Source organism: Paenibacillus sp. FSL H8-0548, from assembly GCF_038630985.1.
Taxonomy (GTDB): Bacteria; Bacillota; Bacilli; order Paenibacillales; family Paenibacillaceae; genus Pristimantibacillus.
Genome location: NZ_CP152049.1, coordinates 6,565,858 through 6,623,528, shown reverse-complemented (window position 1 = coordinate 6,623,528; position 57,671 = coordinate 6,565,858). Strand labels below are relative to the sequence as shown.

Sequence of the window (57,671 nt, the reverse complement as noted above, 5' to 3'; positions counted from 1 at the left end):
ATCAATTAGGTGTAGTCTGTTATACAAATAATCAAATTCATGTAATTCTGCAAAATTGGGACGATGGTATGTCCATTGAATCTGTTGAAAATGAGTGTCAGATCATACGTAGATTACTAATGGAGATAGGTGCGAATATATGGAATTCATATTATATTCTATGTTCAACTCAGGATAATATTGAAGATGATCTTGCATTCTTTATTGAACGGAGCTCCGCTTCATTACGTAAATATGTCATAAGGCTGGAGAGTGACCTTAACAGAGTTCCCTTTTTGGATGACATCCCAGTAAAGAAAATGGACAACCCGGTATTTCTAACCACTCGCTTAACTGAGACTGATGCCATCATTAGTACTCTTTTAGAGGAAGTTAAAAGACTTGATGGTCATACGACGAGTCTAAATAGGCAAAGCATAAAAGATGTTGTAGAATTAATCTTAACTAATGAGGGAAAAACGTATGAACATTGATACAGTGAAAATTAAAAATTTTAGAAACTATTTAGGGGAACATGAATTCGTTTTAAATAAAACAATAACTATATTATATGGTTCAAACGGCTTTGGAAAAAGTTCGTTTTTTGATGCTATTGAATGGTGTTTAACTGGTGATATTAGTCGATATGATAAAACTTTTGAACGGAAAAGCGTTATAAACCATAACTGTGATTTTGAGAATGCTGAATGTTGTGTAGAAATTGTGTTTGGAGGCAATGTTTTATCTCGAAGTTTTAAGATAGTGAACCGTGAATATAGAAGAGAAACTATTAAAATTAATACAAACGATGGGAATGTAATACGAGGCAAAGAAAATGTAGATGTTTTTTTAAAACATACGTATGCGGGGGCGACAAACTCCGATCTCTTCGGTAATTTAATTAAACAATCTCATATTCTCTCACAAGATCAAGTTACGGATTTTATTTCTAAAGATGATCCAAAAGAACGATTCAATTCGCTAGCTGATATTATGGGGCTTAAGAATGTCCTCTATATGTATGAAAATTTTAAGGAAATTCAAAATGAAGTTAAAAATTCTAAAAGTAAACTAGAAGATAAGGAACAGCGAAACTTTGAGAGTATACAGCTACGTTCAAAAGATCTTATCCCAATTGAGTCGGAGTTGCTCATAGAAATCCAAAATGTTATTCAGCAAATACCGGATGTACAAACACTTGAGAAAGTATTACCTACAATTGAGCAAGAAAAGATCGCACTAAAGCATCAAATTAATCAAGCAAAACATGTGTTAAAAGATGTTGAAAAAAAAGGATATTTAACGATTTCAGGTGCAAAAGAGAATGCTAACGCGCAGCGTGCCAACATTCGATCAGTAGAAGAACATATTGAAAAACTTAAACAATTAAACTCCCGAGTAAAATCGCTACATAATAATCTGACCCAAAAAACCGAATTAATGGAAGAAGCAACTGCTTTAACTGTTCAAGTCAAAGAAAAAAATGATTTACTTAAAGTGTTTGGTTTTTCAGAAAGCACTCAAATTATTGATATTGCTAACGCAGCAGAGCCAAAACGAGATCAGTTGTCTAGCCTTGTATTTGCTATCGCTTCCAAAGCACAATATCAATCGTTACTACAAACTACCCAGCGAGCTGGGGAACTCACTGCCCTTGAAAATAAAGATGAGCGCTTACTTAACAAGATGACTCGATTGGATGGTGTAATCGCGAGCGTTCTTGTGTTGTTAAATGATGATGAAATCGGTGTCATAGCTAAATTACTTAACGATTTATCAAACATTCAGGAATATGTAGTGAAACACAATAGCGACGGAAAATGTCCAGTATGTTCCGCGGATCATGGTGAACATCTACAAACTGAAATTAATCATAATATTAATAAGTATCAGATGCTAGTGAGTGAAAATGCTTCTGCGGCTGCAAAACTTATGGACAAAAAAAATAGATTTGAAGCGAGAAAACATGCAATAGAAATTGAGATGAATAAGTCAAAAAGCGAAAAAAATGAATTGCAATTATTAATTGAAAATGCCCAACAGCAGCTTGAGGTTATTAAGTCTAATTCTCTTTTTAAGGTTGATTTATTTGATATCAAATCGCATGAAGAGATCAATAAGGAAAATGATTTGATTAAAAATGAGCTGAAACAATTAGATGATACAATAACAATAATTAAAGAAGTAAACCAATTGAAAAACAAGCTGATAACAAAACTTAATGAATTAGGAACACAGCATGTAGGTGATCTCTCTCAAGACGCAATTGTGAATCGGCGAAAACGCCTTCAGAGTGTTTTTTGCAAGTGAAAAATGCTTAAATATGCAGCGGAAAATGCCAAGACCGCTTGCCAGTGAAATTGTCACTGCGGTATACGTTCCATCGCTTGCTTGAGCCGGAAGCTATCGCCCGTGTATGAAAGAATATGCGCGTGATGCACAAGGCGATCTACCAAAGCGGACGTCAGTTTCGTGTCTCCAAAAATCGATGTCCATTGACCGAACTCTAGATTGGATGTGACGATCACACTCTGCTGTTCGTAGCAATCGGCAATCACATTAAATAACAACTCTGAGCCCGTTTGGCTAAACGGAACATAGCCCACTTCATCCAAAATGATGAGATCCATCTTTTTCAGCTTCTCCCGAAAGCGGCTGAGCGTGCCCGCCGCAAACTTCTCTTGCAGCAATGACACTAAATCGGAAGCTCGAAAAAATTGAACGCCATATCCTCTCCTACATGCCTCTACGCCGAGCGCAGTTGCCATATGCGTCTTACCTGTCCCAACCGCCCCCATTAGTAGCAAATTTTCACGCTGCGTCAGCCACCTCATATCGAGCAACGTCTCAAGCGTACAACCGACGGGAAATGAAATGTGCTCTCGAACGTACCCCTCAAAGGTTTTTAAATGCGGGAATCCAGCCTGTTGCACGAGTTTCCCTAGCCGGGCTCGTCGTCGTCCTTCGCGCTCCGCCAGTAGCAATTGTTCGACAAACGCTTGCGTTTGCTCATCCTGTTGCTGCGTTACATAATCGACTACGTGGGCCAAACGAAGCTGCTTGCATAGGTCTGCCAGTTCCGGTTTCATCATCAGCTCACTCCCATTAGTCGATCATATTGCTGTAGCGTTACCGTTGCTTGGGCGCCTGGCGGAGAGAGCGTTTCGCTCCACGCTGCCGGTATGTCGCGGTTTGCTTGCACGAGTCCAAGTGCGGCCGTTAATTGCGTGACTGTAGCTTCGCTCGATGCTGTCGTCAGCACCTCGGCGATCTGCGCGATCGAGTAGACGCCGCACCAATGCGCTAGCGCTTGCAACCGCTCCTTACGTGAGGTAAGGTCAGCAACACTGGCATAAACCTGTACCACCTCCGGCAGCATCCGAATGAACTGCGAATGGCTCACGCTGCGCGGCTTTCGGAGCAGGTTAGCGAAGACTTGTGCCCACGGCACCTCGGCTGTTCTGCCGGTATATGGACGCGGCACCTCCCTCACCCGTTCATGCTCTGTCGTCAAGATCGTGAGTCGGTCCCAGAAAGTCTGGATCAGAACTTCGCTACCTGGCGAAACGAGACCAACTAGCGGGATGGTGGCGCCTTCAAATCGAATCTCGCCGTACTTGTTTACGACCGCTGCGCCAAGTCGGAACGGTTCGTAGGTTTCTTCTGGCAATGTCAGCAGTTGTACGCGGTCAGCCTCCCATAGTTCGGCGATGCGGACACCCTTGGCATAGTGCAATCGCTCGCGGTCCTGCCGGGCTTTCTCGGCGAAATACGCGGCCAATTGCTCATGGTCTTCGTAAAGTGGAATGGGTACCGCCCAGTTGCGCTTGGCGTAGCCGCACTTGCTCTCCACATGCCCTTTCTCGTGACCGCTATACGGATTACAAAATACAGCCTCTATCCGGTAGTGCGCGCAAAAGCGTTGGAAGCCCTCTGTGAGCTGACGCTCACCATGCTTTTCAATGTGGACGACAGCGGCCGAAAGATTGTCGAACCAAATGCGCCGCGGAACGCCGCCCATCTGCTGAAAACATTGCTTCATCCCTTCAAGGAAGCATTCCTGGTTCTCCGCCGGTGTTGGGTAGACGAACGCCGTGTTGCTGGATGGAAAGGAGACAACGAGGAGCTTGTAGGTCACGAGTTGCTGATCGCGACTGACTTGCATTGTAGTAAAGTCCACTTGTGCTTCTCCTGGTGGATGTTCAAGTCGCTCGTATGTCTTCGCACGCTCTAACTGCATTCTGCTCTTCTGCAGTTGGACGTAAGAGAGGACCGTCCGTTGACCGCCAGTAAACGCATACTCTGCTTGCAGGCGTTGAAAGATTCGGACGCCGGTGTGCCTTTGTTTGCGCGGGAGCAATTGATCCTCTTCCAGCCAAGCATCCACAATCTCCATGTACGGCCCCATCACTGGGCTGCTGCTCTTGCGTTTACCAAGTCTTTTGTTCCAATCACTCTGATCCGCATATCGCTTGGCTGTTCTCCAATGAACACCCACCTGCCTAGCGATATCGCTCACCGATAGTCCTTCTGCTTCACGTAGAAATTTGATATACTCTTGTTGAGGCATTTTCAGCATTCCTTCCAGTCTCCTTCGTCAGTTCTCGCAAACCTAACGATAGGAGGATAATAGGGTGCTGGCAAGTGTCTTTTTTCTTTGCCGTTACTTGAGCATTTTTACGCTGCAACACTCGGCACTTTTAGTATGCAATAAACATTCAGAGTGCTCAATCTAGAATTAGTGAGTATATAAAACGTCTCCAAACAATAAATACGATTCAACAAGCTGAATATGACGAGTTGTTCGTGCTATTATCAAAAATACCTCATGAATATGAAGCAGTTGTAGACCCCATCAGTGAAATTTTAACATCATTTGAAAATGTAGAAGCTAAAATAGAGATGGAAATAAGGTTGTTGTCAAGAGCATCTGAATTAAAGCGCACACTTCAATTTAACGAGAAAGTGTCAAGTGATATTGTTAAATTTGAAGAAGAGAAAGAGAAAATAAAACAGCAATTACAGCACTGTAGACGGGTTTTAGAATCTACAAATTTGTTTACCGACCAAATCGGTGGAGCTTTGGGTACGCAAGCAAAAGATTTTTTAAACACCTCAGAATCTCTTATTCAAAAATATTATAGGTACTTAAACCCGTTACCTTCGAACAATGTTATTAAATTTGAAGGCGAAAATGGGGAATTAAATATTTTAATACCATTGCAAAACGAATCGATGTTCTCAAATGTTAAGCATACACTCAGCTCAGGACAATTAAACGTTTTAGCTATTGCTATTTTTCTTGCTATAAATGAATCTCAACAATTAAGTAAACTTGATTTTGTCGCTATTGATGATCCCATTCAAAACATGGATGATGTCAACAGATTTGCCATTTGCGATGTGTTAGGGAAATTGAGTAAGCAGTTAATACTTTCTACGCACGATATGGATTTTGTAAAACTTTTCATCAAGAAAAATGAGCACATAAAATCGGACATTCAACTTTATATCTTGGAGAGCCCACAATTGAAAAGTGGGAAGATAAAAAGAATGGATTTCGTAAATGAAGCTTAGGTTAAAAAGGATTTATGATTCAATATCAAATACTTTAAGTGCAGCTCTGCATATGGATTCTGCGAACGTCGGAGCAATAGAAAAGTTTTTGTTGGCATTAATGATGGTACGGTATCTAGTAGGAAACATTTTGGTTACTTGATATGTATCAAATTGTTTTAATAGCATCAGTGCGCATGTGTCATCAGTGGAGAAGGAAAGCATGGTCATAGGACCCTGATCATCTTCGCTTACAGAAGGTTTATACCATTGATTATCTTTTTTGACCCAGCCAAGGATTTTCTCGGCAATAATTTCATTTCGCTCATTTTCTGTCATTTGATCCCAAAGTTTCATGAACTATTCACCGCCTGCAGTTAATGACTTATTAAATTTATATGCAATCACCATTCGATTCATTAATGGTAAATTAGGAATCAAGCTAAGGGCTTTTTGATTTTATTGAATATTACTTCAAGTTTACCAATGCAGTAAGGTACAGGCTTTCACTCAGTGCCCCCATTAGAAAAAAGATCAAGTCGCTCTGTAGACAGACCGTCATTACTAGGTCGACGATCGAATCGAAATACTAATAATACCTTTTTATTTTATATGTCCAATTTTTGATTTGCTAATCGAATCAATTTCATAATGCTTAGTTATAGAATCGTAGACTAACCGAATTTGAGCATTTTCGTTTTTTAAAATTATGCTGTTAGTTCTTGTAATTGGCGACTTAGACGATCGCATACTAACTTTGTGCAATTATAAACCAGCGTTACCAAGTTAAAATGTGCTTTCGCTTTTTGACCTGTTCGATGTCTCACATTGTTCAACTGGAAGAATTCCTTTAGGTAAGCATTCACTCTTTCGACTGCGGATCGTTTTTTAGCGATTTCTTTCCAAAGTTTCGAGCCTCGAGCCGGAGCTGTATACTTTCTAAGATCAATCGTGATCTTCATCTTGTAAACCTTCTGACAAAGTGAATCTTGCGCTAATGGACAGCTCTCACATTCTTTAGGTCGAACGTATTTGAGCGTTTCATATTTCGAGTCGTAGCTTTCATAACGATAAGAATGCTCTCTAACACAGGTTGGGGCGAAGTGTTCATCAAACCCGACAAGTTCGGGTTCCCGCCGACGGTTATAAGCAATAACGGCATGAGCCTTCGCTTCTCGAACTTGCTTATATATGGGCTCATAATCATAACCCGCATCCATGGCTGCATATTTGAAATGGGAATTTGGATACTGCAAAGCAACCCCTTTTAGGAGCGGAATCGCGGCTTTACCATCATTCAAGTTCCCAGAAGAGAGCATGGCTCCAAGGATATATTGACTCTTAGTTCCTACTGCAAGATGACCTTTATAGCCATACCAGAAGATATTTTTCCCATCACTATTCTTCTTGACTCCCCATTTCGGGTCAAGAGGCATTTGATCCCGAAGAAGATGGAATGGTTCATCCAGTTGTGCAGCGATTTCTTTTTCGAAGATTGACTTTTGTTCCTCTTCTTGTTGTTTTTGTTCCAGCCAAGCTTCACGATCAACTTTTGATTTTCGTCCACGCTTTTTCGGCTCTGTTTTTCTCTTTTCTTGCTTTGCAGGTGCTTGATCCCGAGCTTCGATATGGGTCGCATCTATGGCGACCGTATCATCTGTAATAAAACCTTCTACTGTGGCTTGCTTTAGCAACTGTTCTTGCATGTCTTCCAGCGCATGACCTTGGCTCATCTTGCGTACCAACCGAGAGTAGGAAGAGGCAGATGGAATGGGCTCAGAGAGCATGAACCCACAATCAAGACGGAATAAGATGTCATGTTGAAGTCGCTTGATTAAGTCTTTAATCGTAGGGATACGTTCCATGATCCTGACTATCAAGGAATAGACCATCGCCCTATAATTCACTTCGATGGGGGCCCCATAAAGAGATGTTTTCCTGACCAAACGCAAAATAGGCGTAATCTCAATGGTAGAAAAAATCTCCCTAAAACGATCTTTTTGTTCCATCTGATAAAGCTCTTGCAGGGTAAATAAGCTCTCATGTCGAATATACGGCATAGGGAGTTCCTCCTTTTCTCTTTGGTATGGTGTGGTAACTTTACCTATTCGAGATTTGGGGAGGTACTCCTTTTTCTATGCCTTAAGAAGCTAGTCGTAGCAAGGCTTTATATTTATGAAATTGATTCAATCAATTATATAAAACTAGTTGAATGGTTAATTAAATTTTCAATTAATAATAAGCCGACATGTATAAGATATGTTGGCTTATTGTTTGTTAAATATATCTTTTAGGATTACAAAATATCAAGAGCAGGGTCAGATAATATATTAAACGTTAAATGAGCCATTACTGTTGATAAATAATCGAAGAAATAATATGCCGTATAATTAACCACTAAGAAGTATAGTGGAAACGATGTAAGCGTCGGTCCATGGTAGAGAGAAGGGTGAGAATGTAAAACTAAGCCATTCGAATATATACCACCTAAGTTGGTGGTATGTTTATTAATCCACCTCTTTTTTTATCATTATTTCTTCCTTTGTATTATGAATGAGCCATTTCAAATACAGGAACAAGCCCAAAAGGAGTGAATCGGACTAAGATTTCTTCATACATTGCAGGAATATCGAAACTTACCTGATTACTACCTGACTGAATAGTTTCATAACCGAAAAAGTGTGAGGCATAGGCATAACCGTAAGATATAACTAAATCAATAAGACCAATAAATATCGCTACGATCATCGCAATAATAATGTATTGTTGGGAAGAGCTAAACAACTAATTACTTGTAATTTACAAATGTTTGGAGTATAACTAAATCAAGAGGTGAAGTAATTGGAGAACCTAAGAGAGATTTTTCAAATCATGACTCGCCGTTTTGGGCTATTGGATAAAAACTGCTGCACCGCAGGGGGAGTGGATATTTCTTTAGTTCAAAGCCATATTATTTATGAGATAGACCGCAAACATAATCCGTCCATTCAACAGGTTGCGGATTCGCTATCGATAGACATCACAACGTTTAGCCGCCAGGTTCAAAGCCTTGTAAAGATGGGGGTGGTTAAAAAAACGCCGCTTCCGGAAGATCGACGGATTTACATCTTATCTTTAACCACTGAAGGTAAGTACATTTCAACGGTCATTGATGCACAGATGAATGACTACTTAAAAGAAGTCTTTTCACATATGTCAGAGTTTGAACGAGATATGGTTATAAACTCCATCAAACTGCTTAATGAAAGCATGGCAAAATCAAAAGTATGTTGTACACCACTGGGATAATTATTTATCCCTTTAAAAATCACTTATATTTGCAATTTGCAAATAATATTAGGAGGAAATAAACATGATAAAAAGTATTCCTGTTAACCAATATAGCTGCTGTGAGGTAGTGAAAGAAAAGAATACATTGCCTGTCGCCATTATTGGAGCTGGACCGGTGGGTCTTGCGGCAGCTGCACATCTTATCTCAAAAGGTGAGAAATTTCTACTCATTGAAGCAGGGAGCGAAGTCGGGGCTAATATTAAAAAATGGGGGCATGTAAAGCTATTTTCGCCGTGGGAGCACAACATCGATAAAACGGCAAGACAATTACTCCTTTCATCAGGATGGGTCGATCCTCAAAATAATGAAATTCCTACAGGTGAAGAACTGGTTGAACAATACTTAGTGCCTCTAGCTGAACTGTCCCTAATTAGCCCACATCTTCATTTGAATACAAAGGTGACGGCAATTAGTCGCAAAGGGTTAAGTAAAGTCAAAACAATCGGTCGTGATCAGCTGCCGTTTGCCGTTCATGTAACTCAAAATGGCAACCAACAAGTATTTGAAGCAAGAGCGGTTATCGATGCTACGGGGACGTGGTCGAATCCGAATCCTCTTCGCTCTGATGGTATTTTTTCGTTGGATGAAAAAGCTCTAGACAAACAAATTTATTACGGAATACCAGATGTATTAGGTAGGGATAAAGGTCGTTACAGTAGCAAACATGTCCTTGTTGTAGGGAGCGGACATTCCGCCATTAATACTCTGTTGGAGCTGGCTGAGCTTCAAAACGAAGCTAACGATACCAAGATTGTATGGGCAATCCGAAAACAAAACCTTGAAGATGTTTACGGTGGAAGGGACATGGATGGATTACCTGCTAGAGGGCAACTCGGCATTCGCATTCAAAAAGTGGTGGAGTCCGGCACTGTAAAAGTGATGACACCGTTTTTTATTGAGGAACTTAAAAAACGTGATGGTCAAATTCAAGTTACTGGAATGATCGGATCAGAAAAGACGGTTATCGATGGCATTGATGAAATCGTCGTTAATACCGGTTCTCGTCCTGATTTCTCATTTGTTCGGGAAGTGCGGGTCCTAATAGATCCAAGTTTAGAAAGCGTGTATGAGCTTGGACCATTAATTGATCCCAATGTGCATAGCTGCGGTACGGTCAGACCCCATGGTGAGAAGGAATTAAGGCAACCCGAAAAAGATTTCTACATTGTGGGAGCCAAAAGTTATGGCAGAGCACCGACCTTTTTAATGGCGACCGGGTATGAACAAGTCAGATCGATTGTAGCGGCTCTAGTGGGTGATATGGAGTCTGCGGGCAGAGTAGAACTGGAATTACCGGAGACTGGTGTTTGCGGTATTGGTGTCGGCGGCGGAGACAGTTGTTGCGAACCTACAACTAATCAAGAATCTACGGATACTTGTTGCGCAGCACCTTCTAAGACAGAAACGACGACGACGTCATCCTCTTGTTGCAATTAAATACTTTACTGCACCAGATAGCTATGGATTGTAGCTTTCTTATAACTACCGCCATTACGGAGGCTTATAAAATGACAAACATAATATATGATTCAATCGTTATTGGAGGAGGGCAGTCAGGTTTAGCTTCAGCCTATTACTTACAACAATCAAAACTTAACTTTATCATATTGGAGAAAAGTCCGGAGCATTTAGGATCATGGGCTAACTATTATGATAGTTTAACATTATTTTCACCCGCAGCGTATTCTTCACTGCCAGGATATAAATTTCCAGGTGGATCAAATTATTATCCACGCAGAGATGAAGTGGTTCAGTATTTAAAATCTTACGCGGCGAAATTTAATTTCCCGATCCGCTACGGTCAAGAGGTCATAGCGATACAAAAAGAAAGAGGGATTTATACTATTCGGACGGCTAATGCCGAAGAGTTTTATGCCCGTTCCATTATTTGTGCTAGTGGGGCTTTTATCAAACCCAATATCCCTCACATTCCAGGGATGAAAGATTACCAAGGTAGACTGCTGCATTCAAAAGGCTATCGAAATGATGTGGAGTTCAAAAATCAGCGCATGATTGTGGTTGGGGGAGGGAATTCAGCTGTCCAAATCGCTGTTGAACTTGCCAAAACAGCAAATGTTACAATTGCTACAAGAAGTCCACTCAAATTTATTCCCCAAATCATTGGTGGGAAGGATATTCATTTCTGGTTAACCATTACGAGGTTAGATAAATCATCGTGGGGTAAACGCTTGTTACAGAAAAGAAGCGATGGCGTCATAGACAATGGGGTTTATAAAGACGCCATTGGTCAAAATAAACCGAACTCTAAATCTATGTTCAAAGCATTTACGAAAAATGGGGTTGTATGGATAGACGATACGATTGAAAGTGTTGACGCCGTTTTATTTGCGACCGGTTATGTTCCGAATTACGAATATCTCTCTGAACTAAACGTGCTTGATGAAGCAGGGGCTCCTTTAGAGACTACTTCTGAGCGTATCTATTTTGTAGGGATACCATTTCAATCGTCATTTGCTTCGGCTACGATTCGAGGTTCGGGTAACGATGCAAAAAGGGTTGTTCGAGAAATCGTGAAAAAAGGCAATTAATTTTTAGTTTGAAATATTTTCACTCTTAATAGCTGTCTTTTCCGTTGATATGCTGTTTTGACATAGAACTTTCAGTGCTTGTATGCTTATTGTTGTCGGCGGCAATTCTAACGAAAGGTTATAGACATTGGAAAAGAATATCTCCATCCCAGAGAACGAATATCACAGGATTCTTCAGACTATTGATTCATATTGTACTTCAAGCTGTTCTTTATATCCAAATGTTTGCCTGGAGTTTAAGTGTCCTTTATACTGTGCGGAGGATTCTTTGTTGAAATATGGGGTCCCCCCTATAATCGAATCGAAATGTTGGCATCTAATTAATCAGTACGACCGAATGAGAACTTATTTGCTTTATGTAACTGCTCCTGAAGCCGAAAAAATCGCTGACAGCATGGAACACGTTTATGAACTTTATTGTTTCGAATCTTATGAACAAGCTTTAGAATTTCGAATATCATTATAATCAATTAAAGCCTTGGAGATTTCCCCGAGGCCACTGAAAAAGTCCTTTAATTAAAAACAAGGTACTCTTCCGCAGAGATGCGGAAGAGTACCCTGTTTTCTTGTATAATAGAGGTAACAATAAACAGGCGGTGACCCGGATGATTTCAAATCAACAAAGCTTAAACCTTAGTCCTTATATGGGCATATACGATATCGTTGTCCCTAAAGATAATATGCTTCGAGAGATTAATGACCTTGTGGATTTCTCTTTTATCCATGAAGAGTTAGAAGTGAATTATTGTTTGGACAATGGTCGAAATGCTGTTCCCCCTATTCGGATGTTTAAATATTTGTTATTGAAATCCATCTTCGATTTATCGGACGTAGATGTGGTTGAACGCTCAAAATACGACATGTCTTTTAAATATTTCTTAGATATGGCGCCAGAAGACGCGGTTATCAATCCCAGTTCATTAACGAAGTTTCGCAAGCTTCGCTTGAAAGATATCCATCTGCTCGATATGCTTATCCAAAAAACAGTAGAAATCGCCTTGGAAAAAGAACTCATTAAAAGCAAATCAATCATCGTAGATGCGACACATACAAAAGCAAGATATAATCAGCAATCGCCGAAGGAATTCTTAATCGAGAAATCAAAATTACTTCGCAAAGCTGTCTACCAGATCGACGAATCAATGAAAGAGAAATTTCCATCGAAAACAACAACCAACGAATTAACAGATGAATTGGCGTATTGTCAAAAAGTGATTGCGGTTGTTGAAAAGGAAGAAGCCATCAGCCAATATCCAAAAGTTCAGGAAAAGCTGAACTACTTGAAAGAGATAGTAGCGGATCATCATGAGCAATTGCAACTCTCAAACGACACGGATGCTCGTGTGGGACACAAGTCAGCCGATTCTTCCTTCTTTGGTTACAAAACACATATTGCCATGAATGAAGAGCGAATCATCACTGCCGCTATCGTGACAACGGGAGAAAAGAATGATGGAAAGCAATTGCAAACCTTGATTGAGAAGAGTATAGAAACAGGTATGGAGATTGACACCGTTATTGGGGATACCGCTTATTCAGAAAAGGATAATATCCAGTACGCCAATGAAAACGAACTTAAATTGGTATCCAAATTAAATCCAATGATTTCAGATGGCGCTCGTCGTAAAGAGGACGAATTTGATTTCAATAAAGATGCAGGCATGTACGTGTGCAAAGCTGGACATATGGCCATCCGCAAGGCAAGAACTGGAACAAAGAATGTAGCGAAAAACCAAGTCAACACCTTTTATTTTGATATAAACAAATGTCAGCAATGTCCTTTCAAAGATGGCTGCTATAAAGAAGGAGCAAAGACAAAGACGTACTCGGTTAGCATTAAATCAGCAGAACATAGCGGACAAAAGGAATTTCAAGATAGTGAGTACTTCAAAGAGAAGGCAAAAGAACGCTATAAAATTGAAGCGAAGAATAGCGAACTAAAGCACCGACACGGGTATGATGTAGCCGATGCCTCGGGTTTATTAGGAATGGAGATGCAAGGTGCCGTGGCGATATTCACGGTCAATGTGAAGCGGATATTGAAACTAATGAAGTAGAATAGGGCAGAAAATGCATAAAACAAGGCTAATTCTCATTCAATCTCGAATGGAATTAGCCTTTGTTTTGTGCAGAGACATGCTTGTGCATTTAAAAACGACAGATTTTCAGTGGCCTCATTTCCCCAAGGCTATTTTTATTTCGTGGTCAAAACTCCTAAATAATCTCCACTTTTCAATTTCCCATTCCACACAATGAGTAAATCCCTGTAAGAACACCGTGAATACGCTTACGGGCTACGAGCAAATAAGATCCATTGTTGCAGCTCTGGTTGGTGATATGGACTCGGCAAAGTGGAACTTGAACTGCCAGAGGCAGGCGTATGCGGTATTGGTGTTGCCGGCGGGGATAGCTGCTGCAGCAGAGTTCAAGTGGAGAAACCATCTAATCCAAGTTGCTCCTCTATCAAAATGGAATCAGCGACTTCAAATTCATGTTGTAGTTAAAGTTGGAATCAAGGCTACTGTGCACGCAAGCCAAGCGCAGTAGCCTTTTTACTTTTGCGTTTTCACAAGGTCTGACATTGCAGGAGAAAAGAAAAGGGAGTCGATTAAAAATAGCATAATGTTAAAAAGGAATGGGGGGATACAATTTGGAAGAAGATTTGAATAAGGTACTTCAACTTTCTTATGAAGGCTTTCCAAAAGGGGGAGAAATTATCTTGGAAGTGTCCGTTAAATATGAGACTAACAATAATGACTTTCCGGTTTGTTGTTACGCCATTAATATTTATTTCAATCAGATATTATCGCAAAGATTTATTTTAAAGAGAGTATCCGATGGTGGCATTGTAAGCGAGGAATCAATTCGAAGAAGACAAACAAATGTTAATTTTTTAATTTCACTGGCACAATATTTTTCCGCCGTTTTACAAGAAGATGCTCGCTTCTATAAAAATAAATTAATAAAGAGAATATACTGTGCGCACAAATTTCTTGACTTGAATATTCCCGAAGAATACGAAATAATGACTCTATAACTGATTTATTATTCGGTTGTTGGAGGAGAATCGATCGCTATCATGGGAATGCTCAGTACAATTGATTACAGTATCTTTAAAGCATACAACGAAGAACTATCGAAAATAATGAAGCACACGATTGAATACGATACAAGCGAACAAAAAGATGAGTTGCTAGTTACTTATCGAAGTTCTGTATTCAATAAGTCGCAAAGTAATTTGTTGTTTAAGATTGTTATCTTTGACAAAGCAAATTCATTTGTGGATCAACATACGTTAATGTTGATTACGGGTCCGACATTAAAAATACAAGACATCATTATCAATCCTCAACAACAAGGTTTTGGAACACAAGTTATCGAGGAATTCAAAAGGTATTTCTCTAATTTGAGAGTACCTAGAGTTATTTTGAAAAGTGAAGACACCGAGGTAGCTTCTTTTTGGGAGAAGCAGGGCTTCATTTATGAGATAGATAATCATGCTGTGAGTCCATATTCGCCAAGAATGCACTATGACTTTTAATATGGAAATAAAAAAAGGTAGCCTAAATTGGGTTGCCTTTTATGTTTACAATCCTTTAATATATTCGTCATTGATTATATAAGTAATTCATTATATAGTTATGTCATTGCATGATTGAATACAACAAGACAAATTACAGGAGGTGCTACATATGGAACGAAAGATACAGGAGATGGCAGAGGCTTATAAATTATTAGCCGATAAAACGCGGCTGACAATTGTAGCACTGCTTAAAGAACAAGAACTTTGTGTCTGCGACATCACCGACATTATTGGCATGTCACAGCCCAATGCCAGCCAGCATCTGCGAAAACTAAAGTCAGCTGGTCTTCTTAATGAAAGGAAAAAAGGGCAGTGGGTATATTATTCGTTAAATCCTGCAGCTGAATCCTATGTACAGTGTATTTATGAACACTTGCCGACTATGAAAGACAAAGTAGCTTGTCTTAATAACGATTGCTGCAGTCCTCAGGAGGAAGTATGACAGTCATTGCCGTTTTCATCTTTTTACTTACGCTTACCTTTGTAATCTGGCAGCCGAAAGGGCTTAATATTGGTTGGTCGGCAGCTGCCGGAGCGGTTTTAGCGCTTGTGTTTGGCGTCGTAAGCTTTGCAGATGTTGGTACGGTTACGGGCATTGTATGGAATGCTACGCTTGCCTTTGTAGCCATTATCTTGATTTCTCTCATTTTAGATGAAATCGGCTTTTTTGAATGGGCAGCGCTGCACATGGCGAGGCTCGCTAGAGGCAATGGCAAACTTATGTTTGTGTATGTCGTTTTACTCGGAGCGGCAGTAGCGGCGTTCTTTGCTAATGACGGTGCCGCACTTATCTTAACGCCGATTGTGCTTGCCATGGTTAGGGCGCTCAAGTTTGATCAGAAAATGATTTTACCTTTCATTATGGCTAGTGGTTTTATCGCGGATACGACATCGCTTCCGCTTGTCGTCAGTAACCTTGTTAACATCGTTTCGGCTGATTATTTTGGTATTGGATTTATCGAGTATGCGAGCCGGATGATTATTCCAAACTTCTTTTCGCTGCTCGCGAGTCTTCTGGTCTTGTTTTTGTTCTTCGGCAAAAGCATCCCAAATAATTACGATGTAAAACAGCTTAAAAAGCCTGAAGAAGCCATTAAGGACAAGAAGATGTTTCAATTCTCGTGGGTAATCTTAGCCGTGTTACTTGTTGCATACCTTATCAGCCAGTTCATTCTTGTTCCGGTTTCCGTCATTGCAGGCGTCGTTGCGATCCTATTTATTATAGCTGCACGCCGCAGTCCAGCTATTCATACGTGGAAGCTAGTCAAGGAAGCACCATGGGCAGTTGTTATCTTCTCCATTGGTATGTATGTGGTTGTTTATGGACTTCGGAACGTGGGACTAACAGATGAACTGGGGAAAATCATTCAAGTCATCGCCGACCAAGGTTTATTCATCTCCACCATTGGTATGGGATTCCTTGCGGCGATATTGTCCTCGGTCATGAACAATATGCCAACCGTGATGATTGATGCACTTGCCATAAAAGGAACAGCAACGCAAGGCGTGATTCGAGAATCTTTGGTTTATGCCAATATCATCGGCAGTGATTTGGGTCCAAAAATCACGCCGATCGGCTCGCTGGCGACACTTTTGTGGCTGCATGTACTGTCACGTAAGGATGTGAAAATCACATGGGGCAATTATTTTAAAACGGGGATTATTCTTACGGTCCCAACGCTCTTTATCACATTGACGGGCTTGTATTTGTGGCTATATCTGATCCATTCAACAAGCGTAAATGTGTGGGTTTTAATTGCTGTTATTACAGCAATATTGGTCGTTATCGCTATGTTTGTAAAAGCTTTGATTAGCTCGAAAATAGGCAAAGTAAACAGTCCAGAAGAGATTGTGAAAGTTAGCCAAAATGACAATAAAGGAGATCGTTAAATCATGAACAACAAACCAATCGTTTACTTTTTATGTACGGGAAACTCCTGCAGAAGCCAAATTGCCGATGGATACTTAAAGGCACTTGGAAGTGATAAATATGAGGTGAGGAGTGCAGGTCTAGAAGCACACGGATTAAATCCTCGTGCTGTTCAAACGATGAAAGAAGCAGGCATCGATATCTCGAACCATACTTCGGATGTTATTGATCCTGAAATATTAAAACAAGCAGATTATATCATCACACTCTGCGGTCATGCCAACGATAACTGTCCGGTCGTACGTAACGACAAAGCGGAAAGATGGCATTGGGGCTTCGATGACCCAGCGAAGGCGACGGGTACGGAAGAAGAAATCACGGCTAAATTTACTGAAGTACGTGATTCGATAAGAAATCGTATTGAGCAATTTGTGAAAGAAGGCAAGTAAGATGATCAAACGGATGCATATTGCCGTAAATTGCACCGATCTTCAAAAGTCGCTTGATTTTTATAAGGCTTTCTTTGGTGCCGAACCTACAAAAGTAAAGGACAATTATGCAAAATTTGAGCTCGTTGATCCAGCCTTCATTTCTCGTTAAATGTAAGACCATTTGAGAGAAAAGGCGTACTCAACCATCTGGGTTTTCAAGTTAACAATACCGAAGAAGTTCTTGCTATAGGTGAGCGTCTACGCCAATCCGGTTTACTGTTAATTGATGAGATGAATACAACATGCTGCTACGCCGTACAAGATAAAGTTTGGGTATATGATGCGGATGGAACCGCGTGGGAGATTTTATATACAAGAGAAGATTCGGAATTTGAAAGTGCCGGTGAAGAAAGAGACCTGTCCTTATGTTGCTCGCCACCAAGCCAACCTGTTGCTGTTCAGTTCGGGTCGTTTAAAAAGGGGATAAAAATAATTGACGAATGTAAATAAGCAATACCACGCACTTATTGATGATAAAATCTTCATGGGCGGCGCTGCCGATGTAGAAGCAATGGTTATAAACGAAGGCATTGAAGTTGTTGTGGATCTACGAGAGGAAGCGACGGAGTGTGCATATCCAGCAGATCATGTGCGCTGGGTGAAAGTTCCGCTTGAAGACGATACGAAAGAAAATGAAGCAGATCTCTTTAAACGAGCCATTGACGAGGTGGTTGGAGCTTATAACGCTGGAAAAAAAGTTGCCTTTCACTGTGGCGGAGGCAAGGGCAGAACAGGGACCGTTGCTGCTGGTACATTGTTAGAGCTGGGTCTCGCCAATACAATCGAGGATGCTGAAACAAAGGCAAAAAACATCAGAAAAATTATCAATATTAAACCAGTACAAAAGGGATTGTTGCAAAAAATATACATGAATTAACACTTTTAAATAACAGTATTGAGCAGCGCAAATAATCCGGGACAATTGCGTCCCGGATTATTTGCTACATAGGTTCAATTCGAAGGATGAAATCTCGTTTAGTTGGAGTTTTCTTGTAAGTGTTATAGCCATGTTGTAGTTCTGCTGCATTTGTTAAGGAAATCCAATATGCTTCACAGTCATTCAAAAACTCCATGTCGTCAGAGCTAGAAGCTTCAAAAAGAGTAACAAACTTAAAATGTTCTTCCTTAAATTCGTTCCATTCTTTTTGCAACTTCTGGTTATGGTGTTTTCCAGCTCTTAGTAAACTCCAGTTTGTTGTTTTTCTTCTTTGTAAATCGCCAGAGCCAATAAAAACTTTTTTGTTTATGCAATTAACAATTGCAAATACACCAATCTTAGCTCTTCCTCTGCTAGGGAAGGCAATAACTTTGTTTATTGCTTTTTGACTAATCATAATCACCTCAATATAAGTATATAACCACATACTTATATATATGACAGGCTTTATATAATTAATTGGTCACTATTTAGAGAACAATTGTGTTGTTTTATTCGATCCCCAATATATGCCGTTATCTCTGGCGAATTTCGCCAAAGCACACTTCTTTGGATACCTAGGTACTGATATAGTGCTGTAGATGTAATGGTTCGGGTTGATTGCACTCCAAAGTAAATTTCCACTTTTTGAAGTATAATTATTTTTTTCTTGGCTAAACGATCTTGTCGTTGTTTCTTTTTCGCTTGTGCAATAAGTGGATTATACCCCTTTAAACGTAAGGTCTCCGGACAGGTATTAAGTATTTGTGAAACAGTAGTTGTTGTAATCGTCTGATCTTTATTGAGCATTTCTCGAAGTGTATTTCTGATAATACCGAATCTTTCATTGCTAACCTCGGGCTTTTGCCGCCGACGTGTTAATCTTTCAGTGATTTTAATAATTTGAGGGTGATATCGGTACGCAAAAAAATGAGAACTGCAGTTCCAGCAATCCCACATTTGAATATTTTTGATTTTATAGCCTTGTGCCAGTGCATTTGTGAAGTCATCAAAAAGTTCTTTTTCAATAAAGACTGGCTTCAGGATAGCTTGGAATAAACCATAATGATGAAAATAAGCTAGCAGCCTGCGGACAACGTCTTCTGATTTTTTTATAAGCCTTGAAACGTTCTTAATACTGTAATTGCCCAATCCTATTGTTGAAAGCAGATTGTACCCCTCGATAAAATTAGTGCGCTCAACCAGTATTCCATCGGTATTCAATGCATAATTACAGCTACAAGAGGGACAAAACATATAATAATATAGTGGCTTATCCTCGGTTCCTTTGTAATAATTGGTTTGCTTTTTTTGTAAGGAACCTATTTTGTTATAAAGTTTGCACCATGGCGCCTGACATGTGAAACGGACTACTTTCTTACCAACTTGTTTCTCCAATAAAGAATCCTTGAAACTGTCTGGGACAACTAGGTGCAAAAATGAATCCATTGAAACACCGTATTGAAAGAGCGTTTTACATATATAGGATAAGTGAAGTGTTCGTTTTTGCGACAACGACGAACGGGCATGTTGTAGTAACGTAGCTAGAAGATGGGGATTGCCTATAGGAACAACAAATTTCTCTCGCTCGAATACAGGACTAGATTTACCAATCACATAAAGTAGGCGAATTGTAATTTCTTGTGGATCAATATTACCTTTCTCTTTCAGAAGCGTTTGCCACGTCACACTGTACCATTGTGATTTAATTAATTCATTATTTTCTGCTTGCGAGGTGACAGTGGCTGATAAATAGGCATGACAATAAGGACACTGGCTAGGTGCGCTTACGTCATGCAAAACTATGGTTTTATTACATACTCCACAGTAATTCACCAGGTTGCATTTGTGAGTGTTACAAGCAGTAATGTCCGATATTCTCCAGTGCAATCGCTGATATTCTTCATCTCTTAGACAGTGGGGGCAATATCTATACTCCGAAGAAATCAAGCCACTAAGGAAGCGGGAGCGTTGCAAATCATTTTTAAACTGAAAAATTTTAAGGACAGGCAATAATGTTGTGTTCATTAGGATATCAGGCTTACATAATAGAAGCTCACATAATTTATCTACATTAATATGGCTCTGAGGGAAGATATCCAACTTAGGAAGATCGCTCACTTGGGCTTGACTATGATTTATCAAGCATGAGTGGATAATGCTCAACCTAGTAACGCCATTTTTATTTTTTACTCGCTCGAGATATCCAGAAAACGATTCATCTGGAAATGGTTTTAAACGTATTGTCAGTCGTTCGATTGCTAATCCTCCCTTTCTTATTATTAGTATGAACAAGAAACTACAACTTTTTGGTGCTGCGCCTAAATTGTACAAAAAATGTACAGACTGCTACTATGTGTAGGTTGTGATTAGGAGGCAGATCGATGGAGGGAAAATTGGGTATTCGTCCAGCCCATATTCAAGGTGAGTGTCTTTCGAGTTATCTAATGAGGATTTCGAAGGCAAATAATATGAATGTGAATGTGTTTTTTCGTGCATTAAGGAGGGAGGGGGTATCAAAATCAAGGGGCGGAAATCAATATTTGCTTGATCTATACCCTAATAGTATTACTAACGTAAAGCAAATGGGGAAATGGATTGGTCAATCTGAATCGTACATAGAAAGGATGACATTCCAGCCTCTCATAAGAAAATTATACTCTGATGTAGAGCTTTTAAACTTTAGTGGCGTTCGAAGCAGAATTTCTAAATACATAATAAAAGACTGCCGTCGTTATTGCCCTGACTGTTTGAAGGATGGAAGCGGTTATCAACTATTATGGCAAATAGCTGAAATTGATCTATGCGAAATTCATCTAACAAAATTATTATCAGATTGTCCCATTTGTTTTAAATCGCAGCCTTATTTTTCGGAACAAACCGGATTATTACTTTGTGATAATAAATTACATGATTTACATAATCAAAAATCGACTTGCATTTCAACTGAGGATATTATGGAACAAAAAAGAAAATATGAAGAATGGCGATATTTACTGGATCCTGATACAGAGATCTTTCCAGAAATAAAGGGAGTAAACAAGGAAGTAGGTAAGGCAGTCATATTAATGTATATCTCCCAGAGTGAAGCCAACAATAACTTCTCAAATAAACAATCAATCTTAACAAAATTAGCTGTTTCCAAATTTAAAAAAATGATATGTCAAGGCGGAAGTAGTGAGCGAATTGGTTTTGAACGTACATTTGAAATCATAAGAAAGGCAAAGGTTGATATACGAACATTATCATCACTTTCAATAACCGATGGCTTCATAGCGTCTGTTTGTGAAAAACAAAATAAATACACACCAATCGTTAAGAAAGCTTATGATAAAATGCAGATCGAAACACTTATTCAAGAAGCAATAGATCACTTTCTGATTTATGATTTGGATATTACAATAACCTCGATATCTTCTTATATTAATGTATCCAAAAGTACAATCTCTGTGTTCGGTTTTACAAATGACATTGTTAAGGCGACCAAACAACAAAAAAACGATCGTAAAGAAGAGGGAGAAATTCGTTTACGGAAATTAACGATTGAATACTTGGATAAATTAAATAAGGAAGGTAAGCCTGTCATTGCGAAAGAAGTTTTAAAAATTATTGGACTTTCTTTTACATCCGTAAAGGAACGATATCCGGAATTATGGAAATGGATATTGGAGCAAGCGAAAAGCGATAAAGAAAAACGAAGAGCTCAAAAGATTGAAACCTATAAAAAGCTAGTGCATTACGCTGCATTGGAATTATTAGAAGAGAAATCAAAATTAAGGACAACAGACATTATTTCTTGCATTGGAGAAAGCTACACCAACCTTAAAATTTGCTATCCAGAAATAATTGACTACATTAAGGAAACTAAAGCGAATGTTCATAAGCTGATAACGCAATTGGAACAAAAATGAAAGTCCGTAATGGCAGTAATCTTGCCGTCACGGACTTTTTTTACATTAGTTATTTACTGGACGATGGATGATCAGTATTGATATTAGAAATAATAATCAAATAGTCGTTTGATTATTGAATCAGGTTGCTAATTGTGATATGTTAAGAATAATCAAATCATTGTTTGATTATTGGAGGCGATTGTATGAGGGAGAAAGATTGTTGTGAAATATTCTGTTTTGATGAACCTAAAGTTAAAAGAGTGCAGGCTTCTCTTGAATCACAGGACATTCAAAGCATGGTAAATATGTTCAAAGTATTAGCGGACGGAACACGAATGAAAATTGCTTTTGCTCTTTGTGAGGAAGATGAACTTTGTGTATGTGATGTTGCAAACATAATCGATTCGACAATGGCAACAGCCTCACACCATTTGCGAACACTTAAACAACTCGGTCTGGCAAAAAACCGTAAAGAGGGTAAATTGGTGTTCTACTCCTTAGAAGACGACCATGTGCGTCAATTGGTGCGTATAGCCTCTAATCACAGTCAGGAGTTGATTTTAAGTGGCAAATGATGTTCAGAATGAGTACCGCATCAAGGGTTTGACATGCGTTAATTGTACCCGTGAGCTTGAAGAACAAATTCAAAAGCTGGAGAACGGATCTGACGCTAAATTAAGCTACAATACCGGGAAATTATCAGTTAATCCAGAGATCTCTTTAGTCGATGTAAAAAACGTTTTAAAAAGCGATGGAGCTTACATTGAAGAAGATATTGAACAGCATAAACAAGATGCATCAGATGAGCACTCTCAAGATAACTCTAGTCAGTCGAATGCAAAGCGTCTTTTAATCCTTGCAGCTGTAGTGTTTGGAATTACTGTGCTAATAGAGGGAGTTGTTCCAAATATCGTTGCTATATTGTTATTCCTGTTTTCGATGGCGATCAGTGGATACCCAACGTTCGTTAAAGGAATTAAGAACCTATTTCGCTTCAAATTCAATATCGATACTCTGATGACCATTGCATTAATTGGTGCAATAGGGATAGGCGAGTGGAAAGAAGCGACGTTAGTAGCTTTATTATTTGGGCTAAATGAACTCTTAGAAGGACTTGGTATGGAGAAAGCACGTAAATCCATGGAAACCTTGCTTCAAGTAGCGCCAAAAGAAGCCACGGTATTATCAGATGGTTCCGAGCGGATTGTTCCAATTGGAAAACTGCAAATCGGGGATATCGTTCTTGTTCGTTCCGGTGAAAAAATCCCATCTGATGGAGTCGTAGTTGAAGGAAAAAGTTCGGTAAACGAAGCAGCCATAACAGGTGAGTCTTTGCCGGTTGAAAAAAGCACGAATGAGCCGGTATATGGAGGCAGTATTAACAACGAAGGTGTCCTTAAAATTAAAATTGAAAAGGCATATCAAGATTCTTCGCTTGCAAAAATATTGCATCTTGTAGAAGAGGCGCAGGAAACAAAAACACCAACCGAATTATTCATAAATCGGTTTTCGAAATACTACACGCCAGCTATTATCGTTGTAAGTGTTCTTGTCATGTTTATCCCTACACTTTTTTTTAACGGGGATTGGAGTACATGGCTGTATCAAGGTCTAGCCGTTCTTATTGTCGGTTGTCCATGTGCGTTAATCTTATCTTCTCCAATAGCCATTGTAGCCGGAATAACACGCAACGCTAGAAACGGTATTTTAGTAAAAGGTGGCGTGTTTTTAGAACAGCTTGGAAAGATAGACACGCTCGCATTCGATAAAACGGGTACGCTAACAAAGGGTGAACCTTATGTAGAAGTGATCAAAAGTTACGAAGAAAAGGCTTTTTACCAAGTAGCCTATGCGGTTGAAAAATCGTCGTCTCATCCGCTCGCTAAAGCAGTTATGAAACATCTTAATGAAAAAGGAGTCACTGCTGCCGATCCCTATGAAATCGAGACCGTATCCGGTCGAGGGATTGTCGCTAAAATAAATGGGCAGCATTATTATCTGGGTAACGAGAAGAGCATGGAGCATGTACAAATTCCGGATGAAGTGCGTCAGGATATTAATGTCTTGAAAGAACAAGGGCTGACTTTAGTTCTGGTTGCAAGCCAAACTGAAGTATTGGGCATGTTCGGTATTGCTGATGAAATTCGCGAAGAAAGCAAAGCAGTCATTCGGTCCCTACATGAAATCGGTATTAAGCATACCGTAATGCTCACTGGTGACCATCAAAAAACAGCTGAGAAAGTTGCTAAACTTGTAGGTGTAACCGAATATTTCGGGAACCTCTTACCCGAAGATAAAGTGGCTAAGGTGAAGGAACTTGTGTTGCATGGTAAGGTAGCCATGATTGGAGACGGCATAAACGATGCTCCTGCCTTGGCATCAGCCGACCTTGGAATAGCCATGGGTAAAGGGACAGATAGCGCTATTGAAACAGCGGATGTCGTGTTAATGCAGGATCATTTAGGGAAGCTGCCTGAAGCAATTTCGATTGCAAAACGCGTAAACACCATTATTAAATTTAATATCATATTCGCTCTTGGTTTGAAACTGATCGCCCTTCTGCTTACGATTCCCGGTTGGCTAACACTTTGGATAGCAATCCTGTCGGACATGGGAGCAACAATATTTGTAACTCTTGTCAGCTTAACAGTGCTGATACAAAAGAAAAAATGAAACTAAAAAACCGAACCATGTAAACGCATGGTCCGGTTTTTCTTTATTTGCTTTTTATCAAAAGCTCAATTGCTTCAGCGACTACTTTACTTGTGTCATTGCCAGCTTCTCTTTCTTCGAGAATACACTGTTCAAGGTTTTTGGCAACGATGTATGCGATAGCTTTATCGGCTGCACTTCGAATGGCTGAAATTTGAGTAACCACTTCTTTGCAGTGCTTTTCCTCTTCCATCATATTAAGAACGCCACGAACTTGACCTTCAAGTCTCTTTATGCGCTTTTTTATATCGTCATCATAATGTATCATAGGTTACCCTCCCTATACCCAAACCGGTACACGTATTATTATGTCCTATATCACGGTCCATAACAATACCAAGCGGGTGAATGGGTTAGCGTTAAATGAACAAATTCACTTTAGCATCAGTCGCATCTCCAAGATAAGCTCCTACACCGGCATAATCGATTCCATCAAGCAGTTCTTCTTGCTGCAGCCCGAGTAAGTCCATCGTCATTGTGCAGGCAACAAGTTTTACACCTTGTTCTTGTGCCAGTTCAATTAGCTGGGGGAGAGTCAGCACATTATGTTTTTTCATGACGTGCTTGATCATTTTAGGACCCACTCCTCCGAAATTCATCTTGGAAAGCCCCATTTTGTTTACACCACGAGGCATCATTTTTCCGAACATTTTTTCTAAAAATCCTTTTTTGGTAGGTACTAGCTCATCTTTACGTAAGGCATTCAGCCCCCAGAAGGTAAAGAATATCGTCACTTCATGGTCATAAGCGGCTGCCCCGTTTGCAATTATGAAAGCGGCAATTGCTTTATCCATTTCTCCGCTAAATAATACAATCGTCGACTTTTCTTTAACAGACATTTCATTCGCTCCTTATATACCAATACTGGTATGGGTATCTTGAATTACAAAAAAATATTGAACCAAATCTTAACGACTGTAATGCAAATTAGTAAAGACAAAATCAACTGCAATGTTTTCGTGTGAAGCTTTTTACTAATCATTGCTCCCAAAGGTGATGCAAATGTACTCGCAATTACAATCACGATAGCTGGAACAAGAAGCATATGTCCACCCATCAGCTTGCCCGCTGTAGTTCCGATAGACGATATGAATGTAATCGCGAGTGATGAAGCGATTGCTATGCGTGTTGGGATCTTGAGTATGACTAACATTACAGGGACGGTAATAAACGCCCCAGCTGCACCGACGATACCGGAAGCAATTCCAATAACGATGGCAAATGAAGCAGCGAGTTTCTTATTAAAAACAAGATCGTTCGATTCAAGTAGTTCAACTTTCTTTTTCGGCATAAACATCATTACAGCTGCAATCGTAGCCAGTATGCCATATACGGTACTAATCGTGGCATCAGGTAAAAAATTCGACCCATAACCTCCGATAAAACTCCCGACAATAATTGCTGATCCCATATTAATGACTAACGCCTTGTTAATAAGACCGCTTTTTTTATATACAACGATGCCAGATAGCGTAGCGGAGAAGACCTGAATAGCAGTAATTGCGGAAACTTCTTGCAAGCTAAATGCTTCAAAACCCAGGGCAGGCGGTACGTAAAGCAGCAAAGGGAAATTAATAATCGCTCCACCGATTCCCACCATTCCTGAAATGAGCGATCCGGCTATTCCAATTGCGAATAAAACGATTATGAAAGATACATCCATATCAATACCTCCGATTCAAAACGGATATCTTAACCTTTTTGAATCATGAAAATAAATACGCCATTTTCTTCTTTACTTTCGATAAGCATGTGACCAGTTGATTTCGTCCAAGCTGCTAAATCAGGTTTGGAGCCTTTATCGGTGGCTAGTACCTGCAGCACATCTCCGGTAATGAGTTCGTCCATTGCTTTTTTGGTTCTCACGATTGGCATCGGGCATGCTAGCCCCTTGGCATCGACAACTTTTTTAATAATCATTTATACTTCGCCTCCGAATTGATTTTTTGGTTAGCCGTGAACAGCGCAGCGGTTCGGACCCATTTCCATTTCCCTTTTTTCATCTTCTGCTGGGCTTAATACCCCCATGTTGACTAGGCGGATATCTTGATAAGCATTCGGCTGCGGTGGAAGATTAGTTGAAACCAAATTACGGAACGCTGCTTCTGTTGCTACGTTAAGTCCTGCATTCCGCTTAAACAAGTCTGCCAGTCGTGCCCATACGGTTCCGTCTTCGTTAAGTTCGGATACACTCGCAAAATGAGCAGGGAGGACGACCAATTCTTCATCGAGCTCTCTATAAGTGCTGTACAGGGTATTTCGAAGATCGCCAACCCAATCATCAGCTTTTCCGGCAAGGTCGGGGCGACCAATCGATTCAACAAACAATATGTCACCTGTAAGCAGGTACTTATCATCAACGAGAAGCGTCGTGCTACCGATGGTGTGACCAGGTGAGTAGATAGGTGCAACTTTTACAGTTGTTCCGCCGATGGTAATTTCATTCCCTTCTTCAAGGGGATGATAATCAAACGTTACCTCTTCAGCATCCTTTGGCGGGAGCCAGTAAAACCCGTTAACCTTAAGTGCCAATTCGCGACCGCCGGAAATATGATCGGCGTGTAGGTGGGTATCCACTAGATATTTGATCGTAATGTCGTTTCGAAATGCAAACTCTTCATAAGCGCTCAGCGTGCGCGCTGCATCAACGATCAATGCTTCATTTTCAGAGACAATCATGTAGGACAGACAACCTTTGCCCATCCGCACAAATTGAAATATTTTGCCTCCGTTTTGAAGATCGCCAACTTTAACGGGTTCAAGATGTTCGCTCCATGATTTCATGCCCCCAACAAGGTAGGAGACATTATTTAAGCCGGCTTCAAGCAATTGTTCCGCTACAAAAATCGAAGAGCCTTCTTTCGCGCAAACGACAATGACCGGCTTGTCATCAGGTATTTGACTGAGAATGTTTTCGACACCATCAAGCAAATCGAAATAAGGAGTGTTGAAGATTTCAACTTGTTGACCTTCGATTTTCCAAGATGCGAAATCATCTTCATTACGAACATCCAATACAAATATAGGCTTGTTTTCGATAACGTGACGGGCTAAGTGAGTGGAGGTCATTGGATTAACTTTTGTCATAAAATAATCACTCCTCGCATTGGACGGGACCAGTCCACTCAGACATACCCGGAATAATATTCGTTACTTTTGCAAATCCTAACTCTGTTAAAGCTTGTGCTGCCATGTCGCTTCGGTTCCCCGTACGGCAAATTACATAAATGTCCTTACTAGGATCTAGCTCAGACGCGCGTTTTGCCAAAGCACCTAATGGGATGGATATCGCACCAGGGATATGCCCGAATGCATATTCAGCCGGCTCACGCACATCGATTATAATGGCATGCTCGAACAAATGGGGCTGCTTCAAATGCTGTTGAAGGTCATCGTTTAACAATGTAATAGGGTGCCTTTGCTCTGGCGTAACTTCGGCGGGATTCGCTTTCCTCAAATAATGATGAATGACATTTCCATCCATTTTGTTTCCCAAGTAAGCATGACCTATTTTGGCTGCCCAACTTTGAATGTCGGCGATGGAACCTGAATCCGTAGCTTGTACTTCCAAAACAAGACCGTATTCAATCTCATCCATAGCCTTTTTCGTTTTCACAATAGGCATCGGACAAGCTAATCCTTTAGCGTCCAAGATTCTATCTACATGAATCGTCATTAATGTTCGTCTCCTTCCGTATACCCTATGGGGTATTCATGACCATGGACCTAATATACCCCATAGGGTATACGGAAGTAAACTGGGAAAATTAAACAAACCACATTCAACGAATATCGGAGAATTGAAAACAGAATGCAGTTAAAAGAAATAGAGGCACCTCTTTTGAGGTGCCTCTATTTTAATTCCCTTAACTATATCTATAATTATGTTAATGCAATCATGGGGGATAACGATGAGCAATATGGAGGATAAGCTATTTTACATTTCAAACAAAGTAGCCGACTGCTTGAAATTTGCGGAGGCGAAAAATGGGGCAACCCTTAACTTCTCCGGAAGGGCAATTGCAGCGATCATGAGCTTTTTAGGTTCGTCGTATAAAATCCCTTCGAATTGTAAGACAGTCTTATGTCTAGGCATGATTTTATTATCGATATCATGTTATATGACGATGCCCTCCTTCATTCCAAAAACCAACATCTTTTTTAAAAATAGTGGAACACCTACTAATACAGGTAACCTATATTTCTACGGTAACCTGTCCAAATACTCCCCTCATCAATTGAACAGCTACGAAACTTAGTTCCGGTTTATGTCATCTTAAGATATAGTTTTGATGGTTTATGCCATTAGCAGATATATAAAGTGTCAATTCGTTGTTATATTATCGCTTAAAAAAGGTGCTTTTTATGCCATTTGTAGGTATAACTCACAAAAACGTTCAGTGAAATAAAAGTGTGGAACCAGTAAAAAAGTCTGGAACCAAATAAAGAAACTACGGAACCAATAAATAATGTTTGGAACCACATATGAATTGATGCATTAAAACATCTAGAGGGTAGCCTGATGATATATTCCGGGCTACCTATTTTTGTTCTTAAGAATTGTTTAAATCTCGAATATGGAGTTTGTGTTCGGTGACATTAAAGTTAATTTCTTGACAATATAGTTCATACCTTTGCAAATTAGTATGTGATTTAACTGTCAGAAGAAAATAAACTGTTAGACTGGCAACGCTCAATTCAGCGGGCAAGATTGTTATGGATGTCTCAGTGGTTTTGTATGTTACCTGTAATGGTAGGAGTATAGATTTCATTGCACTCTTAGAAAAAGTTTTACTATTCTTGGATTTTGCAATGAGGTACATAAAAAGGACAAGGGGAACCCGCCCTGTCCTTTCTTAATAGATGAGGCTAAATGCGTGATGAGTTTACGGTTCGATCAAGGTTTACAGTTCGACTCTCCAGTTGCCTATCATATTGGCGACTTTCGGATCGCGGTACTATAAGAAAAGACTTTCCCGCGTATCGAGGGGAAGAATCGATCAACTGGCTACATGGCATTAAATGCCTCCAGCAATCCGGTATGCCGATTGAAGTCATAAAAATGCACGTCGATCTCTGTCTCGAAGGAGATTCGACTATCCGCAACGCTCCGCACTCATGATGGAGCATAAAGAAGCGGCGCTCGCTAAGCTCAAAGAAGCCAAACAGCACGTTGCCCATTTGGAAGAAATAACCGGCCTATATCAAGCCATTCTGGAGCACCGATCTCCAGACACGACCAATCCTGCAAACAGGGACAAAATTCAGCATATGCATAGTGACGCATTTTACTCGCCCACTGTTCGGAAGGTGTGAGAGATCTACGTGAGACCCCACCGCTTTGAAGAAAATACTCGGTTTTAAATTCCTAATTGGCTTTGCAATGAACAAGATTCACATCAGTCAAAAACTAGCGTAAGACGATAGTAGAATGATAATCAGAACACTTAAAATAAGCCGACCGATTCTCAGTCATTTACTCCTGATGTCGCTCGGCTTTTCTTTTTCCCATATTTCCATTCCAAGTTATGCCATCCTCATTGGAATAGTCCAAGGTTATTATGATGAAGCTTCCGAGAACATTATGTAGCGCAAGAGGGTCAAAATGGTTTAGCTCATATTCTTGAATTCTTTAGGCGTTGTTCCAACGACTGTCTTAAATACACGGCTAAAATAATGATGATCCTGATAGCCTACGATTTCCGAAATATCTTTCAGCAGCATAGTGGGGTAGTTAAGCATGAGTGATTTTGCTTTCTCTACACGCAGCGTGGTAATATACTCCACGAATGATTTGCCGCTATTGTTACGAAATAAGTTGCATAAATAGGAGCTGGAGATATGGAAACGTTTCATTAAATCACCTAAAGTCAGTGCTTCCTTCAGATGAGACGAAATGTAACTTTCAATCTGTTGGAAAAGTAGAGCTCCTGAATCTGATTCATGGACCTGAGGCTGGAACACGTGAATGATTAAATCCCAGAAGGAATCTGCTGTTTCCGAGAACGAAAAAGAGACAAAGCATATTTCCTCTATTCGAATTTCAAGGGTTTTGCTTGTAACGATGTCGATAGGAGGCAATTGCTGTTCCAATAAACGGACGATGCTCTTTACGTTTTTTTCCAAATATAATAGGGGGGTTTTTTGGTTACCCCAGTTCTGAAAGAGTTGATAAATAAGTTTCTTAATTTGTTTCCAGTCACTTTTGTTCAAGTAGAGGGAAAGCTGCTCTACTTCTTCTGCTTTTAATAGAAAATTATCATGAAGAGGATCTGAGAAGTCAGCTAAGGATATGAGCTTCGGCTCTCCAATAACCAAGTTCTTATATAGCTCATCAATCAGTTTTTGTTGAATGATATTGATATCTGCCAAATCACGCAAGCTATCACTGTAAGCAATGGAAGGACTAAGGCCTTTGTTCATAAAATGATTCTGTGAAAACTGAAGGAGATTTTGCAGCTTTAGAGCTGAAACTGTATGAAAACCAATCAGGATCGCAAGCTCTCGCCTGCTCTTGGTCCGTAATACCCAAAGCTCTTCCTGTTCGTCGATGTAGCTTTTGGCTTCGCTATAGTAATTTTTTTCTGCGCTTAAGGACTGGGGAAGCAGCAAATCATTATCGATCGAGAAGTCATGATCCGGAATGATTAGCAACGCATAATTAGAGTAAGGAAATAATCGCTCTTGAATAAGCTCAGGCAAAGAGGGGTTTCGCTTCGATTCAATAATCAATTGTAAAATCTCTTTACTCCGAGAATACGTTTTTTTCATGAGTCTTTCTTGAATCCGTAAAAGAACGGTTCTTACGGCATCGGTTTCGATGGGTTTTAACAAATACTCCTCGACGTTAGCTCGTAATGCATCTCTAGCATAATCAAAGGTAGAGAAGCCGCTAATAATGATGACTGCGGTGCTAGGCCAACGCTGCTGGACTTTATGAGACAATTCGATGCCGTCCATCGCCGACATCTTAATATCCGTAATAATGACATCGGGAATTAAGAAAGGAATTTGATCAAGGGCCATCTGGCCGCTATAACATTCCGCGATAATTTCAAACGAATAGGCGCCTTCTTCGGAGGCTATCCGAAGAATAAGTTCTTTTAACTGCTCCAGAAAAACGGGTTCGTCATCTACAAGCATAATCTTCATTACGCGTATGCCTCCTAGAGAAATTTAATAGTGCTGGACATCGTGATGTAAGCTCCCCTATTCACATTGTTGCCGACCGTATAATGAAGCTGGTTTTTCAAGATCAACTGCATCCTCGCTAGAGTACTGCATAATCCCATTCCTCCGAATCCCAATCGATCACCTTGCGCGATGGTGTCGAGTTGTTGTAAATAGGATTCTACCTTATCGCGTATCGTTGGCAAGACGGTCTCTGAAAATCCAATTCCATCATCCTGCACGGTCAACTCCCACCGATCTCCGATTATCTTACCGGAAATACGGATATTCAGGGGATGGGCATCTCTAAAGCCGTGTTGGAGGCTGTTTTCCACTAATGGCTGAAGGGTTAGCTTAGGTACGATCAAATCATTCATTTGTTGGTCCAAATCAAAGCTGTACTCCAAGCGGTATAAATAACGAGATTTCATGAGCTCTAGATATTTCCTCGTGAGCTCTATTTCTTGTTTTAATGAAGTGACAGGTGAGCTGGTAGCAGAGGAATATCTTAAGAAATCCGCTAGATTAGACGTGATTTTATTGATCTTTTCCGTATCCCCTTTATCGGACAAGGCTTGAATTACTCCTAGCATATTAAATAGAAAGTGGGGGTTGATCTGTGATTGCAGCGTATCGAAATGGGATTGCAACTGCAGGGTGCGAAATTGAATAATTTGCTGTAATGAGTTTTGCAGCCGATCATTCATAATTCGGAAGGCACGGTTAATCTGATCAACCTCGTTCATTTTATATTTATTTTCAATGCCGAGGGGTTTATCTACCAAGTCGATCCGATCTATGCTGCTTTTAAGCTTAATTAAGGGATTGATCAAAATTTTGGCTAAAAAAGATAAGAAGAAAACAGAAAATATAAGAAACACCGCAAGAGATGCTATAAAGATGTTTCGAAGTAATCGAATAGGGGCGAGCACCAGGTCCTTGGTGACGGTGAGCTCGGCAACGATATATTTCTTGCTGGTTGTTTTCGTAAAGGTATAGAAGTTATCTCTGTTATTACTGGCTATTTTTAGTTCTTCGTTTGCTTTCATGGTGTAAAAAGCATTGCCTTTGTCGTCTAATAATTGGAATTGGCTTCCTTCCCAATTGAGTGAATCAACGGATGCCAGGATATCAGCGGCTTTGATCTGTACTTCGATATATCCCGATTGCTGGTCGTTAGGGTCGATGGCACGGATGAAGGAAAAGACGGATGGCTGCTGTTCATTCGTCCATTCGTCATGAGTAGAATATCGATAAAACGTGTTGCCGCGAAGTGGAGCGATTAAGGAAACCCAAGTTTGTGACGCTTCCGATTCATAGATATTATTAACGATGGGCTTGCTTGAGAAGAGAAGACCGCTATTAGCATAGAGAGTAATGCGATAGAGATCTTGATAAATGGAACTGTTAATTTGGATAAATTTATCAAGGGATTGCGTTGCTTTTAGTCTTTCGATTGAATCGGCAGACGTGTTGAGAACATTAAGATAATGAATCATCGTATTGCCGGCAGCATCATAATTCAGATAGAGCTGCGTGCTGATATTATCAAACTCGTTCTGATAGGCATTTAATTGATCGGACACCCCTTGAACCGACTGCTCTAGGTTCGAGAGGGTACTGCTTTCGATATTTTCTTTAATGTAAAAATAAGAGGGAATGGAAACGCCAAGCGTACAGACCAGAATAATAAGCATGTAGGTTAGGAATAGTTTTGCGCGTAAGCTGCTGGAGGAGAACATTAGCATCCACCTATCATCTTCGAATTCGATCATTTTTTTAATACTGTAACATGAACCTATTTCAATTGAAATAGAGTCAAGGTGAACGATGGAGCTAGAATGGCGATATCGAAAGGTGGATAAGATTATCCACCTGCGATGAATAAGAATGTCTATTTCGTTTGATGGATACAGGCCTTAAACTGAGATCGTTAGAATCGAAGGTCTGGCGAATCTAGCTGATATCTCATCTGACGATTTCTTCTTTGCTGTAGCCTAGTTTAGAAGTCGACATGAAATTACTTACGTTTATTCAAAATGTTAACTATCTTTTGATATGAAGGTACGCCTTGAAGACAAGATGCACGGTTTCGCTTTGAGCGATCGAGTTGTACTGAGTTTGCATGCCAACCATAAAGGAGACTCCTATGCCCAGTAAAGCCAGTTATTTGCGCTGTGAATATTTGATCAATCCACTCGGGATCAGCACTCCTAAACCCAGATTTTCTTGGGAAATCGCAGATGAAAGAAGAAACGTTAAACAAGCAGCTTATCAAATCCTGGTTGCCTCCGATCCGGCTAAACTAAGGCCGGACTTGGCTGACCTCTGGGATTCCGGGAAAATTGACTCCGATGACACGCTCCATATCGAATATGGTGGGTCAGTGCTGTCTTCAGGAGACGGTTGTTTCTGGACGGTATATATATGGACGGTTGCGGCTGGCGGTATGGCAGAGAAAAGTGAAGCCGATGAGACTGCCGAATTTTCCATAGGGCTCTTGCAGAGTGAAGATTGGAAAGCCGAATGGATTACCGCTTTAGAATTTATCGAGGATTCACCGGTTTGTCTCGGTTATATGTCCTTGGAAACAACGAATCCTTTGGAGCAGAAATGGGTGCAAATTGATCTTGGCCAATCACGCAAGGTCGATGGCATTCGGATGTTTGCTGCAGCCGGAAGGCGGGGGTTACGTCCGGAGGGTGGTGAAATACCTCCGTCCGATGGCTTTCCTATGCGTTTCAAAGTCGAAGTTTCAGAAAATGCGGATATGCTGGACTGTACTCTGGCAGTGGACTATTCTGAAGTGGATGTCGCATTTGAATCGTGTTTAACCTCCGCTTTTGCTGAAACCAGTGGACGTTATATCCGATTGACTTCACTCAAGCAAACGGAAGCTGCATTCGCAGGCCCGACCTACTGTTTGAAGCTGGCAGAATTAGAGGTGCTGAGTAATGGCGTTAATATAGCACTAGGCTGTAAAGTGAGTGCGCTGGATTCCTATGAGAATGTGGAGGAAGGATTCGGAACGGTCTTTCTGACAGATGGGCAGACGGCATATGATCCCGGCAGTCGCCGTAATCTGCGCCCATCTCCGTTTTTTAGAAATGAATTTATGATCGGCCAGCCGATTAAACGGGCTATGATTTATGTCACGGCCCTTGGGCTTTATGAGCTCTATTTGAATGGTTCACGTGTCGGTGACCACTGCCTAGCACCGGGTTTTACCCAGTACAACAAACGGGTCGCTGTGCAGGCATTCGATGTAACCACGTTATTAAATCAAGGCGCTAATGCCATCGGCGCAATATTGGCTGATGGCTGGTACCGCTCACGCTTTCGCCTCGACGGATACGATCAATACAAGAACTTTGCCGAAGGGAGATACGGAGATGCGATTCCGCGAATAATTTCGCAATTGGAGATCGAATATACGGATGGTTCGCAAGTGACGATAGGCACCTGCTCCGACTGGACATATACCATAGACGGCCCCTATCGCAAAACTAGCATGTATGATGGAATCCATTATGATTCCCGGCAAGAGATGCCGGGCTGGTCTGAGCCCGCTTTCTCAGGCGCAGCCGCTTGGAAGCTGGTTGAAGTATCGCCTGTTTCTTGGGCTTTGGAGAAATCACCGCAAACTGTGCAGCCGATCCGCCGTTTAACGGAGTTCCCTTCCGAGTCCGTCAAGGAGATTGGCCTCAACGTTTGGTTATATGACTTCGGCAAAACCGTCGGCGGCGTTTGCCGGGTCACCTTGCAAGGTCCGGCAGGTTCCCGGATCAAGCTGCGCTATATCCCCGAATTGAAGGATGACGCTTCGCTTTATACAGACAGTCTCTGGGGTGCATATAATAATGGTGATGTTTATATTTTGAATGGCCGGGGAGTGCAGACGTTTGAAGCCTCATTTACCTTTCAGGGATTTCGTTATATCGAGGTAACGGGCTTGAATGCACGGGACCAACTGGTAGATATAACCGCTATTATGATTGCGGATGATTATGCGGTGGCATCCAATCTGCAAACCTCGGACAGACGATTGAATCAACTCTGGTCCAATATACGATCGACCTATCAAGCCTGCATGAAAAGTGTGCTTGTTGATGTCGTGGATCGGGACGAGCGCTGGCCTTGGCTGGGCGATTGCTTCACCACCCATTCCCAATCACTCCCTTATATGCTGGATATGTCCTCCCACTTCCCGCGCAGAATCACCGATATGGCCGATGAGCAGAGCGATGAAGGATATTTCTACAGCACGGCCCCGCGGATGAGATTAATCTCTCCTTCGGCCGGCTGGTCCGATGCAGCTGTTACCACGGCATGGTCTTCTTATTTGAATTACGGCAACAAGCGATTGTTGGAGGAGACGTATCCCTTGCTGCTGGCTTATTGTTTGTTGCTGCAAAACCGGCTGGAAAGCGGGCTGGAGCCCTTTGAGTATTGCTGGAATGATCACTTGGCGTCTCACATGACTGTCCGGCCGGGAGCGACCTTATGGAAAGATACCGGACCTCCCTGCATGGACAAATATCATTATGAAATGCTGGCGTTTCTGCAGATCAGTCAACTGGTACAGAAAACCGCACGTGTTGTCGGTGACCAGGATGCTGCCGATAAGCTTGAGCGGTTTGCTGCGAGGCTGACTCAGGAATTTGTTGGTACGATAGTCGCCTCGCAGGAACCAGCTGTGGCTGCTCAAACCCTTTACGGTTTGCTACTTGGTTATGGACTTGTGAAGCCTGTTGATGCAGCCGTTGTCCTGAAAAGGATGCTTGAGGCGATTGAGCAGTATGACGGCTTCTTCACTACGGGTACATCGACTACGAATACTCTGTTAAATGCCCTTTCTGACAACGGGCAGCATGAGTTGGCTTTCCATATGGCCATGCGGTCGGAGTCGCCGTCTTTTGGTCATATGATTGATCACGGGGCCACCGCGGTTTGGGAGCGCCTCGACTCCTATGTTGCCGGATTAGGCTTTAACCCCAGCGCGATGAACGGCTTTGTTCATTCCGGTTTCGGCTCCATTGCCGAGTGGATGCTGCAAAGCTTCGGCGGCATTCGTCCGGATGAATACGCACCCTCGTATAAGCGGGTCCGAATTGAGCCGAAGATCGCCGGCTCAATCGACTGGGTGGAGGCTGCTTACCACTCAGTTCGAGGAACTATTTCTTGTGAATGGAGCAAGAATGAGGAGGAGTTGCACTTAAAGGTTGAGGTGCCGGCCAACACATCGGCTACAGTTATTATTCCGACCTTCCCACAGCAAATGGTTACAGAGAGCGGAGTATTAGCTGGCGATGCAGCGGGAGTCACACTCGTCTCAGCGACAGAAAGTTCCACAGAATATCTCGTTTTATCCGGATGTTATTCGTTTCATTCGCGGTGAACCAAGTGTGGCTGGCGGGTGTTTTGCCAATTGAACTTGGTTGACATTTAATACGGTTCCTGCCTCCAAGACTGTATCCAAATGATTAAACATCGTTTCCTTGTTTGGATAGCCCTTTTCGCCAAATTACTGGTTACGAGCAACACGGAAATATTTTGCTTATGAAGGAAAATACAGCAGGTTGCTTTTTATTCGTCCATTCATCGCTAGCGGAATATCGATAGAACATGTTGCCGCTAAATGGAGCGATTAAGGGAATCCATAAATGAGAGGCTTCCGATTCGTAGATGTTATTATTGATGGGCTTACATCGGTAGACCTATTAAGAATATTAAGATAGAAGATCTTTGTATTGTCGACAGTATCATAATTCAGGTAGAGCTGCGTGCTTATATTATCAAATTCATTCGATAGGCATCTTAGAAGTCAATCATTTTTTTAATGCTGTAACATGAACCTATATCAATTGTAATAGAGTCAAGGTTAACTATGATGCTTAGACTGATGATATCGAGAGGTGGATAAGATTATCCACCTGCGATGAATAAGAATATCTATTTTGTTTGATTGATACAGACGGTACACTGAGAACGTCTCAACCAATATCGATTCGAAAAGAGGGGAAAATTTTGAGGAAAAAACATTTTGGAAAAGTTTTTGCTGCAGCGATATTAGCTTTGTTGATGGTGGTCGTTACAGCATGTGGCAGTGGGAATAATGAGGGTTCAAGCAGTTCCACAAACAATGGGGGTTCACCAAGTGCTAGTCCATCTACACCTGAAGAAAGCCCAAGTGCACCTTTGGAGAAGATCAAGATCAAAGGGATTGGACATGCTAGCTGGTTTAAAAGCGGTATGGATGAAGTCCTAATCGCAGCAGCTGAGAAAACGGGCATTGAATTAGAAATAGAGAAAATCCCCGAGGGTATGGATGGCGTTAATCTAGTCAAAGCCCGCTTTGCTACTGGAGATAAGCCGGATCTACTGTTCTACTACGCTGGTCTTGGGGATACACAAGGCTTCGGTAAAATGTCCGATACATTCGTTAGCCAAGAGGATCAGCCGTGGATAACTAATTTTGACAAGGAATCTTGGAAGGGCATTATGACAGCTCTTGAAGACGGTAAATATTATGGAGCTCCATATGGCGGTTCTAATACAAGTGTAGTTCTGTATAACAAAAAGGTATTCGAAAGCTTAGGGCTTCAAGTACCCACGACGATGGATGAATTCTGGAGCGTTAGCGAGGCGCTCAAGAAAGGCGGGAAAATTCCGGTATACCTTTCCGGTAAAGATGCATGGACATTGCAATTACCCGTGCAGCATGCACAAGCCACACCTTCAACGACTGAGATTCTCGCTAAAATCGATGTTAATCAAGCAAAATTCACAGATTGGACAGCTCGTAAAACAGGGCTGCAGTTCCTTAAAGATGTGACGTCTAGAGGGCTGACAAACAAGGACGTGCTTTCTGATACTTACGATAATGCACAGAAGGCTTTGGCAACGGGCGAAGCAGGCATGTACATTATGGCGACTTGGGTAATGACCGATATTGCCAGTAAATTCCCGGATCAGACAGCAGACATTGGCGCGTTCATTATGCCTTACCAAGGCGCTGAAGCCGACAAAAGCTATATTTTTGCACCAAATGCCGTCTTTGTGGTCAAAGGTAAAAATGAAGAAGCTGCACAGAAGTTTGTTAACTTCTTCGAATCTCTAGAAGCGCAAAATATTTTCTTCGGCAAAGATGGCGGTATTCCAGCAATTAAGGGTGTAACGGTGACATCATTAACACCAGCGGAGCTTGAAGCCAAAGCCTTTTTGGATGCCGGTAGAGCGAGTGGCGACGGGTTTAGTATGAAATACGATATCAACGCGGCTTTCCCAGCTTATTTGCAGGATATCATTATTGGCGGGAAAACGCCTGAACAAGTGCTAGAAGCACAACAAAAGGATTATGAAAAAGCAGCAAAAGCCAAGGACGATCCGAACTTCAAGTGAAGACATTAGAAAAAAGGGGGGGAGTTCTTACTCCCTTCCTTTTATATAGAGGTGCCGAATGATAAAAAAAATGTATTATAGCTACTGGTTGCTGTTGCCTGGCTTGTTGATTTTTAGTGTTTTCTTCATTTATCCGAATCTAACAGGATTTCTATATGCCTTTACGAATATGGACGAAAGTTTTAAATATACTCGGTTTGTTGGATTCGACAATTTCAAATCCTTGTTTCAGGAGGATGATCAGGTTATCGCGTTCAAGAATACATTTATATTCGCCATTATTACGACCGTTTTTAAGATTGTTTTAGGCTTGCTGCTTGCGTTGCTGGCCAATGCTAAGTTAAGGACAACACTCTTTTTTCGATCGATGCTATTTTTCCCAGTTCTTCTAAGTACATTGGCAGTTTCACTTGTATTCAGTGCTTTGCTGCATCCTAGCAGAGGGCTTTTAAATGTGTTTCTGGAAACGCTTCATTTGGATATGCTTGCGCAATCATGGTTGACTGATCCGCAAATAGTTATCTTTTCTGTGAGTTTTGTTGAAATATGGAAGTGGACGGGTCTATCGATGATTCTATTCCTAGCGGCACTACAAACGATCCCTCAGGAATTGAAGGAGTCGGCCATGGTTGAGGGCGTTAATTCCTGGCAAATGTTCAGACATATTACGCTTCCCTTGATCATGCCAATCGTCAATACAAACGTGATTCTCAGTGTAATCGGCGGCTTGAAGGTATTTGATATCGTATATGCCTTGACAGGGGGAGGACCAGGAAATTCATCTCAGGTCATTAACACAATCGTATTTAAGAATTTTGCTGCAGGCAGGAATGGGGAGGCTACGGCAGCAAACGTCATGTTGTTCCTGATTGTCCTGGTGATTGTGCTGCTGGTCAATAAGGTGCTGAACCGGAAGGTAGAAGGGTGATCAGATGCGCAAATGGAAAAAAAGATTACTAGAGCTGATTTCCTTGATTCTAAGCGGAATTGTAGCAATTCCCTTATACATGGTTATTGTGAACTCTCTTAAGAATCAAAGCGATGCAGCAGACCTAAAGTTGACACTTCCTAAAGATTGGTCAGGTTTCAATAATTATACAGAGGTATTTAGAATTGCACGTATTCCACAAGCGTTCTGGATTACGCTGTTTATAACCGTTGTGTCTGTTGTCCTTATTATTATCGTTTGTGCAGTTGCCGCTTTTGTTATTGAACGCAGAGACAGCCGTCTTATGAGACTGTTGCAGCACGTTCTAATAGCGGGAATGATTCTTCCTGGCTCAATTATTACGACCTACTATTTAATGCAATCGCTGCATCTCATTCGTACGCTCACGGGGATTGTTTTACTTTATGTAGCCACCAATTTCCCCTTCATGACTTATTTGTATATTTCATTTCTTCGAGGCGTACCTAAAGAACTTGACGAAGCGGCTATTATTGATGGAGTCGGAAGGTTTAAATTATTTTTCAAAATTCTCTTTCCGTTATTAATGCCAGTCAATGCATCTGTTGTCGTCCTTTCATCCATGAACATCTGGAATGATTTTCAAACGCCGTTTTATTTTCTGAATACGGCAAGTCGATTTACGTTAAGCATGACCATTTATTTCTTCTTTGGTCAACATTCCAGTGACTGGAATTTGGTGTTTGCCAATATTGTGATTGTCTCGTTGCCCGTTATTTTATTGTATATATTCGTCCAAAAATACATTGTTTCAGGTCTTACTGCTGGTGCAGTTAAGGGTTAATAGAGATAGCAATTCATTATAAGAGTAATGGGAGGCGTTTTCTCAGATGATACAAGCTATGAAAATGATGAAAAATAAACTTCTAACGGTAACACTCGTTTTTGCTGTATTGGTGGCTACTTTTCCGTCTTATGTTATTTACGCTGAAGATGATAGTGGCGTTGATTCACCCATTTTACAATCAACTTCTGAATACTTATGGCTAGAAGGAGAGAATGCACAAGCCTACGACGGAGGCTACCAAGTTGTCGGAGAAGGGGCTTCCAGCGGATCCAGTTTTCTGAAGTTATATACTCATGATGCGAATACCGTCGCTACGGCGGATTATCAATTGGATATTCCAGCAACGGCTAAATATGATATTTGGGTGCTGGGTACGCCTGGAGATAACATATGGCTGTCGGGTTACAATTGGAAGCTGGATACAGGTGCTTACAGCGCTGCAGGCTCCTTTTACGGCGAAAGCGTATTTACTACGCCGGATGGCATGCCATTCTATTGGATTAAGCTGAGCTCAACTGATTTGGAGCAGGGTCAGCACGATTTGGGGTTTCAAACGAATACCCCGAGACAGGGAAATTCGGACGGGTTATACTCGCAAGGAATTGATGCAGTGGTAGCTGTGCCGCATGCATGGGAATGGAAGCCTAATGGATTGGAACAGCCTACAAATATGGTTCTTCCTGAAGCGGATTCCCTGTGGGTAGAAGGAGAGGACGCGCAAGCCATCAATGGAGGATATCAAGTCGCGGGTGAAGGCGCCTCCAGCGGAGCTAGTTATTTGAAATTATATACTTACGATGTGAATACGGTCGCTACGGCGGATTATCAATTGGATATTCCAGCAACGGCTAAATATGATGTTTGGGTATTGGGTACGCCTGGGGATAACGAGTGGTTATCAGGTTACAAGTGGAAGCTGGATACAGGTGCTTATAGCGCTGTTGGCGAAGCTTTCGGAGAAAGCGTGTTTGGTACGCCGGAAGGCATGCCGTTCTATTGGGTAAAACTAAGCTCAATGGATTTGGAGCAGGGTCAGCACGACTTGAGATTTCTAACAGATACCCCAAGACAAGCCGCGTTGGACGGTTTATATTCTCAAGGGATTGATGCTGTGGCTGTCGTGCCGCAGGTGTGGGAATGGACACCTAATGGATTGGAACATCCTGCACCCAAACCTATTATTCCTCCTAAATATGTCTGGATGGAAGGCGAAGCTGCTTCGATAACCGGAGAGTATCGTTCGAAATATAATGCTAAGGCAAGCGACAAACAAATTCTCGAAATGTATACCATGACACCGGGGGCGACGGGTACAGCGGATTATGAGTTTGATATTCCTGAAGCCGGCAACTATTCCGTTTGGGTATTGGCTTCACCCGGAGATAACCCATGGCTATCTCCATTTAAGTGGAAGCTGGATGCCGCCAGCTATAAAGTCGTCGATTCCCCTTCAGCTAATACGGTGTATGTCACACCGGAAGGATTGCCTATGTCATGGCAAAAGCTAGGTGTATCTGAATTAAGCCAAGGTCAGCATTCGCTAGGCTTCTTAACGGATACGCCAAGGCAAGCCTCTCTAGATGGCTTGTATTCGCAAGCTATTGATGCTTGGGTCATCGTTCCGGATTCGTGGGGATGGTCACCGAAAGGCCTCAATAAGCCTTTTAATGGGCAAGAAGTGAAATTTAGTTTTGTTAGCGGCGAACTAGATAAGACCATTGTGCAAAGAGAGGATATAGTGACCGTCACCACTACGAATAAGGTGGAAGCAGACTTTAATGGCGAGCTGTACTTCTTTGCCGATCTGATGCTAAACGAAGAGGTCGTATCACGCGAGGTTGTTCCCTCCGTTAAGAAGACCTGGACGAACGGGGAAGAAAACGTTCAGACGATGCAACTGAAAATTCCATTTAATGCACCTGACGGCTCTTACGAGGTAAGAACCGGAATCGTCGATATTCCTTACACGAATGCACCGGATGGTAACGACTCCGTACTCGTGCAGTCATTCGCAATGGGTTCAGCTCAAGGGGATGCACCGGAGCTTAAGGTGGAAATACAGGAATTAATAGTACCGCAACAAATGAACCGAGAGGCGACCCTGCAGGGAACGGCTTCCTTCGAATTGCTGCAAGCTGTGGATTTCGATACGACAGCCTATCTGAGCTTCTGGAAAGATGATGTATTGTGGGGCGTATCGGAGCTTGCTTCGGTGAATACATCTAGCTTACCGGTCGGTGAAAATAAGGAAGTTGTATTCGATTTCCAGCTTCCCAAAGACATTCCAGCCGCGAGCTATGTTGTCAAATTTGGACTTCATAAGCTGCAAGCTTTACCATCGGAACCGAGCTTGACGGTTGTTTCCGCCACGGCATCGAGCGATGGCTACAAGCCGCTCACGAATGGCGGCTTCGTTGACAAGAAGCTAGGGGAAACCCACTTTTGGTATGCAGACCAAAACCACACGATGATATGGGATGGGGTACCATTTGTTCCCATCGGGGGATTGTTTACCTCTGACTATTTGATTTATTTCTCCACAACGGACGCTGCTGCAAACAAAGCGCGTTGGGAAGACGATAAGCGGGTTTTACAATATATGAAGGCTCAAGGGTTAAAGGATTTGTATATCAATGCTGTCGTGCATGGAGCTGGAATACCGGCATGGGCATGGCAGTGGCTGCTCGATTATTTGGATGAAGAAGGATTTACTTACGGTATTCAATTTAACGCGATCAACCATGGGGACGAGGAGGAGGTCGTTCAGACTGCGTATATGCCTAGGGCGAGCGATGGGGCTACGTCACTCAAGGCAGCCAGCGGCGGACAATTCCTGAAGATGTACACTAAAATTCCGGGTTCTAAGGGGACAGCAGATTATTCATTTCATCTTCCTGCCGCGGGGAACTATGACATTTGGGTGCTAGGCACGCCGAATAATCAATCCTATGCTTCCTCTTATCAGTGGAAGCTTGACAACGGGGCTTATCAATCAACTGGCGATGCATCTGGCGAACCGGTATTCAGTACCATTGAGGCTTTGCAGTTCGGATGGCATAAGCTGGATTCTGTAGAGTTAGCAAGCGGAACGCATTCACTGGGCTTCTTGACCGACACGCCGAGACAAAGTATCAATGACGGCTTATACGCCCAAGGACTCGACGCGATTGCGGTAGTACCTGAAGATTGGGCATGGACACCGAGCGGAATCGCTAAACCGAATCATCCAATCAATGACTACGCCTGGATTGAAGCGGAATCAGGGAACGTTACGGGAGCCTATTTATCTGGTTGGTTGAAAGTGGAGGATATTACTCAAAGTGGCGAAGTCTCTCTCATTGTTCCATCCGCTAACGTTCAGAATGCTGTAGCGCCAGCTTCGAGCTTTAGCATAACGGCTATATCTAATTTGTTTACAGTCGTTAACCCTAAGACGGGGGAAGTGGTCGCCTCGGGCAAAGGGACGGTGGAGAAGCAAAGCGGCAGCATGCTTGAATTTAAGGCCGATGTCACGGTGCCGACTTTAAGCGAGGGTACTTATACGGTCTACTTTACTCCACAGGTGAAATACAAGAGTCACGTACTGGTCAATATTTGGGATAAGGGAGATCTCTTTCTTGATAAAATCAAGAGCCATGTCAGCAAGTTAAGGCTTGGACCTAACTTCCGGTTATTCGTAGACCCGGTCAATAACGAATCGGGTGTATATGCTGAGAACGAGAGTATGTTGATTGATTCGCCTGTCTATCGCGCTCAATTTATTACGTGGCTGAATAATCGTTATTCCACGATTGAGGATTTGAATGAGGCATGGAAAATGCTTACACCACTTCCTTCCTACGAAACAGCAGCCCGTCTCGTTCCTATCGTGAGGGGGGAAAGGGAAGAAGCTTGGAAAAACCAGCTTTTACTAGTCGATTCAGCATCTCCTGATGTTACGTATAAGGCAGATGCTTATCAGGGCCGACTGTGGGATGATTATGCGGATTTCAGAGACGACTCCTTCAACGATTATCAAATGAAGGTTGCAGACGCTATTAATGAAATTGTTTCCATACCTGTTATTTATAAATACGTTTCAAGCCAAAGGAAGTATTTTATCAACCATCAACAAGCCGGCGGTTTTCAAGGCATAGGTGGAGAAGTGTACGGAAATTCCGAGTATTTGGTAAGGGAGCGGGCCGGATATCCTTACTCGGCAGCCGAACAGTCTGCGCAAACGATGTGGCTGATTACAACCGAAACACAGTTAGATGAGAACATGGAGCAGAAGTATAATTCGGGTGTGAAAGGCTACCCGGATCAGCAAACGATGTACGATCATTTCGATAACTTGATCAAGAGCGGCTCGAAAGGCATTTATGATTTCTTGCTCAATTGCAGCTATCATACAGCCTGTACCGAAGCTTATGCCTATTACACAGCCAAGCCTATTCAATTTGAATGGCTGGATGAATATCGGACGAATCTATTAGCTCCAGATTCGTTAGCTGAGCTGGTTGCTTATCGTCCGGAGGTTTATTATGCCTATCCCGCAGGAGAAATGTGGTGGGGACCTAACAGACGTAATGTCGTATTGCCTGGAAATGACTATCAGGGTGGAGCAACGCTCACGACTGCGAATGACAAATGGGTGGTGCCTACATTCGATCCTAAGGTGAAAACCGACGTACTGCTCGTCAATCTCGAGGATGACCCAGCGACGACTGTTTATGGAAAAGCATTGCTGGAGTTAGGGAGCTTAAAGGATGGAACGCGGGATACCGTCTATATGGGTTATCGCCGAAATTTAGGCGCATTGCCGGAGATTGATAGCTATTTCACGAACGAATTTACAACGTTAGAGAATGGTGCGGTCGTTCAGGTCCTGAATCCGCAAGCAAGTGCTACTGCTGAGATTGTATATCAGACTACCGAAGGCAAAGTATGGGCACTCAGGGACGGAAACCTTTGGATTATTGGAGATACAAATTGGATACAAAGCTTTGAAGGCAAGGAGCCGAAAGGAACGGCCAAGTACATTGATCAGTTGGATTTTTCAGCTGTAAATGGTACACCGCCGACACCATCGCCATCACCAACAACGCCGACACCAACACCACCGACGGCGACACCAACACCGACAAGCAACAATGGCAATAAAACAAGTCGTTTTGTGGTCGATGAGGGCAAGGTGATTGTAGAGCTTGGCAGCAATGAAACTGTCTTCTCAGTACCCATGGAGAAAGTGGGTAATCTTCCTGTGCAGGTGAAATCGGGAGCAGCCGTATTTACAATTAGTCCAGCCGTACTTAGCAGGCTATCGGAGCAGGCGGGGGCAGCATCGGGCGCTATTCTCGAGGTTCAAATGTTACCTGTAGTAGATTCGAATATCTCGAATTCTCCAGTACTGGGAGGGAAAGCGCGAGTAGTCTTCGCATTCGCAGGTCAGGTCTATGAACTTAGCATTACGTTAACGAAGCTAGATGGAACGGTTTATACAGCCCAACAAGTATCGGGTGACGTGGAAATCTCACTACCTTTTACAACTGGATTGGATCAGGATCTTCTAGGCATTTATTTCTACAACGAGTCTACTAAGCAATGGGAGTATGTAGGCGGTACAGTAGATAAGGTTACGGATACGATAAGGGTTAAGCTGAAACATCTTAGTAAATACGCGGTGCTGGAGTATAAGAAGACTTTCGAGGATGTTCCAGCAGCACATTGGGCTGCTAGAACACTTCAGGTGCTAGCAGCTAAGCATCTTGTAACCGGAGTGACCGAAACCATATTCAAGCCTGCAGCTTTGACGACCCGAGCAGAATTCACTGCGCTTCTGGTTCGAGCGTTAGATCTTGAGCTCTCAGACGTTGCTACAGGATTTAAGGATGTCAAAGCGGATTCGTGGTACGCGAATAGCGTTCAAGCTGCTGTAGCCGCGGGTATTGTTACAGGAATAAGCGAAGACAGCTTCGGGCCGAATCAACCCATCACACGTGCAGAAATAGCGGTTCTGATGGGAAGAGCGCTTAAGCTAACAGGGAATACCACTAACGGTGATCTGTTCTCCGATACGCAAGACATACCAAGCTGGGCAGTATCTTATGTAACGGAGCTTAAGCTTGCAGGCCTTGTGCAAGGCAGAACAAACAATCGTTTCGAACCACAGGAAAAGGCAACGAGGGCGGAAGCGGCAACCTTTATATTTGCCATCATCAAGGATAAGAACTAAGACGGTTAGGATGGCGGCCTCATAGTCTTTCGCGAGGCCGCTACCCTCCGCTTCATTTAAAGCAGCTCATTTGGGCAACAGGTTACTCATCATAAATACGAGGTGTTAGTATGTCGGAAGCAGGTTTCATTCCTTTTGGTTTTCAGTATTACCGTTCCCCAACTCCTTACCGGGATCAATGGGAAGAGGATTTACGCAACCTATCCCAAATGGGATTCAATTGCGTAAAGTTCTGGGTGCAGTGGCGGGCGAGCCATCCAGCCGAAAACGCTTTTGTGTTTGACGATATCAGGGAGCTAATGGATATAGCAGGCCGCAATGGATTAAAGGTTGTGCTAAACACCCTATTTGACGTCGCTCCAGCGTGGTTTTACAAGAAATATCCAGATTCCAAAATGATTACATCAGATGGAACAGTTATTGAACCGAGAGCATTAAGTTACCGACAAATAGGTGGAGCCCCTGGTCCTTGTTATCATCATGCGCCGGGACAACTGGAGAAAGACAAGTTTTTAGCGGAAGCGGTAAAGGCGTTTAGAGATCATCCTGCTTTGTGGGTATGGGATTTATGGAACGAACCTGAGCTGACAGCAGGAATTAAACGTGAGCTTTCCTTTGATAATCAGGTTTGTTATTGCGAGCATTCTTTGCAAGCATTCGGAGGATGGCTGGAGCATAAATATGGCACGCTTGAAGCCCTTAATTACAAATGGCAGCGTACCTATCAAGATTGGGATGAAATTGAACCCCCTCGCGGGCAAGCTGTATTTAACGATATGGTCGATTGGCGCTTGTTTATGTCAGATGCTTTAACGGATGACTTGAAATGTCGCATAGCGGTAGTCAAGCAACTCGATACCGTCCACCCTGTGATGGTGCACACCGTTCCCTCTCCGATTTTTAATCTCATTACGGCAGGGTCGGATGATTTCAAATTGGCGGAGCCTTGCGACTTATTCGGTAATAGCTTGGGATCGTCAGCCTGGTCAGCGGACCTCTTGATCTCAGCGGCGAAGGGAAAGCCGATTATTAATTCGGAAATTCATGCGTTGCCTGGAAATACGGCACTCAAACCACAAAAGCTTTCATGGCAAGAGCTGAAAAAACATATATTAATCCCACTCGCTAGAGGCATTAGCGGTTTTTTATTCTGGCAATACCGCCCGGAAGTGCTTGGACATGAGGCGCCAGCATGGGGAAGCACTTACCTGGATGGAAGTGAGACACCATGGCTGAGAGAAATGGCGAGCTTAAACCAGACGATTCAAGCGAATCGCAACCCATTGCTGTGTTCAAAAAGACCGTCGGATGGAATTGCAATTTTGTTCAGCTCGGAAAACCAAATTGCTAATTTCTCCGTTTACGCGCATTTGGATACCTATACGGATTCCGTGCAAGGAGCACATAAGCTTCTGCATGATTTGAACTATAAGGTCGAATTTATTCATGACCATGATATTTCGAAAGAGGAATTGGCCAAGTATAAATGCCTGTGGATGCCTTATCCGCTCTATTTAAACAAACAAATGACGGATGTCATTCGTGAGTGGGTAAGCGAAGGCGGAATTGTTCTATCCGAATGCTCCTTTGGAGCCTTGCAGGCGGAGGATGGCACGCATAGCTATCAAGTGCCTGGCTATGGATTTGATGAGGTATTTGGAATACGTGAAACGTGGATTCATTCTATAGAAAATTTAGATCATAGCTATCATAATGTTACGGTTCAATCCAAGCAGAAAATTCCATTGAACAGTGCGCTTGGAAATGATCCTGCTCAAGGTTCCTACTACAAAACGGAAATTGAGCTGCTAAGGGATGTAAGAGTTGCCGCTACGTTCAGCGAAGATAGCTCGGCTGCCGTAACCGTTGCAGATTACGGGAAAGGGAAAGCGGTTTGGATAGGTACCTTACTCGGCGCATCCTATTGGCAAGAAGAGGATAGGAATACGCTCGAATTCTTGAGGGAAATAATGGAGAAAGAGCTTGGTTTGGAGCCGTATGTGAAGGTTCATGGCGGTCAGGCTCGTGCGGATGTTCTGGAATGGAAGCATGATGGCGAAGAGGGAGCCTTTCTATTTGTTCATAACACGACGAATAGGGATACGGATTTTACGGTGAGTTTGCCTTTTGCTTATGATGGTGTAACGCCATGGTTCCCAGAAGGAGCTCATGCCTTGGCAGGGAACGATGTGACCGATTCTATACGACTCTCCCTAAAAGCAGGCGATATTCAAGTGTTTCAATTGCATGAGCCATTTATTCGTTGATACCATCAGCAGCGCTTTCTGATTTTTACAAAAGAACACAATCTAACGAAATGGATGGGGACTTGAACAATGATGACGATGGATTGGCAAGCCGAGTGGATTTGGGGAGAAGGGGAGGAAAGTCCTCGCAATGAATGGAGATGCTTCCGTAAAACATTCGACGTATCGGCTGCAGCCGAGTTACGCTCCGGCGCTAAACTAAGAATTACGGCTGATTCACGGTATGTCCTGTACGTAAACGGGACGAGGCTTGGGCGGGGACCTGTTCGCTCATGGCCGAACGAGCAGTCTTATGATACGTACGAAGTTAGTCATCTTCTAAAGGCTGGCGAAGAAAATACGATTGCTGTGCTCGTCATGCACTTCGGGTTGTCGACGTTCTACTATGTAAGGGGACGGGGAGGTTTGTTGGTTGAGCTTAATGATGCGGATGGGGAAGTCGTCGTCTCGACCGACACGACTTGGCTGACCTCGCGTCATCTTGGACAGCATCCACGCGCACCGCGGATGTCGGTTCAGCAAGCATTCTCCGAATACATTGATGCCACAGCATGGGATTCATCATGGATGGAGCTGGCAGCTAACAATACGGGATGGTCCAATGCGATCTCCCTTGGTTCGGTCGGTATGTCGCCGTGGACGACGCTTAAGCCCAGGGACATCCCGATGCTGACGGACGAGACGGTGTACCCCGTGCGGGTGGAGTCATTGGCGAAGGTGAGGTCGTTCCATGCGACAACAGCGATTGATGTTCGCAATGCGCTGAACGATGGCAGTGAGGACCATGCGAATAGGTTGGAATTTACGGGATTCGTGGTGACTGCGATTCGCACAAATTGTGCGGGTGCAGCAACACTTGGCTTCCTGCAGGGGGGAGAATGCTTTCGTGAGCTGTCCGTTAATGGGGAAATGGTCTCCCAGGATCGGATATATGGAACGGCTCCCGAGCGCTATATGGATGTTTTCCTGAACGAAGGGGATAACCTGCTCATTATCGATGTATCGGGCAGCCTCCACGCCGGCAAGCTGCAGCTCGGCATATACGGAGAAGAAACCGGGGAATTGTCATTCGTTGCCCCTTCAGAGCTGCAAGCTGATCATTCTGCATCAACTTTCTTCCGGATCGGCCCATTCGATGCGATCATTCCGATTGATCATCAGCCCGTTCGAGCGCTCGATTGGAATCATCCGACCTATCTTGAATTGCTGGGTGCGCTGAAACGACCGGAGGATTTGAAGCGGTACGGAAATTGGATAAGCCCCATTAATCCGAAGTACGTGTCCGAGGTCGATGTGTTCGCGCTAAGTGTTTGGCGGAAAGAAAATGTGAAATTTGCCGTTCCCGCACAGCTTCAGAACGCTATCATTCCGAATACGGAGGCGGGTATCGTGCCCGTATTCGAAGGCTGCGATACCGAGGTGCTGTTCGATCTAGGCAAGGAATATTCCGGGTATCTATCATTCGAAGTCGAGGCGGATGCTGGAACGATACTTGATTGGTACGGATTCGAATACCTATCTGGACAGTACCGACAGGATACGTTCGATCTAGATCATACGCTCCGTTACGTATGCCACGAAGGCAGACAAGTGTATGAGACACCTATTCGCCGTGGCTTCCGTTACTTGGCGTTGACGGTGCGCGGCGCAAAGGCACCGGTGCGTATTTATGGCGTGACCTTTATTCAAAGCAACTATCCGATGGCCGAAATCGGGCGGTTTGAATGCTCGGACACACTACTGAACGACATCTGGGAAATAAGCCGGCATACGACAAAGCTGTGCATGGAAGACACGTTCGTTGATTGCCCGGCGTATGAACAAACCTTCTGGGTTGGCGACAGCCGCAACGAAGCGCTTGTAAGCAATTACTTGTATGGGGTGCAGGATATTCTGAAGCGTTGCTTACGACTTGTCCCAGGCTCCAAGCACCAGTCGCCGCTTTATGCGAACCAAGTGCCGAGCGGCTGGAGCAGCGTGATTCCGAATTGGACGTTCTTCTGGGCAATTGCTTGTGCGGAATATTACGAACAGACCGGGGATGAAGCGTTCGCGGTGGAGATGTATGACGCTATTCGGTACACGGGGGAGCATTATTTGCTCAAGATTGACGAACGCGGCTTGTTTAATGTAGAAGGCTGGAACATGCTGGATTGGTCGCCAATCGACCAGCCGAACGACGGTATCGTCACGCATCAGAACATGTTCTTGGTTCGGACGTTATATGTAGCCGCACAAATGGGGAGGATTGCGAAGGATGTGGGAGGCGCTGCGAAATTCGAAGCAGCGGCTAACGATCTTGCGCGTGCAATCAATGAGCAGCTATGGGATGAAGACAAGAAGGCATATATCGATTGTATCCATGCGGATGGTCGTCGCTCCGACAGCCTTAGCATACATTCGCAGGTTGTAGCCTCACTTACGGGAGTCGCTGAGGGAGAACGCAAGCAGATTATCGATGCTTATCTCGTTCAGCCTCCGGAACGCTTTGTGCAAATCGGTAGTCCGTTTATGTCCTTCTTCTATTATGAGGCGCTGGCCAAGCTGGGTGAGGTTCGCCTCATCTTGGACGATATCCGCCACCACTATGGCATGATGATCCGTCATGGCGCGACTACATGCTGGGAGCAATATCCGAATTTCCTCGAGAATCGGGCTAATCCGGATATGCTAAGCCGCAGTCACTGCCATGCATGGTCGTCTGCGCCGGCCTATTTCTTAGGTCGTGAGTTACTTGGCGTGAGAAGCTTGACGACGGGCTGGACCGAAGTTGAAATTGCACCTGTTCCATGCGGACTAACATGGGCGAAGGGCAGTGTTCCGCACCCTGCAGGCGGGCGAATTGACGTTTCATGGACCGCTGATGAGAGTAACCGGACGATGCAGCTTAACGTGTCCTATCCGGAAGGTATGGTGGCTCGTTTCCGGCTGCCGGAAGGTTATACCGGATCAATTACGGAAATAAAGCTGGGAATTATATAAGCTTAGCTATGTTATTAATGAAGAGAGGCTCCAAGGCTGCAATTGCCTTGGAGCCTCTCTTTTCGTGTTGATCCTTGTGCTTGTCTTCTCCGATTTCTCCTGTGTTTGGCGGATATGAGGGTAAGGAAGCGGACGTATCCAACAATCATTATTTTATTTAAAATACCTCTTGAATGTATCAGTGACACGTAATAGTATTAAATGTATCAGAACATACCAATTAGGATCAATCGATCAGAGGAGTGTCGGAATGGCCAATTTAAAGCTGGGAATCAATCTTGGTTTTGCAATCAACAAGTACGTTGAGCCAGAAGTGTGGACGCGTATTGTGGCTGAAGATTTAGGAATCAAATACGTTCAATTCGTCGCCGATTTGTTGAATGTTTTTCTACCGCCCGACATTGTGGACCGACAGGTGGAGAGGATCAATACGTGTACACAGAAGCATGATCTTGCGATCACGAGTACGTTTACGAGTGCATTCACGCGTGTTAACCACTTCATGCATCCGGATGCAGATACCCGCAAAGCGTGGCTGAATTGGTTTAAGCGATTCGCTGACATCTCTGTTCAGATGGGAGCGAGAACGACAGGCAGCCACTTCGGCATACTCACCTTTGCTGATTATGACGATGTTCGGCGCAGGGAATATATGATCGAAGAAGGGATCAAGAATTGGCAGGAGCTTAGCTGGTACTGTAAGGAGCTCGGTATGGAATATTTGAATTTCGAGCCGATGTCTATTCCGCGGGAAATGGCGAATACGGTCGAGGATACCAAGGAGCTGCTGGCGAGATTAAACGATGGTGCCGGAATTCCGTTCAAGGTATGTCTGGACGTAGGGCACGCTCCCCATCCGAATGATCGTGATCCATACCGGTGGGTTAGGGAGCTTGGCAGCGTCTCGCCAATCATCCATATCCAGCAAACCGAGAAGGACCACAGTCGGCATTGGCCATTCACGGAAGAATACAATAAGCTCGGCATCATTCATGGTGAGCCATTGATCGAAGCTATTGAACAATCGGGTGCAACCGATGCGGAAATTATATTCGAGCTCTCCCATCGGGAGGCGTGGTCGACCGATTTCAGAATTATCCAGGATCACGTAGAGTCGGTAAACTACTGGCGCCAGTTTATTAAGAACTAAGCAGCACGGATAACAGATTGGAGGGGGAAGGATGAAGGGCTGCGTACTGCACGGACTCGGAGATTTGCGAGTGGAGGAAGTCGATACTCCTACGCCCAAAGAGGGCGAAGTGCTTCTGCAGATCAAAGCATGCGGGGTGTGCGGATCCGACATTCCACGAGTATTCACCAAGGGAACCTACCGCTTCCCGACAATACCCGGGCATGAATTCTCAGGGCTAGTCGTACAAGCGGGAGAAGGCGTTGATCCCGGCTGGATCGGAAGAAGAGCAGCAGTTTTTCCTTTGCTGCCTTGTCGCAAATGCGCTTCTTGCGAGATCGGCGAATTCGCCCAGTGCGAGGACTACGATTACATGGGTTCGCGGCGGGATGGTGCTTTCGCGGAATTTATCTGCATCCCGATATGGAATTTGGTCGCTGCGCCCGACACGTTGTCCTATGAGGAGTTAGCCATGGTTGAACCAGCAGCAGTAGCCGTACACGCCTTGCGGCAAGCTGGAATTGGCATTGGCGATCAGGTTCTGATCAGCGGAGCTGGTCCGATCGGCATGATGCTGGCATTGTGGGCCAGAGCCTGGGGGGCATCCCGTGTATTGCTCGCGGATATTGATCCGGCTAAGCTTGATTTTGCCGTAGATCAGGGGTTTCCGGATGTATGCAATCCCTTGCAGGTCGATATCAAGAAGTGGGTATACGGGCTGACAGGACGAGGCGTAGATGTAGCGGTAGAAGGAGCCGGAAGCCAGGTTTCATGGGAGAATTGTCTAAAGTCGACCCGGAACTTTGGTAAGGTAGTGTTGATGGGCAATCCAACAGGGGGCATGAGCCTGACGCAGGATGGCTATTGGGAAATTCTCCGCAAACAGCTTACGCTAAGCGGTACTTGGAATTCTTCCTATGCGGACATTCCAAGGAACGAATGGAAGCTAGCCGTCGACTATATGGCAGCGGGCAAGCTGGATGTGAAACCACTCATTAGCCATAAGCTTGCGCTTGAGGAAATCTATGAGGGAATGGTTATGATGCGTGACCGTAAAGGCTTCTTTAACAAAGTCATGTATGTCAATTCTAACGAGTCAATGAAGGTGGGAGAGGATAAATGATGAAGGCAGCTGTTTTAGAGCAATTGGAGCAAATGGTCGTACAGGAAGTGGAAAGACCATCCGTAGATGGGGACAGTATTCTAATGAAGGTCGAGGCTGTAGGTATTTGCGGTTCGGATATCCGGATATTCCGCCATGGGAATAACAGGGTGACGCTTCCTCAAGTGCTTGGGCATGAATCTGCGGGGCGAATTGTTGAACTAGGTTCGAATGTAATCAAGTTCAAAATCGGAGATCGAATTTCTCTTGGTGCAGACGTACCTTGCGGGGAATGTATCTTCTGCAAGGCTGGAATCGGCAACAATTGTCAGATCAATTACGCTATGGGCTACCAATTCGCGGGCAGCTTCGCAGAATATGTGCTTCTGAACAAGACAATGGTAAATTTCGGTCCGATCCACAAAATCCCGGATCATATCTCCTATGAGGAGGCCGCTTTGGCCGAACCGCTTGCCTGTGTTCTAAATGCCTTGGAGCTATCGAACATTAAGCTGGGTGATTCAGTTGTTGTAATCGGTGCAGGCCCAATCGGCTGCATGATTATAGAGGTTGCAAAGCTGATGGGGGCCACGAAGGTGATCCTCGTACAACGTTCCAGACCCCGATTGGAGATGGCTAAGCAGTTCGGTGCACATGCGTATATCTGTTCATCCGAGGAGAACGCCATCGAACGGGTATTGGAGGAAACGGGCGGACTCGGAGCAGACGTGGTCATCACTTCGAACCCCTCGCCGGAAGCACAGGTGGATGCGATCTATATGGCGAAAAACCGCGCACGGGTGAACTTCTTCGGCGGTCTGCCTAAGGGGAAGTCGATGGTTACGCTAGATACTAATATTATTCACTACAAAGAGTTGTTCGTTCACGGGGCGCACGGCTCCTTGCCTGCACATCATCAGAAAGCCATTGATTTAATCGGCTCCGGCGTCATCGATATGAAGCGTTATATCTCTCATCGCTATCCCCTTGATGAGATCAACCAAGCGATAAGCGCGGCAGAAGAGCATGTCGGGATGCGGGTTATTGTGCAACCGTAAGCCTTAATAACTAAGGAGGTGCAGGTATGGGAGGCAGAATATCGCCGTCTATCATGTGCGCGGATTTCAGAAATTTGGAAACAACGATAAGAGCCTTGGAGCGAGCCCGTGTTGATTATTTGCACGTGGACATCATGGATGGAAGCTTCGTGCCTAATTTCACCCTCGGCCCAGACTTTATGAACAGTGTCAGAGAGATGACGGAAATTCCGCTCGATATTCACCTGATGATCAACCGGCCAGAAGATTTTCTTCCGATCTTCGCGATTCGTCCCGGTGATATCGTATCGGTCCACCAGGAAGCCACGATTCATCTGCAACGAACGCTTCAGCAAATTAGGGACAAGGGGGCGAGGGTTTCGGTCGCACTAAATCCTTCCACGCCAATTTATACGCTAGACGATATTCTCGACGATATCGATATCGTATTGATTATGACGGTTAATCCGGGATTTGCTGGCCAGAAGCTTATCCCTGCGACTCTAGGAAAGATCCATAAATTGAAGCAATATCTTCAACAATCCGGCCATTCGCATATCGAGATTGAAGTAGATGGCAACGTTAGCTGTGAAAATGCGCAAAAGATGCGCTTGGCAGGTGCGGATATATTCGTGGCAGGCACCTCCAGTATTTTTAAGAAGGATCAGGATTTATACGAATTGACGGAGAAGTTCCGCGAGTATATTGCGTGAGGTTGATTAGTCGATCCAGATGCATTATGTTAGTATCAGTGATACATTGCTGATGAAGGATGAGCGGATATGAACAAAAACATAAAGGAACAGCTGACTAAAGGACCGATCGCGTTATATGAGCAAATGAGGCAGAAGGTAATGGCTTTAATTGTGGAGAGACAACTGAAGCCTCATGACCCGGTTCCGTCAGAGGGAGAGCTTGCCGATCTGTTTGGCGTAAGCCGAAGAACAAGCAAACAGGCGCTCGAGCTTCTCGCCAAGGAAGGTATTCTCTATCGCTTGCCTCGGAGAGGGACTTTCCTTGCAGAGAATACGGAGACGATGCTTAAAGCTGCAGCTCTGTCAGGAATGTCGCTCGTGCCCCAGCAAGCGGTCGTCATTGTTGTTCCTATGCTGGATGAGTTTATTGGTTTGGCCGTTACTGCGTTCCTGCAGGAGGGGGCTTTTCATGGTTGGGAAGTACTCATCCGAGTGACGGGTAACGATCTTGAGCAAGAGGACGCAATTCTACGGGAGATTAGCAGCGGGGGAAGAGTACGCGGTATTGTGCTATTTCCGGGCGAGCGGAGGATGTGCGGGCAAGAGGTATTACGGCTGCACCTGAACGATTTTCCGGTCGTTATTATCGACCGGGTGTTTCGTGAAGTGGATATTACGGCGATCTACCATGATCATTTCTTGGGAGCTTATGAGATGACCAAGTATTTAATCGACAAAGGACACCGCAATGTGGGTTTTATTTCTGAGCCGATTACGGGCATTATGAGCAGGGAAGACCGCTATTATGGGTTTATTCAAGCTCAGCTTGATGCCGAGATTCCCTTTATGATCAATGCCATCATCTCGGATTGGGATAACAATCAAAAGGATTCTAGCAGATTGGAGCGTTTTTTTGAGCAGAACCCAGACATGACGGCTCTATTTTGTTCGAATGATTTAGTCGCGATACAAGTGATGAATATAGCCGAAGAATTAGGCCGTAAAATTCCGGAAGACTTATCCGTAGTCGGGTTTACAGA

The 57,671-nt window shown here is 43.1% G+C and carries 45 protein-coding genes and 1 pseudogene (2 of these 46 only partly in view); 32 read left to right on the top strand and 14 right to left on the bottom strand.

The window, feature by feature from the left end; all coding sequences use genetic code 11:
• Positions 1–473 carry the 3' portion of an ABC-three component system middle component 1 gene (locus MHI37_RS27925; protein WP_076339534.1) on the top strand. The gene continues 73 nt to the left of window position 1, outside the view, so 473 of the gene's 546 nt are visible here — the last part of the coding sequence; its start codon lies off the left edge, out of view; the stop codon is at positions 471–473.
• Positions 463–2,289, top strand: coding sequence for an AAA family ATPase (locus tag MHI37_RS27920; RefSeq protein WP_076339535.1), 1,827 nt, complete (start codon positions 463–465; stop codon positions 2,287–2,289). Before MHI37_RS27925 ends, MHI37_RS27920 begins: the two co-directional genes overlap by 11 nt.
• A 53-nt stretch (positions 2,290–2,342) precedes the next feature.
• Here the strand turns inward: MHI37_RS27920 and istB are convergent, their stop codons facing one another.
• Positions 2,343–3,071 carry an IS21-like element helper ATPase IstB gene (gene istB / locus MHI37_RS27915; protein WP_342556522.1) on the bottom strand — a complete coding sequence of 243 codons (729 nt, stop codon included), beginning with the start codon at positions 3,069–3,071 and terminating at the stop codon, positions 2,343–2,345.
• Positions 3,071–4,558, bottom strand: coding sequence for an IS21 family transposase (gene istA / locus MHI37_RS27910; RefSeq protein ID WP_342556521.1), 1,488 nt, complete (start codon positions 4,556–4,558; stop codon positions 3,071–3,073). The genes istB and istA overlap by 1 nt, the downstream gene beginning before the upstream one ends.
• Before the next feature lie 227 nt (positions 4,559–4,785).
• Here istA and MHI37_RS27905 point away from each other — a divergent pair, with 227 nt between their 5' ends.
• Entirely contained in the window at positions 4,786–5,556 is a 771-nt protein-coding gene (locus MHI37_RS27905) for an AAA family ATPase (RefSeq protein WP_144023841.1), read from the top strand.
• 12 nt (positions 5,557–5,568) lie between these two features.
• Here the strand turns inward: MHI37_RS27905 and MHI37_RS27900 are convergent, their stop codons facing one another.
• Positions 5,569–5,892, bottom strand: a complete 324-nt coding sequence (locus MHI37_RS27900) for a hypothetical protein (RefSeq protein WP_076340178.1) — start codon at positions 5,890–5,892, stop codon at positions 5,569–5,571.
• A 350-nt stretch (positions 5,893–6,242) separates the two neighbouring features.
• The gene (locus tag MHI37_RS27895; protein WP_076340184.1) at positions 6,243–7,595 is read right to left on the bottom strand and encodes an IS5/IS1182 family transposase; all 1,353 of its coding nucleotides are present in this window, start codon (positions 7,593–7,595) and stop codon (positions 6,243–6,245) included.
• Positions 7,596–8,376: 781 nt separating this feature from the next.
• On the opposite strand from MHI37_RS27895, the gene MHI37_RS27890 reads away from it, so the two are divergent.
• From MHI37_RS27890 to MHI37_RS27830, 13 genes are all read left to right on the top strand, one after another.
• A complete protein-coding gene (locus MHI37_RS27890) occupies positions 8,377–8,823 on the top strand; it encodes a MarR family winged helix-turn-helix transcriptional regulator (protein WP_076340164.1) in 447 nt (148 codons plus the stop codon).
• A 64-nt stretch (positions 8,824–8,887) separates the two neighbouring features.
• Complete coding sequence (locus tag MHI37_RS27885; RefSeq protein WP_083676610.1) at positions 8,888–10,303, top strand: NAD(P)-binding domain-containing protein; 1,416 nt, start codon at positions 8,888–8,890, stop codon at positions 10,301–10,303.
• A gap of 71 nt (positions 10,304–10,374) precedes the next feature.
• Positions 10,375–11,415 (top strand): NAD(P)/FAD-dependent oxidoreductase, encoded by a 1,041-nt coding sequence (locus MHI37_RS27880; RefSeq protein WP_076340163.1) that lies wholly within the window; start codon positions 10,375–10,377, stop codon positions 11,413–11,415.
• Between the two features lie 605 nt (positions 11,416–12,020).
• The gene (locus MHI37_RS27875; RefSeq protein ID WP_342556520.1) at positions 12,021–13,472 is read left to right on the top strand and encodes an IS1182 family transposase; all 1,452 of its coding nucleotides are present in this window, start codon (positions 12,021–12,023) and stop codon (positions 13,470–13,472) included.
• Positions 13,473–13,692: 220 nt separating this feature from the next.
• The gene (locus MHI37_RS27870) at positions 13,693–13,962 is read left to right on the top strand and encodes a hypothetical protein (RefSeq protein WP_076336745.1); all 270 of its coding nucleotides are present in this window, start codon (positions 13,693–13,695) and stop codon (positions 13,960–13,962) included.
• A gap of 103 nt (positions 13,963–14,065) precedes the next feature.
• Positions 14,066–14,452 (top strand): hypothetical protein, encoded by a 387-nt coding sequence (locus MHI37_RS27865; protein ID WP_076336744.1) that lies wholly within the window; start codon positions 14,066–14,068, stop codon positions 14,450–14,452.
• Positions 14,453–14,494: 42 nt separating this feature from the next.
• Positions 14,495–14,956, top strand: coding sequence for a hypothetical protein (locus tag MHI37_RS27860; RefSeq protein ID WP_076336743.1), 462 nt, complete (start codon positions 14,495–14,497; stop codon positions 14,954–14,956).
• Between the two features lie 151 nt (positions 14,957–15,107).
• Complete coding sequence (locus tag MHI37_RS27855; protein ID WP_076336742.1) at positions 15,108–15,440, top strand: metalloregulator ArsR/SmtB family transcription factor; 333 nt, start codon at positions 15,108–15,110, stop codon at positions 15,438–15,440.
• Positions 15,437–16,888: an arsenic transporter gene (locus MHI37_RS27850; RefSeq protein ID WP_083676239.1), complete on the top strand. Its 1,452-nt coding sequence runs from the start codon at positions 15,437–15,439 to the stop codon at positions 16,886–16,888. The genes MHI37_RS27855 and MHI37_RS27850 overlap by 4 nt, the downstream gene beginning before the upstream one ends.
• Before the next feature lie 3 nt (positions 16,889–16,891).
• Complete coding sequence (arsC, locus tag MHI37_RS27845; protein WP_083676238.1) at positions 16,892–17,317, top strand: arsenate reductase (thioredoxin); 426 nt, start codon at positions 16,892–16,894, stop codon at positions 17,315–17,317.
• 1 nt (position 17,318) lies between these two features.
• The gene (locus MHI37_RS27840; protein WP_256710510.1) at positions 17,319–17,468 is read left to right on the top strand and encodes a VOC family protein; all 150 of its coding nucleotides are present in this window, start codon (positions 17,319–17,321) and stop codon (positions 17,466–17,468) included.
• Positions 17,469–17,506: 38 nt separating this feature from the next.
• Complete coding sequence (locus tag MHI37_RS27835) at positions 17,507–17,809, top strand: hypothetical protein (protein WP_342556566.1); 303 nt, start codon at positions 17,507–17,509, stop codon at positions 17,807–17,809.
• Positions 17,793–18,236: a dual specificity protein phosphatase family protein gene (locus MHI37_RS27830; protein WP_256710509.1), complete on the top strand. Its 444-nt coding sequence runs from the start codon at positions 17,793–17,795 to the stop codon at positions 18,234–18,236. Before MHI37_RS27835 ends, MHI37_RS27830 begins: the two co-directional genes overlap by 17 nt.
• 64 nt (positions 18,237–18,300) lie before the next feature.
• Here the strand turns inward: MHI37_RS27830 and MHI37_RS27825 are convergent, their stop codons facing one another.
• Positions 18,301–18,693, bottom strand: a complete 393-nt coding sequence (locus MHI37_RS27825; RefSeq protein ID WP_076336740.1) for a hypothetical protein — start codon at positions 18,691–18,693, stop codon at positions 18,301–18,303.
• 50 nt (positions 18,694–18,743) lie between these two features.
• Positions 18,744–20,609, bottom strand: a complete 1,866-nt coding sequence (locus MHI37_RS27820) for a TniQ family protein (protein WP_083676237.1) — start codon at positions 20,607–20,609, stop codon at positions 18,744–18,746.
• Between the two features lie 50 nt (positions 20,610–20,659).
• Between MHI37_RS27820 and MHI37_RS27815 the strand changes: the two genes are divergently transcribed.
• The 3 genes from MHI37_RS27815 to MHI37_RS27805 all read left to right on the top strand — a co-directional run bounded on the left by MHI37_RS27815 (position 20,660) and on the right by MHI37_RS27805 (position 24,841).
• On the top strand, positions 20,660–22,186 hold the full coding sequence (locus MHI37_RS27815) for a TniQ family protein (RefSeq protein WP_076336738.1): 1,527 nt from the start codon (positions 20,660–20,662) through the stop codon (positions 22,184–22,186).
• 185 nt (positions 22,187–22,371) lie between these two features.
• Positions 22,372–22,743: a metalloregulator ArsR/SmtB family transcription factor gene (locus tag MHI37_RS27810; RefSeq protein WP_076336737.1), complete on the top strand. Its 372-nt coding sequence runs from the start codon at positions 22,372–22,374 to the stop codon at positions 22,741–22,743.
• On the top strand, positions 22,733–24,841 hold the full coding sequence (locus tag MHI37_RS27805; RefSeq protein ID WP_076336736.1) for a cation-translocating P-type ATPase: 2,109 nt from the start codon (positions 22,733–22,735) through the stop codon (positions 24,839–24,841). The genes MHI37_RS27810 and MHI37_RS27805 overlap by 11 nt, the downstream gene beginning before the upstream one ends.
• A 43-nt stretch (positions 24,842–24,884) precedes the next feature.
• Here the strand turns inward: MHI37_RS27805 and MHI37_RS27800 are convergent, their stop codons facing one another.
• The 6 genes from MHI37_RS27800 to MHI37_RS27775 form a co-directional block, all read right to left on the bottom strand.
• Positions 24,885–25,148, bottom strand: coding sequence for a metal-sensitive transcriptional regulator (locus MHI37_RS27800; RefSeq protein WP_076336735.1), 264 nt, complete (start codon positions 25,146–25,148; stop codon positions 24,885–24,887).
• Between the two features lie 91 nt (positions 25,149–25,239).
• Positions 25,240–25,719 carry a DsrE/DsrF/DrsH-like family protein gene (locus tag MHI37_RS27795; protein WP_076336734.1) on the bottom strand — a complete coding sequence of 160 codons (480 nt, stop codon included), beginning with the start codon at positions 25,717–25,719 and terminating at the stop codon, positions 25,240–25,242.
• A gap of 44 nt (positions 25,720–25,763) precedes the next feature.
• Positions 25,764–26,549: a sulfite exporter TauE/SafE family protein gene (locus tag MHI37_RS27790; protein ID WP_076336733.1), complete on the bottom strand. Its 786-nt coding sequence runs from the start codon at positions 26,547–26,549 to the stop codon at positions 25,764–25,766.
• Between the two features lie 23 nt (positions 26,550–26,572).
• On the bottom strand, positions 26,573–26,800 hold the full coding sequence (locus tag MHI37_RS27785) for a sulfurtransferase TusA family protein (protein ID WP_076336732.1): 228 nt from the start codon (positions 26,798–26,800) through the stop codon (positions 26,573–26,575).
• A gap of 30 nt (positions 26,801–26,830) precedes the next feature.
• Positions 26,831–27,967 (bottom strand): MBL fold metallo-hydrolase, encoded by a 1,137-nt coding sequence (locus MHI37_RS27780; RefSeq protein WP_076336731.1) that lies wholly within the window; start codon positions 27,965–27,967, stop codon positions 26,831–26,833.
• 7 nt (positions 27,968–27,974) lie between these two features.
• Positions 27,975–28,556 carry a sulfurtransferase TusA family protein gene (locus tag MHI37_RS27775; protein WP_076336730.1) on the bottom strand — a complete coding sequence of 194 codons (582 nt, stop codon included), beginning with the start codon at positions 28,554–28,556 and terminating at the stop codon, positions 27,975–27,977.
• Positions 28,557–29,753: 1,197 nt separating this feature from the next.
• On the opposite strand from MHI37_RS27775, the pseudogene MHI37_RS27770 reads away from it, so the two are divergent.
• A pseudogene (locus tag MHI37_RS27770) lies at positions 29,754–30,196 on the top strand (MerR family transcriptional regulator).
• 294 nt (positions 30,197–30,490) lie between these two features.
• Here the strand turns inward: MHI37_RS27770 and MHI37_RS27765 are convergent.
• Both MHI37_RS27765 and MHI37_RS27760 read right to left on the bottom strand, forming a co-directional pair.
• Positions 30,491–32,032 (bottom strand): response regulator, encoded by a 1,542-nt coding sequence (locus MHI37_RS27765; RefSeq protein WP_076336728.1) that lies wholly within the window; start codon positions 32,030–32,032, stop codon positions 30,491–30,493.
• A 14-nt stretch (positions 32,033–32,046) separates the two neighbouring features.
• Positions 32,047–33,792, bottom strand: coding sequence for a histidine kinase (locus MHI37_RS27760; protein WP_076336727.1), 1,746 nt, complete (start codon positions 33,790–33,792; stop codon positions 32,047–32,049).
• A 407-nt stretch (positions 33,793–34,199) separates the two neighbouring features.
• Between MHI37_RS27760 and MHI37_RS27755 the strand changes: the two genes are divergently transcribed.
• From MHI37_RS27755 to MHI37_RS27700, 12 genes are all read left to right on the top strand, one after another.
• The gene (locus MHI37_RS27755; RefSeq protein WP_076336726.1) at positions 34,200–37,448 is read left to right on the top strand and encodes a family 78 glycoside hydrolase catalytic domain; all 3,249 of its coding nucleotides are present in this window, start codon (positions 34,200–34,202) and stop codon (positions 37,446–37,448) included.
• Between the two features lie 629 nt (positions 37,449–38,077).
• Positions 38,078–39,451, top strand: a complete 1,374-nt coding sequence (locus MHI37_RS27750) for an extracellular solute-binding protein (RefSeq protein ID WP_076336725.1) — start codon at positions 38,078–38,080, stop codon at positions 39,449–39,451.
• A gap of 58 nt (positions 39,452–39,509) precedes the next feature.
• Positions 39,510–40,379, top strand: a complete 870-nt coding sequence (locus MHI37_RS27745; RefSeq protein WP_076336724.1) for a sugar ABC transporter permease — start codon at positions 39,510–39,512, stop codon at positions 40,377–40,379.
• 4 nt (positions 40,380–40,383) lie between these two features.
• Positions 40,384–41,202, top strand: coding sequence for a carbohydrate ABC transporter permease (locus tag MHI37_RS27740; RefSeq protein WP_076336723.1), 819 nt, complete (start codon positions 40,384–40,386; stop codon positions 41,200–41,202).
• Between the two features lie 46 nt (positions 41,203–41,248).
• Complete coding sequence (locus MHI37_RS27735) at positions 41,249–47,419, top strand: S-layer homology domain-containing protein (RefSeq protein WP_076336722.1); 6,171 nt, start codon at positions 41,249–41,251, stop codon at positions 47,417–47,419.
• Positions 47,420–47,529: 110 nt separating this feature from the next.
• Positions 47,530–49,686, top strand: coding sequence for a beta-galactosidase (locus tag MHI37_RS27730; RefSeq protein WP_076336721.1), 2,157 nt, complete (start codon positions 47,530–47,532; stop codon positions 49,684–49,686).
• A 69-nt stretch (positions 49,687–49,755) separates the two neighbouring features.
• Positions 49,756–52,668: a family 78 glycoside hydrolase catalytic domain gene (locus MHI37_RS27725; protein ID WP_256710508.1), complete on the top strand. Its 2,913-nt coding sequence runs from the start codon at positions 49,756–49,758 to the stop codon at positions 52,666–52,668.
• Between the two features lie 250 nt (positions 52,669–52,918).
• Positions 52,919–53,818: a TIM barrel protein gene (locus tag MHI37_RS27720; protein WP_076336720.1), complete on the top strand. Its 900-nt coding sequence runs from the start codon at positions 52,919–52,921 to the stop codon at positions 53,816–53,818.
• A gap of 31 nt (positions 53,819–53,849) precedes the next feature.
• A complete protein-coding gene (locus MHI37_RS27715) occupies positions 53,850–54,920 on the top strand; it encodes a galactitol-1-phosphate 5-dehydrogenase (RefSeq protein ID WP_076336719.1) in 1,071 nt (356 codons plus the stop codon).
• The gene (locus MHI37_RS27710) at positions 54,917–55,957 is read left to right on the top strand and encodes an alcohol dehydrogenase catalytic domain-containing protein (RefSeq protein WP_218638930.1); all 1,041 of its coding nucleotides are present in this window, start codon (positions 54,917–54,919) and stop codon (positions 55,955–55,957) included. The genes MHI37_RS27715 and MHI37_RS27710 overlap by 4 nt, the downstream gene beginning before the upstream one ends.
• Positions 55,958–55,983: 26 nt before the next feature.
• Entirely contained in the window at positions 55,984–56,649 is a 666-nt protein-coding gene (gene rpe, locus MHI37_RS27705) for a ribulose-phosphate 3-epimerase (protein WP_076336718.1), read from the top strand.
• A gap of 69 nt (positions 56,650–56,718) precedes the next feature.
• On the top strand, positions 56,719–57,671 hold the 5' portion of the coding sequence (locus MHI37_RS27700; protein ID WP_076336717.1) for a GntR family transcriptional regulator. Its footprint extends 184 nt past the window's final position; 953 of the gene's 1,137 nt are visible here — the first part of the coding sequence; its start codon is at positions 56,719–56,721; its stop codon lies beyond the right edge, outside the window.

Bases quoted from the DNA above. Each gene is read 5' to 3' on its own strand.
- MHI37_RS27920 (WP_076339535.1), top strand. From the start codon at position 463: ATGAACATTGATACAGTGAAAATTAAAAATTTTAGAAACTATTTAGGG.
- istB (WP_342556522.1), bottom strand. From the start codon at position 3,071: ATGATGAAACCGGAACTGGCAGACCTATGCAAGCAGCTTCGTTTGGCC.
- istA (WP_342556521.1), bottom strand. From the start codon at position 4,558: ATGCTGAAAATGCCTCAACAAGAGTATATCAAATTTCTACGTGAAGCA.
- MHI37_RS27900 (WP_076340178.1), bottom strand. From the start codon at position 5,892: ATGAAACTTTGGGATCAAATGACAGAAAATGAGCGAAATGAAATTATT.
- MHI37_RS27895 (WP_076340184.1), bottom strand. From the start codon at position 7,595: ATGCCGTATATTCGACATGAGAGCTTATTTACCCTGCAAGAGCTTTAT.
- MHI37_RS27885 (WP_083676610.1), top strand. From the start codon at position 8,888: ATGATAAAAAGTATTCCTGTTAACCAATATAGCTGCTGTGAGGTAGTG.
- MHI37_RS27880 (WP_076340163.1), top strand. From the start codon at position 10,375: ATGACAAACATAATATATGATTCAATCGTTATTGGAGGAGGGCAGTCA.
- MHI37_RS27875 (WP_342556520.1), top strand. From the start codon at position 12,021: ATGATTTCAAATCAACAAAGCTTAAACCTTAGTCCTTATATGGGCATA.
- MHI37_RS27860 (WP_076336743.1), top strand. From the start codon at position 14,495: ATGGGAATGCTCAGTACAATTGATTACAGTATCTTTAAAGCATACAAC.
- MHI37_RS27855 (WP_076336742.1), top strand. From the start codon at position 15,108: ATGGAACGAAAGATACAGGAGATGGCAGAGGCTTATAAATTATTAGCC.
- MHI37_RS27850 (WP_083676239.1), top strand. From the start codon at position 15,437: ATGACAGTCATTGCCGTTTTCATCTTTTTACTTACGCTTACCTTTGTA.
- arsC (WP_083676238.1), top strand. From the start codon at position 16,892: ATGAACAACAAACCAATCGTTTACTTTTTATGTACGGGAAACTCCTGC.
- MHI37_RS27840 (WP_256710510.1), top strand. From the start codon at position 17,319: ATGATCAAACGGATGCATATTGCCGTAAATTGCACCGATCTTCAAAAG.
- MHI37_RS27825 (WP_076336740.1), bottom strand. From the start codon at position 18,693: ATGATTAGTCAAAAAGCAATAAACAAAGTTATTGCCTTCCCTAGCAGA.
- MHI37_RS27815 (WP_076336738.1), top strand. From the start codon at position 20,660: ATGGAGGGAAAATTGGGTATTCGTCCAGCCCATATTCAAGGTGAGTGT.
- MHI37_RS27810 (WP_076336737.1), top strand. From the start codon at position 22,372: ATGAGGGAGAAAGATTGTTGTGAAATATTCTGTTTTGATGAACCTAAA.
- MHI37_RS27800 (WP_076336735.1), bottom strand. From the start codon at position 25,148: ATGATACATTATGATGACGATATAAAAAAGCGCATAAAGAGACTTGAA.
- MHI37_RS27795 (WP_076336734.1), bottom strand. From the start codon at position 25,719: ATGTCTGTTAAAGAAAAGTCGACGATTGTATTATTTAGCGGAGAAATG.
- MHI37_RS27785 (WP_076336732.1), bottom strand. From the start codon at position 26,800: ATGATTATTAAAAAAGTTGTCGATGCCAAGGGGCTAGCATGCCCGATG.
- MHI37_RS27780 (WP_076336731.1), bottom strand. From the start codon at position 27,967: ATGACAAAAGTTAATCCAATGACCTCCACTCACTTAGCCCGTCACGTT.
- MHI37_RS27775 (WP_076336730.1), bottom strand. From the start codon at position 28,556: ATGACGATTCATGTAGATAGAATCTTGGACGCTAAAGGATTAGCTTGT.
- MHI37_RS27765 (WP_076336728.1), bottom strand. From the start codon at position 32,032: ATGAAGATTATGCTTGTAGATGACGAACCCGTTTTTCTGGAGCAGTTA.
- MHI37_RS27760 (WP_076336727.1), bottom strand. From the start codon at position 33,792: ATGTTCTCCTCCAGCAGCTTACGCGCAAAACTATTCCTAACCTACATG.
- MHI37_RS27755 (WP_076336726.1), top strand. From the start codon at position 34,200: ATGCCCAGTAAAGCCAGTTATTTGCGCTGTGAATATTTGATCAATCCA.
- MHI37_RS27745 (WP_076336724.1), top strand. From the start codon at position 39,510: ATGATAAAAAAAATGTATTATAGCTACTGGTTGCTGTTGCCTGGCTTG.
- MHI37_RS27740 (WP_076336723.1), top strand. From the start codon at position 40,384: ATGCGCAAATGGAAAAAAAGATTACTAGAGCTGATTTCCTTGATTCTA.
- MHI37_RS27735 (WP_076336722.1), top strand. From the start codon at position 41,249: ATGATACAAGCTATGAAAATGATGAAAAATAAACTTCTAACGGTAACA.
- MHI37_RS27730 (WP_076336721.1), top strand. From the start codon at position 47,530: ATGTCGGAAGCAGGTTTCATTCCTTTTGGTTTTCAGTATTACCGTTCC.
- MHI37_RS27725 (WP_256710508.1), top strand. From the start codon at position 49,756: ATGATGACGATGGATTGGCAAGCCGAGTGGATTTGGGGAGAAGGGGAG.
- MHI37_RS27720 (WP_076336720.1), top strand. From the start codon at position 52,919: ATGGCCAATTTAAAGCTGGGAATCAATCTTGGTTTTGCAATCAACAAG.
- MHI37_RS27715 (WP_076336719.1), top strand. From the start codon at position 53,850: ATGAAGGGCTGCGTACTGCACGGACTCGGAGATTTGCGAGTGGAGGAA.
- MHI37_RS27710 (WP_218638930.1), top strand. From the start codon at position 54,917: ATGATGAAGGCAGCTGTTTTAGAGCAATTGGAGCAAATGGTCGTACAG.
- rpe (WP_076336718.1), top strand. From the start codon at position 55,984: ATGGGAGGCAGAATATCGCCGTCTATCATGTGCGCGGATTTCAGAAAT.